The sequence below is a fragment of the Scytonema hofmannii PCC 7110 genome (assembly GCF_000346485.2).
In the GTDB taxonomy this organism is placed as follows: domain Bacteria; phylum Cyanobacteriota; class Cyanobacteriia; order Cyanobacteriales; family Nostocaceae; genus Scytonema; species Scytonema hofmannii.
Genome location: NZ_KQ976354.1, coordinates 8141047 through 8198092 on the forward strand (window position 1 = coordinate 8141047; position 57046 = coordinate 8198092).

Here is a 57046-nt window from a genome sequence, read left to right on the forward strand (position 1 = left end):
CCAATTTTTAATGAAGAAGAAGTTCTTCCAGAGTTATGGCATAGGCTTTCAAAAGTTTTGAGGCAATTAGAAGGTTTCAGTGAGGTGATATTTGTTAATGACGGTAGTTATGACAACTCTCTTGAAATTTTGAAAAATTTGTGTGTTGACAATCCAGAAATTAAAATTATAAATTTATCAAGAAATTTTGGTCATCAATGTAGTCTTTCAGCAGGTATTGATAATGCTTGTGGAGCAGCAGTCATACTTATGGATGGGGATTTACAAGATGCTCCTGAGGCTATTTTTAGTTTTGTTGACAAGTGGAAAGAAGGCTATGCAGTTGTGTACGCAGTTCGCCAGAAAAGAAAGGAAAAACTATTAAAAAGGATAGCTTTTAACTTATTTTATCGCTTTCAAAGTTTATTTTCTACGTTAAATCTTCCTTTATACGCAGGTATTTTCTCTCTAATGGACAGAAAGGTAATACTTGCCTTACGTTCTATGCCTGAAAGAAATAAATATATCAGTGGTCTAAGAGCTTATGCAGGATTCAAACAGACAGGTGTTTTAGTGGAACGCGGACCAAGATATCGAGGCGAACCCAAAGTATCAATTGTCAAGTTATTCAAGTTAGCATTCGATGGTATATTTTCTTTTTCTACTCTTCCTCTTAGAATAGCTACTTTTTTAGGGCTAATCTCCTCTATTTTTGCATTCTTTTTAGGTTTAATTGGATTATACTTTAAGTTTATTTTAAAACAAGAATTTTTAGATTGGGCATTCGGATTAACGTCAACTTTTTTTATAGGTGGTGTTCAACTATTATTCTTAGGAATTCTTGGCGAGTACATTGGTAGAATTTATGATGAGGTTAAACAAAGACCATACTATATAATTAATGAAAAAATAGGTTTTGAAGAAGAGCAATAACTAAATATAAAATGAATTTGATTCAAAATTACTAAGGGTGAAATATATCTATGGTTTTCAAACGCTCTACAATTCTTTTGTTTATATTGGCAATCTTGCCAACTTTTGTACTTGGAATACTAGTAATTAACTACAGTGTCGATTTTCCGTACTGGGATCAGTGGGCGATCGCCACTCTTTTTGAAAAGATCGAGAATAGTTCTCTTAGTTTTAGTGATTTAATCGCACAGCATAATGAAAGTAGAAAGTTTTTTCCCAGGCTTATATTTATTGCTTTGGGCTATTGGACACATTGGAATGTCAAATATGAAATGTCAATTATCTTTTTTTTAGCTTGTTTAGTATCTATTAATATCTATCTTTTATGTAGAAAAACAGTTCCTGTTAGTGTAGAAAAGAAGCTACTCATAGCAACAGTTTCAAACTTGCTTATATTTAGTCCTATTCAATATGAAAATTGGTTATGGGGAATTCAAATTGTTGTTTTCATTCCTATGCTTTGTTTGACCACTTGTATAGTCGCTGCTTATTCTCATTTGAATATAAAAATAAAATTTTTCATTGTTTGGGGCCTTTGTACAATTGCCACATTCTCCTATGCAAATGGTTTACTCTGTTGGATCTTAGCTATCCCTATCCTAGTATTTAAATCTCGTAATAGCTTGTTGAAAAGAACGAAATGGTTAGTGTTAGTTTCGTTGTTAGCTTTTACCATTAACATAATTACCTATTTTTACAATTATGTTAAGCCAGCACATCATCCTAAATTTACAGAGGCGCTTGCACATCCGTTACAAGCCGTTCATTATTTTTTATCTTTTCTGGGTGCTCCACTTGGTTTTGGTAGTGCCATAGATACTTTAACAGTTACAACTTTAGTAGGCTTTATCTCGCTCGCACTTTTTTCATCAGCATTAGCTTATTTAGTTATTTTAAAAGAAACGATTTTACTAGATTCTTTAGCAGGTTGGATAACTATTGGTTTATATACGATCATTAGTGGATTAATAACTACATCTGGAAGAGTCGGCTTTGGCGTAAGGCAATCACTCGATTCAAGATACACGACATTTTCTGTATACTTGCTTGTTGCATTAATTCACATTTTAGTAATTCTTGTTGAACATCTTAAAAGTCACAAATATTTTAGTAAAATTAAGTATGTGTTTAAAAAAATTGTTCCGTTTCTGTTTGTCATTTTTTTACTTTTGCACCTGCAAACTTCTGTAGAAGCATTTCTGGGAATGAAGAAGACAAGAATTAATAGACTACAGGGTAAGGCATGTTTATTATTTATAAATGTGGTAGAGGAAGAATGTTTGACTCAAAAAGTTACTAGTTATGATGCTCCAAACTTGAAAAAAAGAGCTAATTTACTTGACAGTTTAGGTTTTTTTAGACCTAGTTTAATAAAGAATAGAATTATTGAGGATGCCAAAACAAATAAAGAGGAAGCACAGGATAATTACGGATGGTTTGATAATTTAACTAAGATTAAGCAAGATGTATATGTTGCTTCTGGGTGGGCAATATTACCTCATAGAGGAGAACCTGCTGATTCTGTCATTCTCACTTATAAGGATGTTAATGGAAAATCTAATATATTTGCAATAGTTGATAATATGGGAATTAAAAGGTCAGATGTAGCTAAAGTTTTACATAATGGTGCATTTAAACACTCAGGTTGGCAAACATCATTTTCTTCTGGTGAACTACCAACAGGCTCTACTCAGCTAAATGCATGGGCATTTGATGCTTACACGGGAAATATCTATAAGTTGAACGGTACGAGCACTTTGCAAAATAAGCAGTAAGTGAAATGTAAAATTAAAAGTTAAGCATCGAAATTTACATGAAACCTGATTTATTATTAATGAATGTGAGGTAATTTCTGTGACACTGCAAGAATTTATTTTACTGCTTATGTCAGTCCTAGCTAGTGTTGCAGGTCAGTTTTTCTTAAAAGCAGGAGCAACAAAGTTAGGAAGGGTTAGCATTGATAATGCTATTAATCATATCCTAAGTATTATCACGATACCTGAACTCTTGGTAGGATTAGCTAGCTACGGGCTAGGCGCTTTAGCATACATCCTTCTATTGACTAGAGTAAATCTCAGCATAGCCGGTCCATCTGTATCCCTGGTCTATGTTTTTTCTGTATTATTGGGTTACTTTATATTTAAGGAACACATTCCTATCAGCCGTTTCGTAGGATTAGGTTTAATTATGGCCGGAGTGATATTAGTTGTTTGGCAAAAATAAGTTTGGCCGTTGTTCTATTTTATGACCGAAAGGAATTTATACAATAGAAAGTAAAGCCCGCTTAGGTGGGCTTTACAAAAGATTATAGAATTGGTTTAGTATTAGCCAACTCCCAATCGGCTTTCAGCTCGTCCAAACAGAATGAAGTGTTCAAACCCACTCTTGTATTCTCCTTGAGCAACCGCGCTAGCTACATCTGAGTACCTGGTCAAATAGAAGTTTTCATCGTAAGAAGTACTGGGGCGACGACCCTCTTTTTGTCCAAATAGAGTGTAGTGGTCTAATCCACCTGTCAATATGTCTTGAGCAACAGCACTAGCTACATCTGGATTTTGCATCAAATAATATTGTTCGTCAAATACCTGTGGTAAGAAAGCTCTCCCCTCATATTGTCCATACCGGATGCCATGTTCCACTCCATTCCTCAAATCACCTCGTGTGATACCTGCCACTACATCTGAGTTTGTTGATAGATATTGACTATTGTCAAAAGAACTGATGGGATTTCGCCCCTCAAATATTCCAAAGCGGAGGTAGTGATCGAAGCCGCTCTTGAATGTTCCTTGAGCGACAGCACTATTGACATCTAAGTTATTGGCTAAGTAATAAGCTTCATCAAATTTAAGACTGGGATTGCGTCCTTCTTGTTGTCCAAAGAGCAGGTAGTGTTCAAAGCCACTATCGAATCCCCCTGTTTTGACTGCTGCAAACACATCTTGATTTTGTGCTAAGTAGTAACCTTCGTCAAAGGATAGCATTCTCAAATCTCGATGTTCGTAGGACTTGAACCCAACGTTGACGAAATGCTCAAAACCGCTACGAATTTGCCCACTAGCTAAAGCTGCTGCGACATCTAAGTTCTGGCTTAAGTACAAACTGTTATTAAAGATCGTGCTGGGGTCTCGACCCTCAAACCGTCCAATCTGCTGGAAGTGTTGCAAACCACTGCTGTATTGACCGTTAGCGACAGCAGTCGCTACATCAGGATTATTACTCAGATAATAATCGTTATCAAACAAGAGGTTAACTAGGTCATTACCTCGATTTACCAAAACGCGGAGCTGGTTTTCAAAATTGAAAGACCCTAATAATGCGGGGTCATCATTGTCGAGGATTGTGACGCTGAAGGCATTGTTCTGAGGGCTGAGTTGGGCATTGGTTGGTGTCCCTAATGCGATCGCAACTGTTTTATTAGGTGCAAGTCCCGTATTATCTACAGGTGTTAGGGTAACGTTAGCCGTTTGCTGATTTGGTGAAAAGGTAATAGAAGTAGGAATATTGTAATCCACACCGTTCACGGCTGTACCTGACAAAGTCAGAGGTACACTGACTTCACTTGAAGTTGGGCGATCGAGTTGGGCAGTTATAGTTAAGTTACCATTCTCAGGCACAGTATTCACATTGGTACTTGCAATGTTCACCAAAGGAATGTATGTACCTGCGAGTGTATTCGTTTTAAAGTTGTTAATTTCGTGGACATTAGTTGAGGCTCCCGTTCCAGCTGAAAAACCAAATTTAAAGGTTTGCGGTAAAGGAGCACCGTTTGCTGATTCAGCAGTTACATTAAAATTGGTAATCAGTTGTTCATTGGCATCAAAAACATTATTGTTATTCAGATCCATCTGAACCGACACTAACCCTTCTGGAGTCAGGTCAATCTGAACGTTACGCTTGGAATTAGCGCGAGTTGCACTACTACCAGGGTTATCAATACTAGTGCCTTCTGGCACTGTAGTTCCTGTCAAATATTTGTAATTTGTTGCTTGACTACCTCTAATAGCAACAGAATCTGGAGAAAAACCAGGACCACCCGAACCAGATTCTGGAGCGGAGAAGTTACCAAACTCATCAAAGGCAATACCAATATAACCTCCAACTATGCCGTCTTGAACGGGGTCAGTACTCCTTGAAGAGTAACCAAGGGAACCGCCAACCGCGCCGGCTGTTGTTGGATTTGCACTTCCATCAATTAAGAAGAAACTGATTCCATCTGCACCATTTCCTCCATAGGAGTAGAGATCGAAGTTAATGGAAAGACCGCTAGCTCTGTTGATAGGCTGGTTGTAAATGACAAAAGTACTCTGTAACGGCTCGTTATTCGTCAGCCTCAAAGCACCACTACCTTCCGGATCGATCGCTGGTGCTCCACCAGGTAAACCCCCAACTGGTGCAGGTTCGCTACGAGCCGTCAAGAAGGGGTCAAGAGAGTTTCCAGTGTGACCAAATATCCAAGTCTTTTGGGTAACGTCGCTACCTGTAAAGCTTTCGGTTAAAATATTGTCCATTGTACAGATTCCACCATGAATTCTAGCTACAGTAGTTTTGCTAACGAATAGTTGTCAATTCGGTCTCAGTATTCCTCAATCAGACAAATGTACCTAACAACAGCCTTTTTAGACACGTATTGTAGTACGTCTCTACATATCTAGAAATTTTGCTCGCAGACCAAAACCATAGTCGTGTTGAATTTAGTCTTATTAGTGAAATCACTGAGCCTCTGTGGAGACTGAGATGACAATCCCGATCCAAAACACAACCAAAACTTCTCAGTCAACTGTATAGTTGGCCGAAACCTTTATATAAGACTTAGCTGCCTTCTCAAGTGAAAGAGTCGTGATATCCTTATACGTTGCAAATACTAATTCAGCACCAAATCTTTTTTGTTAGCTTTTTGCAAACAATCTACTGGCAACAAAAACTCAGGCTATATCAAGTAGATATATCCTATGGCTTTTTGTTGCCTATGTAACAATATCACTCTTGTCAATAGCAATACAACCCTATTAATAATAATTTAAACTTCTGTTCCTATTGCCAACCGCACTCCCCAAAACACGATTAGAAACGCGATCGCCAGCCAATCGCGTCTTCCCAATCGTAAGTTGTGCCACTGTACCCGATGTTCGCTAGGACTGGTAAAACCTCTTACCATCATCGCATTCGCCATTTGTTCTGCCCGGAGGAGTAAATTCTCCAAAAGTCTTTCTGCAACCAGCATCCAAACTTTAACTGCTCCTTTTAATCCCAACTTCTTCCAATTAATCGCCCTTGTCATAATAGAACGGACTAAGTTCTGAATTTCTTCTAAAACAAGGGGAATAAACCGCAAAGACAAAGTCAATGTCAAAGTGATTTCGGTAACAGGTATTTTAAACCTTTGCAGTGGTTGCATCAAGTTCTCTATAGCTGCTGTAATTTCCTCTGGTGCCGTTGTTAATAAGTATAAATTTGTACTATAAATTAATGTAAATACCATTGTACTAACACGTATAGCCAAATCTACAGAGTGGCGAGTGGCTCTCACTAGTCCTTTATCAAACAACACGTACTTATATTCCTGCGGCGTGCTTCCCGGTAGAGGTGCTATTGCAGAAGAAGGAGTTGGTTGTGCAGCCACTGCTTGTTGTTTAGTCGGCAAACGTGGATGGTAATTTATACCGTAACCATCAGGGCTAACAGATAAAATAACAAGAACAAAAAAGCACAAAGCTAACAGCCAACCCATTTGCTGTCCCCAAACTCGTCTGGGAATCCGAGCAATTAAAGTTGCCAGAATTAATATGACTACCAGCAGAACGCGCCACAAGTTGTTTGCGTATAAATAGGTTGTGAGAAAACTCATCAACCAAAAAAACTTGACACGCGGGTCTAGTTTGTGCATCCAAGTTTGTGGTTGTTCTAGGTAAAGACCAATTGGAAGCGATCGTAGTAAATCCATTTATTAGTCATTAGTCATTGGTCATTGGTCACTGGTCACTGGTCAGGTGATTACACTCGTGTAGCTCGATTTGCATTAGTGCTTTCAACATCACGAGTTTTCTTGCTGCGCCATAGTATACGAATGGGAGTACCTTGAAAACCCAAATTCTGACGAAATTGTCGCTCAATGTAACGGCGGTAGTTGTCGTTAAAGCGTTTGGCTTCGTTAACAAATAATGCTATTGTAGGCGGCTGAGTACTGACTTGAGTCCCGTAATAAATTCTACCCTGACGACCACCACGAGAAACGGGTGGAGTGTGTCTGTTAAGAGCTTCTTCCAAAACTTCGTTAACAACTGCTGTACTCACACGACGTTTGTGTGATTCAGCTGCCCTATCCACCAATTCTATAATCTTCTCGACCCTTAGCCCAGTCAAAGCACTGACAAAAATAATTTCTGCCCATTCGGTAAAGTGCAGTCGCTCTTCCAAATGTTTTTGGTAATCGTAAATTGTGTAAGAGTCTTTTTCTACGGCATCCCATTTATTGACAACAAGTACACAAGCTCGACCTTCTTCAATAATGCGTCCAGCCAACTTTTGGTCTTGCTCGGTCACTCCATCAATGGCATCTATTACCAATAGAACCACATTAGCGCGACGGATCGCTTTGAAAGCACGGTTAATACTAAAGAATTCCGGACCGTAGTCCACATTTTTCTTTTTGCGAATCCCGGCTGTGTCAATTAAGCGATAAGTTTGCCCGTTGCGTTCAACAACCGTGTCAATAGCATCGCGGGTTGTGCCAGAAATTGGGCTAACGATCGCTCTTTCTTCTCCTACAAAAGCATTTAACAAACTAGATTTGCCGACGTTTGGTCGTCCCACAATTGCGACTTTAATTTCCTCAATTGCCTGGATGTCCTTAGTTTCAGGGAGATAAGTTACGAGTACATCTAGTAAATCCCCTGTACCGCTACCATGAATGGCAGAAACAGCAAAAGGTTCCCCCAATCCCAATTCCCAAAATTCAGCAGCTTGAATTAAGCCGTGTTCTGGAGATTCACATTTATTCACAGCCAGCAGGACAGGAACTGTTTGTTGCCGCAACCACTCGGAAATTTCTTCATCAGCGGGTGTCGGTCCTGTCTGACCATCTACTACAAAGATAGCAACGCTGGCTTCTTGCAAGGCTGCCATGGCCTGTTGGCGAATCAACGGTAAAAATTCCGTGTCGTCATTAAATACCAAACCACCAGTGTCTACAACCAAAAACTCGCGATCGTTCCAGTAAGCATCTTTGTAAGTGCGATCGCGTGTCATACCCGGTTGATCGTGAACAATAGCAGATTGTTCTCCAGCAAGACGATTGACGAAGGTAGATTTGCCCACATTCGGGCGACCAATAATAGCTACGATAGGAAGACGCATAATAATAAGGATGCACTATGCTCCAAATCTTTATTGTAGCCAGCTTAGGTTAAATTGTACGTAAATAGTTGTATTCCCATATGAGGAGTGCGATCGGGTATTATTTTAGGTAAAGCTAATCTAAACGAGTATATGCAAAAGCTTCAAACTGTTGAAGCCATCTATGAAAATGGAGTTTTTCGTCCGCTCAAAGCATTGGATGGTTTAGTAGAGCATTCTCAAGTAAAAATTACCATTGAGTCCGACCAAACTCAATCTCATCCTCTGTTGCAGTTTGCTGGCATTCTTAGTGATGAGGAGGCTATTGAGCTACAACACACAATTGCAAACGAGTTCGGCAAAATTGACCCAAATGTCTGGTGAGAGCGGAAAACTCAGCCCGTCCCCTTAGAAACGTCACCCAATACTTACAGTTTATTGAAGCGTGTACAGTTATCCCGATGGGAAAAGAAACAGCTAGTGTTTATTCCCGTACACGCCTTGCCTTGAAGCGCAAAGGAAGACCTATTCCTGAAAATGATATTTGGATTGCAGCGCAATGCCTTGAAAATGGTTGGAAATTGGCTACAGACGATGAGCATTTCACCTACGTAGACGGACTTGTAGTTGAGCGTCGGTAAGCAAGTGCGCCAGTAGGGTAGTTTATCAAGGTAATCATGTCTGTAATGTGTTTAACACCTAGTAGACCATAATTAACGATTTCCGGATAAATTGGGCGATTACTCCCTTCCCGGTGTAAGATTACTGCTCCTGTTCTTTCTGTTTCTTGGCGTCCTTGGCGTCTTGGCGGTTTTTTAATAGGTAATTTTCTGGCGGAAAGGGAGTAATCATTACAGATGCCCGCATAAAACTCCAAAACCTATATCCGGTAATCGATGATTAAAGCCTACTAGTTTATCATAAACTACAACAGATTTTTCCCCTGCAAGACGATTGCTCCGGGTAAATTCGCATAATGCAGAATGCGCTCGCTCTCTATTCTTATTATTTGAAGTGGGGTTGAGATTGAATATATAGCGCTTTTCAATTGGGTGCAATACATAAAAAAGTTATGGAACCGCAGATGCACGCAGACGAACGCAGATAAATCTGTACTTCATTCAAGTGAGAATCGCTATAGGTACTAAACTCCTGTACAAAAGCTTTGCTTAATTCTTCATATATAAGTTAGTAAAAATCACGATATATAACTTCTTTATACTAAGTTTTTAAGTATATTTTGGGCTATTTGTACAAAGATAGGTTCTCGTTGTTGTGTCATTTTTTCTGATGACATTTTGACTGAATTTTTCAGATAGTGAAAGTCAAATGACATCTACCACAAACAACGAAATGAGCGATACCTCACTTCATAATCTTTTTTGGAATGAACCATCAGATTACATAGGAAATATTTTTGAAAATTTGGTGATAAAACCTTTTACTCAATATCCTAAAAATGAAGCTTGGCAACGGGAAGTTGTGAACTCCTATAATAATAAGAATTTCGATAATATTAAAGCTATTGTAGGACGAGGACAAGCAAACTTTGATGAACCATTTAATGAATTAACACCGTCTGAGAGAGTCTTATTATATTGTTATGATAATATGTACCAACATATTATTAGTCAAATCTATATTTTTAATAAACACAAAAATATATTTGATAAATACATTTTTGATTCTCAGACAAAAATTTTATTTATTGATTTTGGCTGTGGACCACTGAGTTCTGGTTTAGCCCTTGCAATGTATTATGCTAAATCGGCTAAGAGTAATGGTCAATTTATAAAAGTTAATTATATTGGTTTAGATAAAGCAGAATCAATGTTGAAAAAGGCGAGGGAATTTAGTCAATACTCTAATTTATTTCACAGTAATACTTCCAGATTAAACAATCGCAAGAGTAATATAGCAATCCTATTTTATCTTTGAAAAAATAGGATTGCTATATGGTAAAAATTTAACATATTTGATGCGACTTAAGACAGAGTATTACTTAGAATATAAGGCTCTTCAGTACTTGTTATGCTAAAATAACAAGTACTGAAGAGGGAACAGGGAACAGGGAACGGGGAACAGTGAAGAAAGAAACGAAGTTTTCTGTTTGCCTTGCCTGATAACATTTTTGTAAATCTAACAGTTATGGTAAGGAAAAAAGGTATTAAAGCTTTAACGGAAATTCTGGATATAGAAGGGGTAAAAGTCATATCCCATCGGCTTCATGCTGGAATTGGACTTATACTACAAACCGAATCAATTTCTGATTATAGTATTTGCCTACGTTGTGGAACCGTAAGTCATAGATTACATCAAAATCATCGATACATAGTAAAAGACTTACCATTTGGAGAAAAACCAGTTTTTTTAGAAATAAACTTTTATACAATTCAAATGTGAGGTGTGTAAAAAACCTTTTAGTGAAGAATTAGATTTCGTAAGCCGAAAAAGGACATATACAAAAAGATTAGCTCAAAAAATAATACAAGACGTTTTAGAAAACGATATTCACAGTGTTGCATCCAAAGGAATTGTGACGACAGAAGAAATAGAAAGAATGTTAAAAGATGCATCTACAGGATTATCTTCATCAAAACATGACGGATTAAAAAGACTGGGAATTGACGAAATAGCTTTGGTGAAAGGTCATGGAAATTACTGTGCAGTCTTAACAGATTTGGATACATCTAAACCAATTACAATTTTACATGGGCGCACACAAGAAGTCATAAGAGAAATCTTAATTGAATGGGGGAATGATGTTTTAGATAAAATAGAAGAAGTGAGTATAGATTTATGGCAAGGTTATAAAAGTTTAGTGAAAGAATTAATGCCTCATGCACAAGTAGTGGCTGACAGATTTCATGTAATGGTACAGATAAACAAGGAACTAGATACACAAAGAAAGAGAGAAAAAAGTCAAATAGAATCAGTTATAAAAAAAGCGGAATCTCCTCAAGATAAAGCAGACAGTGAAAAAATTTTACAAGGACTTACAAAAAGTAAATATATTTTACTTAAGAATGAAGAAGATCTAAATCAAGTCCAACAAGAGAAATTAATTGAAGTCAAACAAGTTTCTCCTAGTCTAAAAATCATGCATGAATTAAAAGAGGAAATTCGACAAATTTTTGAAACAATAAGTAATTGGGAAGCCGGATTATTTAAACTAGGAACATGGTTATTTAAAGCGAAAAAACATTTTCCTAAGAGCTATAACACAATACTTCGTTGGCTAGATGAGATCGTTGCTTACTTTGATAATAGGACAACAAGCGGAGTTGTAGAAGGTATTAATAACAAACTCAAGCTCATCAAACGCGCTGCTTATGGTTTTAGAAATTTTGACAACTTTCGAATTCGGTGCCTATTAACTTGGCATTTCAATTGCTAACTAAACATTGATGAATTTTGATAATCTTGAGGGTTTTCATGGCAGAGATTAATGATTTTAAAGACTTAAAAATCTGGCAAAAAGGTATGGATATAGCCGAAAAGTGCTATTTTTTGACTAAACCTTTTCCCAAAGACGAGTTATATGGCATGGTACAACAAATTAGGAAATCCGCTGTCTCTATTCCAGCCAATATAGCCGAGGGATATGGAAGAAGATCGACACTTGAATACATTAGATTTCTGAATATTGCTCAAGGCTCGGTTAATGAATTAGAAACACACGTTATTCTATCGCATCGGGTAGGTCTATCTAAACAAGAAGATATAGAACCAATTATTTCTTTGCTACGAGAAGAGAGTCGAATGATTATTGCCCTCATTAAGAAGCTAGAATAACGCTCTCTTCCCTTTTTTCCTTTTTCCTTTTTCCTTTCTTCACTGTTCCCTGTTCCCTGTTCCCTGTTCCCTCTTCAGTACTTGTTATTTTAGCATAACAAGTACTGAAGAACCGAATATAATAGATGTATTAAGTCCTCAATGAGGAGTGCGATCGCCATGACCGCAGCAACTAAGAAACTGACTTTTAAAGAGTACCTCAAGTATAACGATGGCACCGATACCCAATACGAATTGGTTGATGGAGAATTAATTCCTATGAGTCTTGGCACTGGCAAGCACGGTGGAATTTCTAAGTTTTTAGAACGAAAGTTCGATGCCGAAAGTGCCAAAATAGGAAGGAATTGGACTGCACAAAAGTTTTCCGTCGGAATTCGCTCCCCACGCGGGGGACGGTGGGACACTTCACGGGTTCCAGACGTGGTAGTGTTACCAGTAGAGCAGTGGGAAGCACTCTTCCACCGAGAAGCAATTATCGAACTTAACGAGCCTCCACCCATACTTGTAGTAGAAGTTGTCAGTGAATCTACTCAAACTACAGATTACCGGAGCAAGCGTTCCGAATATGCTGTCCTTGGAATTCCTGAATACTGGATTGTCGATCCCATTCAAGAGGTGATAACCGTATGCACTCTGGTAGAAGGGTTCTATGATGCGGTTGCATACCGAGGAGAAGAACGCATCATTTCTCCCACGTTCCCAGAGTTGGATTTAAGCGCCAAACAAGTGCTAATTGGTAAATGATTTAAAACTCGATTATTCCTCTAAAGTTCTTAGGTGTTCTTGTATTAATTCTTCTACCTGTGCCACTTCTGCCAAGGATTGTGGAAATGGATGCCGTGGCTGGTTTTTTGAATCAGCTTTAAAACGATCAACTAACTTGTAAAAAGCTTCTCGATCATTTCTATGAGCTAGAACATAAGCTCGTAACTCAGTTTTAGTCATGGTGTCAAAATTTTGTTTTATATCAAGAAGATCCATGTACCATCACGATAAACTTCGATTTGGAGTTCTTCTCCAGCAAAAATATATATGTTGCCAGTCCGTTCATCCAAACGTAATATCTCAACTAGATGGTAAAACTTTGTTAAAGATTGGCAGAGGATGATACAGATTAGCCGTTGTTGATTTGTTGGAAGAATAAATTACCTACAAAATAGAATAAATTATTCTAACACAACTTATTAATAGTATAAAAATTGACAACCTTTGCTTGTTGTGTCAACAGTAATTACAACCTCCCTGCTAACAAAGAGATAAGAGTCGAGCCAATTAACTAGCTGAGTTTACAGTTGGTTCCGATATTGGTTCCGCCTCCACCTGTACCTTCTGCCCAATTTTTGGTTCAGTCCCAGCTAGCAAACGTTGAATATTGCTGCTGTGGCGCAAAATAACATATAAGCCACCAACAACTCCAAACAGAACGTAAGGTAGTGGTTGATGCAAAAGTACCATCAAAATAGGAACTGCGATCGCACCCACAATAGAGCTTAAAGAAACAATCCGCGATATTGCCACAACAACACCAAACACACCTGCTGTTGCCAAACCAACCATCCAATTCAGAGAAAGCAAAAGCCCCAAACTGGTAGCCACCGATTTCCCACCAGTAAAGCCTAAAAATATAGATTTGCTATGTCCCAATAGAGCAAATAAGCCAGCCAAAGTCACCATCCAAGGTTGCCATAATTGAGGATTCACCGTTGAAGGAACAAAGTTTTGACTGGGGGCAAAGTCAAAAAACCAGTAAACTAGGACTATTGCCAAGACTCCCTTCAAACAATCCACCAGTAAAACAAAAGCCCCCGGTCCAGTCCCCAATGTTCTCAGTACATTGGTTGCACCAGTTGAGCCAGAACCAACTTCCCGAATATCAATACCCTTAAGAAGCCTAGCTACTGTATATCCGGTAGGGATCGAACCCAGTAGGTAAGCCAAAACCAAAATCGCCCCACACAAACTTAACCAAATAGTCATAATTTTAAAAAATGTTAGTTGTTAGTTGTTAGTTGTTAGTTGTTAGTTGTTAGTTGTTAGTTGTTAGTTGTTAGTTGTTATTAGCTACCAACTACTAACCACTAACCACTAACCACTAACCACTAACCATTAAAAATCATCATCATAAGTTTTCATCATTTTAGGGTCAGGAGCAAAAGCTAGCCATAGGGGAAATTGCAGTAATGCTAAACTAATTTGCTCTTCAGAGTCGTCAATTACAATCAAGGGTAATAAATTGGCTTTTTCCAGTCTGTCTGCTTTTTGTGCTAAGGCTTCGGCTGTTTCAAATAATACTACACCTCGATCCGGTCCAAAGTCAGGACGACCTATTCCCAAGCAATCTTGCAAACCACGTCGCCATTCTCCCAGACGCTCTGGTGTATTAGCTAATACTAGAGTCCTGACGCGATCGCCATAAAGCTTATTTAATATTGAAATAACTGCTGAGGCAATCAAAATATTCTGCAGCCGACTACCCATTGTACGCAAAGCCCCTCGTCCCCCTTGGTTAAAAAACCAATTGGATACTCGTTCTGCATGCATTGGTTCAAAGGTGCGACGCAGTTGCCAAGCCGGACCGTAGTAATCTGGTTTGGTGCGGTACTGGTCAATCAAACGGCGAACTTGTTTTATTGTATCCTGAAACTGCTGTTGGGCAAATTGAGGTGTTATGGATTGCGATTCCTTCTGCTTAACTTCCGATCTAACCTCTCTCACCTCAAGCACTTCTGGTTCTGGTTTTGATTTTGGCACCAGTTGCATCTGTTCTGCTGCGGCTGCCAAGTCCTGTAAACTACCTGTGAGGTAATCTTTAAAACCTTGTACCCGAATTGCTAAATCTTGGGAAGCACCCGCAAAAGTAGTCCGCATTTCGTTACGAATGCGTTCTTGACGACGTTCTAATTGTTCTACAGAAATTTGCAGCGCCTGTTTGCGTTGTTCTAACTGAGACAACGCCTCTTGAACCAATTGTGACATCGCCATTTGAGTTTCTCCCAATTGCAATTGGAGAGTTTTGTACGATGCTTGTAGATTGGCTATTTCTCTTCTGAGTGCTTGTTCTTGGCGTTGCAGATCTTGGAGTCGTTGGGCGGCTTCTGCTTCTTCGCGACTCTTGTCTGATTCTGATTTTATGTCTGACTCCAGGGCGGTAATTTCTTGTTCTAACTGCGTCACTACCTCAGTGGTTGACTCTTCTGTTAACCCAACTGTAACATTGGTTGGTTTTACGTCTGATACAGGCAAAACAGAAGCGGTTCGATCTTGTTTTGTGTCAACTTGGGGATTTTGCGCTGATATTTCTACCACCGACTCCACAGATGATTTTTCTGGTTGTTCAGATTTTATTTCTTGCTCTTGGTTTTTCATCAATGGCTCATCAGTTGGTTGTGGTGTTTGAAATTCCTCTGGGTTCATAAAATAACAATAGTTTAATTCTTAGTTAATAGACGCGAGTCAATAGCTTTCAGCAATATACAGCCCTGAGTGCTAGGCTTCGTTAAGAGCAACTTAACACTAATTACGCGGACAGCGTTCTTCTAAACAAGCTTTTAGAGTTTTGGGGTCAAATATAATTGGCAAAAAGTGAATGCTGTTTATTTCTTTAAAATAAAACAAGATGGGAACTGGATTCCAGAATATGCGCCAATTCTGCCATTCTCTATAGGGAAAGCAGCGAATTAATGTGTCGCCTCTGTAAATATCTAAGTTGGTAGCGGTAAACCTCAAACGTATTGTTACCGCCTGAAACATGAGAAACAAGCCAAGCAGTGTCACAAACAAGCCCACCCAAAGCTGCACGAAAAGTAGTGGAATTGCAGCAATAACTAATACCACAGGTATATTGTAACTGGGCTTGAGTTCTACGGTTGATACCGAGTTGGAGGTGTATGAAGTCGCCATAAGATTTTGGATTTTAGATTTTGGATTTTAGATTTTGGATGCGTGGATTTTGGTCTAAAACCCTTGCATCAATGCACTACCAGAACCTTGGAACATTATCCAAGAAAGAAAGAAGTTACTAATAAATATAATCAATAAGGACGTCACAACTGCAGTTGTGGTTGATTGTCCTACTCCTTTTGCTCCTCCTGTTGTCGTCAATCCCCAATTACATCCTATAACGGCAATGAGAACCCCAAAGCAACACGCTTTCACCATTGCACTCAGAATATCCCAGGTGTTAAGAAAATTCCGGGCTGAGTCCAGAAAAACGGTATCTGAAAGATTATATACATTTGTTGCAATCAACATTCCCCCAAGCATCCCGGTTACCAAGGATAGAAGTGTTAGAATGGGCAGCATAATGCAGCAAGCCAGTACGCGAGGGATGACAAGATAATCAATCGGGTCTGTTTTAAGCATCAAAAGAGCATCGATCTGTTCTGTAACTCGCATTGTTCCAATTTCTGCTGCAAATGCCGAACCAACTCGTCCCGCTATAATGACTGCTGTTAATACAGGTGAGAGTTCTCGTGTTAACGCCACAGATAACACTCCACCAACAATATTGCCAGCACCAAAGGTAATAAACTCCCGTGCTACCTGGATGGTAAATACTGCACCAACAAACACTGCTGTCAACAAGGCAATAAACAGCGAATCTGGTCCGACTGCTGCTAGTTGCTCTAAAGTGTTCCGCCAATGGATTTTTCCTCTCAGTAAGTGAATTATGACTTGTCCACTCAAAAAAGTCGCAGCCAGCAATCGCTGACTCCAGGTTCCGAAACTGGATTTAGATGTGTCATTTGTCATTTGTCATTGGGGAATGGGGAAGGTGGGGCCCCCTCTGGGGATAAGGGGGAATGGGGAATGGGGAATAGGGAATGGGGAAGGTGGGGCCCCCTCTGGGGATAAGGGGCAATGGGGAATGGGAAATGAGTATTATTTATCACATCTAGTCTCCTCACTCCCTCAATCCCTCACTCCCTCAAGCCCTCATTCCCCCTTGTCCCTTTAACCTCTATACTGCTCTTGGTTTACATTAACTAAGTTTAAAGCTCTTTTCAGAAATTCAAGCGTTACTCATATTTGCTCTCACTCAAACTCAAGCCCCAGTTTCCCGTAAAATGCCACCTGTACTTGGATTGCAGCAGATTTTATTCTTGGGGATCGCAAAACCTATCTTGGAAAGATTGTGTATGTATTTTAATCTAAACTTAAGATTTTTGAACTCTCTACTGAAACAGGGCGATCGCGCTTATTGTAGAAAGTAACAATGGGATTGCTCTGTTAACCCCTCATTCACCTAATTCTTACCCAATGATCGTTATTACGAACTTTCTCCGATCGCTCTTTCTCTCAATTATTTTCAGCTTTGTTGCCCCCATGCTTCTCATTGGTGGCTTTTTGCTGACTGTCTCTCTCCTGGCTTATATTCCCGGCTTACAAGCAATAACTGATGCGATCGCCACTCCTATCTTGGAGTTTCTTTCTATCTTTGGCAGTGGTACTCCTCTTGGAGGTCTATTTGTTATCTGTTCCACCTTTAGCGTTGCCGGAGCGCTATTTGAGGTCTACGCCTACTACAGATGTCAAATTTTACGTTAACTGTACCGAACTCTCTATTTAAAGACATCAATAACTTTTCTAAAGTTTTATCTCTTTAAGTTTTCACTATCCTAGCTTTTACAGTAGGTATAACTTACTATTTCTATAGAAACAATAGCTTGTTAGTTCCTTTTTACTGCGGCTTCTTTAGATTTGGAGCCGAACAACTTTGTTTGCTTATTTTCAAGTTAAGCTTTTAAGAAGTTGTATAGCGTTTTATTACTTTACTGGTTAAATATTAACAAACAAAGTTACAAATAAATCTAAAGAAAATATAAAATTTTTACAAAAGCGTTGAGATTCGCAACACCTGCTCGTTTTTCTTAACATAGAAAAGCAAGCATTATGCGTTTTGCATCTTGTGTCTAAGTCTGTTAGGAGTTTTTTAACTGCTCATGGTGTGGCCTTTTAAACCTAGATTCCAGAAACAAATTGCTCGGATTGAAATTACTGGTGCAATTGCCAGTGCTACTCGCAAGCGGGTATTGGAAGCGCTGAAAACAATAGAAGAAAGAAAATTTCCAGCGCTACTGCTAAGGATTGACAGTCCTGGTGGTACAGTAGGAGATTCTCAAGAAATCTACAGTGCATTGAAACGATTGCGCTCAAAAGTGAAAATAGTTGCTAGTTTTGGCAACATTTCTGCTTCGGGTGGGGTTTACATCGGTATGGGAGCAGAGCACATCATGGCAAATCCTGGTACGATTACGGGTAGCATTGGTGTGATATTGCGCGGTAACAACTTGGAACGCTTGTTGCAAAAAATTGGTGTCTCCTTTAAGGTAATCAAGTCAGGTCCTTACAAAGATATTCTGGCTTTTGACCGAGAATTGACAGAACCAGAACAAAACATTTTGCAAGAATTGATTGATACGAGTTACCAGCAGTTTGTACAAACGGTGGCTGATGCACGTTCCCTTGGTGTAGAAACAGTGAGAAGTTTTGCAGATGGTCGAATTTTTACCGGACAGCAAGCATTAGCGTTAGGTGTCATAGACCGATTGGGAACAGAAGAAGATGCTCGCCGTTGGGCTTGCGAACTTGTTAGTCTCGATCCTGAAAAAACTCCTGTTTATACCTTAGAAGAACGCAAGCCTTTGTTAAATCGTCTTGTACAAGGAAGTATCCAAGCTTCACCAGGGTTAAGTGCTGGAATTGATTGGGTTGAATTTGAAATGTCTACAAGTGGATTGCCTTTATGGTTATATAGACCATAAAGAAAAAATAGTCATTTGTCGTTTGTCATTTGTCTGAGACAATAAACTAACAGTGACCAGTGACCAGTGACCAGTGACCAGTGACCAGTGACCAGTGACCAGTGACCAGTAACCAGTTAAGGAGGAAAACTAAGTGGAGTGGCGAATGCGGGCGATTCGCGGAGCAACAACCGTTGCAGAAAATACGGTTGAAGCAATGCAAGAAGCGGTAACGGAAATACTTGATGAACTTGAAAAACGGAATCAATTGCATCCAACGGATATTATTAGCGTGACATTTACTGTCACAAACGATTTAAATGCGACTTTTCCGGCGGCGATCGCACGAAAGCGTCCGTATTGGGACGTTGTACCGATGTTGGATGTACAGCAAATGCAAGTTGATGGTAGTTTGGAGCAATGCATACGTTTTTTAGTTCACGTCCATCTTCCTGCTTCTGCCCCAATTCATCATATTTATTTGCGTCACGCCGCCAGTTTGCGCCCTGATTGGTCTCTACCTATTTTGGAGGGAGTGGGGAGTAGGGAGTGAGGGAGTGAGGGAGCAGAGGTAATAACTAATACTCAATGCCCAATGCCCAATGCCCAATGCCCAACTACTTATTATGATGAAACCGAATTCCTAAAAAAATGTCATAAACAAATCCGAAAAAGTCTTTTTTTTGCAACAACCCAGTTGATTGATAGCAGCCTTTTTCATCCAAGAGAGGTTTCATCAGATAATAAGTAGGCTGGTAATTATACCAGGGAATAGAGGGCCACAAATGATGGATTAAATGATAGTTTTGCCCGCCGATCAGAATGTTGAGAATGGGATTGGGGTAAACGCGAGCGTTTTTCCAGCGACCGCGTTCTATAAAAGGACGATGAGGTAAGTAATCAAAAAACAGTCCCAGTGCTATGCCCACAACAAAAGCAGGAATAAACCAGAAATTGAGAAGGTAACCTAAAAAGTGGTACTGAATTGAGATATAAACGATTGAAACGACAATCAACCTGCTGATAAACCATTCGAGTAGTTCGTATTTGCGCCACAATTGCCGCTTAAAGAAAAACACTTCGTGGTATAAAAATCGCACTGCAATCAACCACAAAGGACCGCCTGTAGAGACGTAGTGATCGGGATCGTCATCTGGATCGTTAACATGGGCATGATGCTGCAAATGGACTCTTGTAAAAACAGGGAAAGCAAAAGCCAGCATTAGAGCACTACCATGCCCCAACATAGCATTAATAACTCGGTTGCGATGAGCAGATTGGTGACAAGCATCGTGAATCACCGTACCCGCCATATGTAAAGCAAGAGTATTAGCAGTAAAGCACACCCAGTGTTGCCATTCCCAAACCCAGTAGCCAAAGTTAGATAACACTAGTATTGCCACCGCTACCAAAAACATGAGCAGCGTCGGGTTGAAATCACCCGGAGGCGCTAGAAAATCCTTTGGTGGGACTGTCAGTGGCTTTGATGCCTCCGACGTCAGCATTATAAACTCCTTTTTCGTCGATTGGTTATCTAGATAATGCCACTTTTCTGTGAATGAAAGTTAAGTTTTGACAGACAAAATTGCAGAAAGTGAATTTTCTCTAAAAAATTTATCATCGTTTCCATATATAAGCAGCAGAATAAAGGTATGATTTCAAGCGAGTCGTTCACGATTGGTTCTGTAGCGACAGACAAGAGATGCATCCTCACTTTAGGATGATTCCCAGAGTAGCTCCCTAAGTTCAGCTCCTATGCAACTAAAAGATTCCCTTCGCCGGACAAAAATTGTCGCCACAATCGGACCTGCTACCAGCAGCCCGGAAATGCTTAAAGCCATTATTGAAGCTGGTGCAACAACGTTGCGACTCAACTTTTCTCACGGGACTCACGCTGACCATCAGCGAAATATCCGCCTCATTCGACAAACTGCATTTGAACTCAATAAACCAGTAGCCATCCTTCAAGACTTACAAGGACCGAAAATTCGTCTGGGAAAATTTGAAAACGGATCTATAGTATTGGCAAAAGGCGACCCCTTCACCCTAACCAATCGCCCGGTTGTTGGTATGCAGGATATAAGCTGCGTAACCTATGAATATTTGGCAGATGAAGTACCAGTTGGGTCAAGAATTCTCCTTGACGACGGGCGAGTAGAAATGCTTGTAGAGGATATCAATCGCGAAAAAGGTGATTTGCACTCTCGCGTGACTGTAGGCGGGACGCTTTCAAACAACAAAGGAGTAAACTTTCCAGGAGTTTACTTGTCAATCAAGGCAATGACTGAAAAAGACCGTGAGGATTTGATGTTCGGTCTTGACCAAGGCGTTGACTGGGTAGCTCTTTCCTTTGTTCGCAATCCTCAGGATATGATTGAGATTAAAGAGCTGATTTCCAGTACGGGTAAGCAAGTACCAGTTATTGCCAAAATAGAAAAGCACGAAGCGATCGAACAAATGGAAGCAGTTCTGGCATTGTGCGATGGCGTGATGGTAGCAAGAGGCGATCTAGGTGTAGAATTGCCAGCTGAGGATGTACCGATACTACAAAAACGGTTGATTGCTACTGCCAATCGTTTGGGCATTCCCATTATCACTGCTACTCAAATGTTGGACAGCATGGTGAATAACCCCCGTCCAACTCGTGCAGAAGTATCGGATGTGGCTAATGCGATTTTAGATGGTACAGATGCAGTGATGCTCTCGAACGAAACCGCAGTTGGTAAGTTTCCAGTGGAAGCAGTCGCCACAATGGCGCGAATTGCCGAACGTATCGAACAAGAAGAAGCACAAAACACTAACACAAGGCAACTGAGAGATCCAAAGCGTTCCATTCCCAACGCTATCAGCCAAGCAGTCGGTCAAATTGCAGAACAGCTAGGTGCAGCAGCAATTATGACTCTGACACAAACAGGCGCAACAGCGCGGAATGTTTCCAAATTTCGTCCCCAAACACCAATTTTAGCAGTGACACCCCACGTGAATGTGGCACGGCAATTACAACTAGTTTGGGGAGTCAAACCGTTGTTGATGTTAGAACTCCCTTCTACAGGTCAGACATTCCAAGCAGCCATGAATGTTGCTCAAGAAAGGGGATTGTTGTCTGAAGGAGATTTGGTGGTGATGACTGCAGGAACTCTCCAAGGGGTTTCGGGTTCGACAGATTTGATTAAAGTTGAAGTTGTAACAGCAGTCCTCGGTCAGGGAATTGGATTGGGACAAGGTTCTGTAAGCGGTCGCGCACGAGTTACGTATACTGGTATGGATGCTAGTAATTTTAATCACGGGGAAATTTTGGTTGCGCCTAGCACCAATGCTGATTTTGTTGATGCAATTCGTAAAGCTTCTGGAATTATTACTGAAGATGAAAGTCTCACCAGTCATGCAGCCGTGATTTGTTTGCGTCTTGGCGTTCCCGTAATCGTTGGTGTTAAGAATGCAACACAGGTCATTCGCGATGGAGCCATTTTGACCATGGACGTACAACGCGGATTGGTTTACTCTGGTGCAGTTGGAACTCCGTAAATTAAGAGGCAATTCCTCTTCTTCTCTCTGTGCTCTCTGTTCCTCTGCGGTTTAAAAATCATTTATTTAACCCCAGAGGCGCAGAGTACGCAGAGGTAAGAGGTGAGAGAGTGAGTGTAGGTAGGTCTAGGACGAGTAAAGTATAATATGTTAAATTAATAATAAGAGCATAGGTTTAACAATGAAAACCGAACAAGATAGACAACAATTAATTAAAGAGATTAATGTACTGCTACATCAAGCTTATGACAGTACATTAGATGAGATTTACGCACTTTTAAAACGAATCGATGATATAGAGGATGAAGAAGACTTATTAGCTATTGAAGAAGCTAGAGAAGACATACGCATTAATGGTACTGTGTCTTGGGAGGAAATAGAAGAAGAAATAAGAAACGATAGACACAAGGACGTTGCGTGAGTTACAAAGTAAAATTTACAAAGGGTGCCAAAAAACAGTTGAGAAAACTACCCCTCGACGTGCAAAAACGCATACAAGCGAGAGTCAACGATTTAAAAATAGAACCGCGTCCAGACGGGGTTAAAAAGTTAAAAGGGCAAGAAAATTCATATCGTATTCGTATTGGTGATTATCGTGTAGTTTATGAAATAGAAGATAACGTTTTAAAGGTAACTGTCGTCAAAGTAAAACATCGAAGCGAAGTTTATAAGGATGATGGTTAAAAATTGCACGGAGAAAACTACATTGGTGCCACTATTTACAAACTAGTAACATCTATGACTACTAATTTACCTATAAAGCTGGTGTGGGTTCTGAACGATTGGCAAAAAAGTTAAGAGAAGTTGGAATTTACCCGTTAGAATTTTAGATTGGAAATTGCGCTCGGATATTATTAAGACTTTCACATAGCCTCTTTTTATGTGTCAATTGGGATATTTGCTAAGCGTGAAAACACAAGAAATACTTTTGAGGATACGGAAGTCTTAATAAGATTAGATATTTTCAAAAAATGATTATGTAATATATAAAACTTTTGGAGAAACCAAAGGTATCGATATTACATAAAATTAATTTCCAAAGAAATCCACAGCGGCTGTGGTGTTTTGGGGATGAGCAACTGAAGAATTATTAAAGCTGTAGAAAATCATCAATTCCACTTACCAAAACATCACCTAAAACTCGCCAAGTTCTGGGACCAACAATACCGTCAGCATTCAGCCCAACTTTTTCTTGAAAACGCATAACAGCTTGTCGTGTTGTCTCGTCAAAGTTTCCAGATAACGCGCTAGCGGGAAGTTCGTTTAGAGCTACTAAAAGCTCTTGTACCAATGTTACACCGTAGTAAATTCCTTCATTATCAGTATCACCTTCTCTCAAGGTTAGCATTGTTATTTCCGCGCTAGCAACCATACAATTGACTCCTCTTATTCTTTAATTAGAAATAACCAGTTCTTAATCTCTTTATGACTTCAATGGTTGAGTACAAAGTGATGTTACATAGTATTTATAAATACAGACTCTCAGCCTACTAAACCTGCTATATTTTGTCCCTAGTCTTGGGTTGAGTTTTTAGCTACCCCTTGGGTGAGGGTATTACCTGAACTTTTGGTTAGGTTCGCGGCTGCTATATCAACAAAATCAAATACACCCAATTGTAGGGGTGCTGCGGTATTGCATCCATATGAGAAACGTTATAATTTTGATTTTTACTCAATTGTTAAGTTATTTTGATAAATCTGCCATCAGGTCGATCTTCTGAAAAAAGTATCTCAATATACTCCTTAATGAAGAATACTTCATAACTAGTTTATGGAATATTTGCTTTTATGGCTGTGAAGAGTAAATTTGGTTTTAGCAAAATGTATGCAACTAAACGGAATTTTATTCTCATTCTTTGCTGTCTGCTGACTGGAGCAGGATGTACTTTACAAAACTCTCAAGCTACTAACTCGGTACAACAAGATATTCAAACTGTCGGTTGGGTAGAAAAAGGCAAGATTGCTGGGGTTGATAAAGAAATCAAATTCAAGCTCGATACAGGTGCAACAACAACCTCTATCAACGCCGAAATTTTAGAAAAGCCAGATTCTGAATCAGAGTCTGGTGGCATGATTAAATTCCGATTTACAAATGGAGAGGGAGTTAAAGAGGAATTTGAGCTTCCTATTGTGCGATGGGTTCGTATTGAGAGCCGTAAAGCTGATTATATACGTCGTCCGGTAGTGCGAATGAAATTGTGTCTTGCAGGTCGGTGGATTGAGGAAGAGGTAAACCTAGCCTCTCGAGATGACTTTAACTATCCAGTCTTAATTGGACGCAATATGTTGAAGAAAGGTGCATTGGTGGTTGATTCTTCTAAAACCTTTACCACAGACCCAACATGTCCAGCACAGGAGGCACGGAAATGAAGCGTACTATTTATGCAGTGCTATTAGCATTATTTTTAGCGGCGATTGGACTAGGCGTTTTTATCCACAAGCTAATAGCTTCAGAGGTTCCGCTATTGCCCAATCAAAGCTTTAACAGTTGGTATGTTGAGGCGAAGCTATCTCTAGATTCACAACCATTACCGCTTTCAGTAGAAGAAGATTTACCTGCCACAATTGAATTTTATCTTCCTCAAGACTCTCAACGTTATGAAATTGTTAAAGAAGATTTTATCAATAAAGGATTTGAGCGCCAAGTCGAGAATTTAAATAAATCGGGAAACCGGGTGGCAGTATTTACCAAGCAGAATGTGACTGACAGCAAGGGACTTCTTTTTTATCGAGCTATTATTCAGAGAAAATCTGGCGTGACACCGGGAAAAGAGAAAGTGCCGATTTCAGGACGGCGATTGGTTGATAAGCAGCTTGTGAGGTTTGGTGAAAATACCGAAAGATCTCAAGATAATTTGGCGGAAAATCTGCCAACTGCCGAGATTAATTCTCTCTTAAAAGAGGCTAAATCTCGGTCAAGCGACCCTTTCACCCTCGCCAAACAAATTTATCAACTGGCTCTTCGTCAAGATGATATTCGGGTTCAGGCAATCCGCAGAAACTTGAGAAAAGAAGACTCCACCTCACAATTAGCAGCGTTTTTGTTAAACCAAGCAAAGGTTCCGGCGCGGGTGGGCAATGGTATTTTCTTGAGGAGTGATGAAGTTTATTCAACTGATTTTATTAAGTGGTTGGAGATTCAGGAGGGCGATCGCTGGCTAGCCTACGATCCGATTGACCGCAGTTTTAAAGAGCAAGATCGCTATCTGAACTGGTGGTATGGTTCAGGTCGCGTCTTACAAGCTAAAGGAGCAAGCAATGTCGATTTAGAAGTCGTTGTTCAACCCAATACTGACAATGGACTTACGCGAGCAGTTTTGCGCGGTAGAAGAGTCACAAATCCCTTCCTAGAATACTCTTTTCTCCGACTGCCTCTTGCAACTCAGCGAGTCCTTCAGGTGCTTGTTCTCATCCCCATTGGTGCTTTAATTATCTCCATTTTGCACCAAATGGTAGGATTGCAAACTTTTGGTACGTTCACGCCGATATTAATTTCTCTTGCCTTTCGGCAGACTGGAATTTTCGTTGGTATTCCGCTATTTGTTTTCGTTGTGATTATCGGACTTTTATTTCGTGGCTACCTGAATCGATTGCAGCTTTTGATCGTACCACGACTTGCGGCAATTTTAACTGCAACAGTCTTGCTAATTGGTTTGCTAGCAGTTGTGATGGAAAGCCTCGATCTCAGTTTGGGCTTGTCGGTTTCTTTATTCCCGATTGTGATTCTTGCCATGACAATTGAGCGAGCATCAATGATGTGGGAAGAAAATGGAGCAACTGAAACGATAATTGCTGGACTTGGTACTGTTTTAGCAGCCGTTATCGGATATTTCTGTATGATTAATGATTATGTGGAACATTGGGCGTTTGTTTTTCCAGAACTGTTGCTATTGGTTTTAGGGCTAAACATTTTAGTGGGGCGTTACAACGGCTACAAGTTGATTGAGTATTTCCGATTTTTGTCACTGCAGAGGCAGTTGAATCAAGCAAAGGGATAAAGCTGTATGTTTCCAATTTTACTTCGGCATCATAGCATTTTAGGAATCAACGCTCGCAACTTGGACTATTTGTTCCCCACCAATCCGCGCCACCTCTACCGTCTGGCAGATAGTAAACTAGAGACGAAAAAAATTGCTCAAAGCATTGGTGTGGCTACCCCAGAGTCCTACGGCGTGATTAGTTTACAGAATGAGGTGAAGAAGTTATCAAACATTGTTGGAAGACACAAATCCTTTGTAGTGAAACCTGCTAGGGGTAGCGGTGGGGATGGTATTGTAGTGATTCAAGACGTGACCGATGAGGGCTATCGCAAAGCCAGTGGTTCAATTTTGAAATCGGAAGACTTACAATATCACATTTACAATATCCTTGGTGGTATGTTTTCGCTGGGAGGCCAAACAGATGTCGCGATTATTGAATATGCGGTGCAGTTCGATCCGGTCTTCGATAAAATTGCTTACCAAGGTGTACCCGATATTCGAGTGATTGTGTATCGAGGTGTACCAGCGATGGCAATGTTGCGTCTCCCTACGCGGGCTTCTGACGGTAAGGCAAATCTACATAGAGGTGGTGTTGGTGTCGGTATCGATCTTGCTACTGGTAGGACATTGGCTGGTATCCAGAACAACCGCTACATTGATAATCACCCTGAAACAGGACATCCCTTGCGCGATCGCCAAATTCCTCACTGGCAATCTATTTTAGATATGGCTGCCAACTTAGGTGATAAAACAGAGTTTGGCTACCTCGGTGTTGACATTGTTTTAGATCGTGAAAAAGGTCCTTTACTACTGGAAATCAACGCTCGTCCCGGTCTTTCGATTCAAATTGCTAATCGAGAAGGGCTGATTGGACGACTTGAAGCGATTGATTCTACTTTACCAAAACTTTCAGAAGTGCAAGAAAAAATTGCGTTTGCCCAAGAAAAATTTGCAGTAGAAACGCCTTTACTTAGCAACGATCTAAGCATCCCGTCTAGTTGAAAGGAAAAAAATCAAACAAGTCTCAAGAGCAAGCTGCGTAGTTTTTTTGATCGTAGGACTGTTTGGCTCAGTTTGCTGTGGGTTCATGTGCTTATATTTACATGAACCCACAGACTTTTCTGCCTAGTAGTCAAAATTATGTTATGGTTAAGCAATAGTTAATTATTAGTTATCAGGTATACCACGGCGATTGGTAAATCCCAACACTGTTTAACTCAGATTTATCTCCCGATTAACCTGTCCAGACAAGATGTTTGGAGCTTGCGAACGCCTGAAATTTTTATAAACAACTCTTAACCGAACCATATTGTCTCGGGTAAACGCAAGCGCCTACTGCTCAAGCTCAGGAAGTGTGCAGTAGCAGAGCGTCTTTAGCCCATGATTTTTTGCGGGTTTTCGTCCCTTACTAGGTAGCAAGTTTAAGGAGGCTTTTCAGTGAAATTTCATCTCAGCACTCGGTCAAGTAGACTTTTGTGCTTATTTTTAACCATGGATCTTACTTTCATTGCTCTTCACATTATTTATACTTATACTGGCTTAATTTCAAATTCTTCTTTTTCAATCGAAAAAGACCGAGGATATGCAGAGATCTTTCAATACTTTAAAGAATATGGGAGTGTTTTTTTATTAAGCTTATTAGCATTACGCAAGCGTTCTTTTCTCTATCTAATCTGGTCTTTGCTGTTCTTTTACCTGTTGCTTGATGATTTGCTTCAGATTCACGAAAAGTTAGGCAGTTTTATAAGTTATAAACTCAATTTATCTAGCTGGTTAAACTTACGTCCACAAGACTTTGGGGAACTTATCGTATCTATTTTAGTTAGTTTGTTCTTTCTGATTTTGATCGGTATTACTTATTATTTCAGCGATCGCTTTTCCAGAAAAACATCCAAATATCTAATTATGGCGATGTTTGCTCTCGCGTTCTTCGGGATTGTAGTAGATATGGTTCACGTCGCGGTCAAGAATCCCTTATTGTATACTTTACTTGGTATTATAGAAGATGGTGGTGAGCAAGTGGTCATGAGTGGCATTGTTTGTTTCATCTTCTCACTGCCTGAGTGTTTGTCACAAACTATTAGGAAAAACAACAGGTCTGTAAAATAGTCAAGACGCAAAATTGTGCGTCCCTACAATATTTAGAACCTAAAGGTAGTACGAAAGGTTCCTACATAAATCGTGTCATTGTTTCGATTGTGTTCTGGATTGGTAACTATTAATAAGCCTGGAGTAATGGCAATATTATCAGTTGCTTGAAAACGGTAAAAAAATTCTAGGTGTAAAGAGGTATCTTTATCGGTGTAGTTTGTTCCCCAATCATTACTAGTAACCTTTGGTGGTTGTCCAATGACAATGCCAGCTAAACTATCCTCTTTACCTAAATCAGAAAAAGCTAGTGTTACGGCATAGTGGAAAATAGTTGCTTCTGGTTTACCTAACAGGTCAGTCGCTTTTGCTTCCGTAAGACCAACCCAGCCAGCTATGGTAAAATCAGAACTTACTTGAATACTTGTTTCTATCCCATAAGAATTGGTTATTATATAATTGCTTTCATCATCAAAAGGGTCATTGGCCAACTCGCTTCCTGTACTTGTATCAAGGTTGTTGTACGAACGTAAGTAAGTTAAGCCAATTTTGACGCGATTGATTGGCTCCAAAATTAATTGGGCAATAGCAGCATATTTGTCATCATCTTGTAGGTAAGCTAATATCAGTTGAATATCGTCATCGGATTCTAAAGCTAATTGGACAACAACACCATCAGTCTCTTCATCAAGTACTGATTCAGAATCATCATCAAGCTCCTCAGCATTATCATCTCCAAAACCCAAGCTCAAACTCGCTGCATTGCTAAATTCATACTTAAGACGCACTACAGCACCAAAGTCTTGTCGGTAAAGTGGACTATACCTGCCGAAACGGGAAATTGCCCCCCGACCACTACTACTAAAGGAACTGGTGTTAGCGACTCGTCGGATGTCTGTACTATCTGTAGTAATGTACAACTTTGCTGCTTCACTCAGAGAAAAGCGGTATTCCAGCTGGTTAATGTCAAATTTGTTGTTACTATCGCCTTCAAATCCTAAACGTGCCATTTCCGTACCTGTAGCATCATCAAACCCAGGAGTGTTTTCAGCTTCTAAACGCACGAACAGGCGATCCCTCCCTGTAAAGCTCATATCAAAGTTTAGCCACACGCGATCGCTCAAAATTAGATTTTCATCCACTTTCTCGTCATCATCGTCAGCTTTTTCATTACCCCTAGCACCACTGAGGGCAAAGATCACTTCTCCTGTAAGCTTCGCAGTAGGTGAAAACCGCTGTGCAGCCAATTGGCTCGTCTTTACTTCTAAATTGTCTGCTCGTCTTTGCCAAGTTGCTAACTCTGTCCTAAATTCTGACTGCAACCGTTGTATCATACATACGTCTTTTTGGCGTACTAAATTGGCATTTTTTTTGGCAGTTAATTCATTGAGGCGATCGACAGCAGCCTTTAAAAGGGCAGCAAATTCGTATCGAGCTATGCTTTGATTACCCCAAAAGAGATTATCAAAGTCATTGACAACGACTCCGTAACGCTTGATGAGAGACTTGAGCGCTTGAAAGCTCCAATCAGTGTTTTTGATATCTGACAACTGAGAAACAGAAGTGACCTGAGTGAGAGTGTTGGGGATGTAACAATCGTTGTTTTCTAAGTATGGGGTACTCTGTCCCATTACTATAGCACTCTCGTTCTTACCCATTGTAGATCTAGAAAAATCAGCACCAAGAGTACTGTTTGTTAGCACTAAAATAATGCCCAGTGTAGTAGAACCCACATACAGAGCATTCTGAATAACTTTTGACATTATGTAATGATTAAGTATAAACCATTGCCATCTGACGACAATGATTGAGCATTAACTTGCCAAGAGAAGCTTTGATGCCTACACAGCTATCAAAGACAATAAAATACACTATTTTTACTAAAAAATCAATCATTTCTGTTTATCGTTTTAATAAAAAAACAAAATTGATTTTATTTATAATAGTTTTTAGACTGGAATTAATTAGAAAAACTGATTTAACAAAAAAAACAACATGAGCAAGATACTCACTCCAAGAAGTGCTGACGAGCAACTAGTGACTTCAAACAAGTTAAAAAAAGATAAAACTCATCCTTCCTGCATGGAGCTTGTCATCAAACACATACGTTCTAGATCGTATACAAGTGCCTTATTAGTTAAAGATATAAATTTGTATGGTTCGGCTGCTATTAGCAGATGTTTAAAAAAGCTAAAAGATGAAGAGTTGATAGATCGTATATGGGACCAGAGAAAAATGTGCTTTGTTTATTTCAATCTCAAGCTTTAATAATGCTCTAGTAAAAGTCAGGGTGTCCTTAGATAAATAATGTAGCTATCATGTATCGTTGGTAATGCCGACCCACTTCATGGCAGGCGATCGCAGAAACCAAATGCTAGTTTAGTATTGTTTAATGTATACCATTATCGGTTGCGGAAATATTAATCGTAGTGATGATGCTGTAGGCGTAATCATTGCCCAAAAGCTACAGCAATATCTTGCCCAACATCCCCATCCTCAAGTGAGAGTTTATGATTGCGGTACAGCAGGAATGGAAGTGATGTTTCAAGCAAGAGGTAGCAAAAAATTAATGATTCTTGATGCTAGCTCAACGGGTTCAGAACCGGGTGCGATTTTTAAAGTTCCAGGAAAAGAACTCGAAGCGCTACCAGAACCCAGCTATAACTTACATGATTTTCGTTGGGACAATGCGTTGGCTGCGGGTAGGAAAATTTTCAAAGAAGACTTTCCCGAAGAAGTCACAGTTTATTTAATAGAAGCAGAAAATCTTGATTTTGGTTTTGAGTTAAGTTCAGTAGTCAAATCTTCTGCTGAGGTCGTTTTTCAAGAAATTATTTCTATGATTAGACAATTGCAGTAAAAAATTTGTAGTACGCATCACACACGAAATCCTTGCTTAAGATAGATGCTAAGTTTTTTGTTAAAGAGCTATATCAAGCTATGTAAAGGTTTTAATGCAAGAATTCTCTTTCTTGAGAATATCAGGTCTATTAGTGCATTTTTTACCACTATCCTTTTTAAGTAACTTAGAATTTATGTATAAAAAAATGCATTGGACAATAAGAAGTGCTAGCCTAATTGCGCTAGGAGTGGCAACTGTAGCCGTGGCTCCCAAATTGATTTCTGCTCCAGTTTCAGCCCAGGTAAGTGCTCCAACTGTAGCTCAGAACACTAACTTCCCTGATGTTAGCTCGAATTACTGGGCGCAACCGTTTATTCAAGCTCTAGCAGCAAGAGATATTATTGTTGGCTTTCCCGATGGTACTTACAGACCCGATCAGCCCGTCACTCGTGCTGAATTCGCGGCGATGATTCAAAAAGCTTTCAACCAGAACCAAGTTCGGCAGTTAGCCCAGGGCGGGTTTAGGGACGTTCGTTCTGGTTACTGGGCAGCTTCTGCAATCCAGGAAGCATATGAAACTGGATTTATGTCAGGCTACCCAGGAAACTTGTTTTTGCCAAATGAGCGAATTCCTAAAGTACAGGCAATTGTTTCCCTATCAAGTGGTCTGAATTTGACGGCAAGCAGTACTTCAACAGAGCAGGTTCTCACAACTTACTATACAGATGCCAGTGCTATTCCAAGTTATGCCGTGAATAGTGTGGTAAGTGCGACACAAGCTAATCTTGTAGTCAACTATCCAAATGTCAATGTGCTCAATCCCCTTGCAGCCCTAACTCGTGCGGAAGCCGCAGCACATTTATATCAAGCTTTGGTTAGATTGGGACAGTTACAAGCCATTCCTGGCAATGTGGCAGCTGCTAGTTATATTGTGGGTAGAACGGCTGGTGATAGTACACAAACCAACCAAGATATTGTATCTCTTGCTGGAGCGAGTGGTTCCTTTACAACCTTGACTTCTTTACTGAAAGCAGCGGGTCTAGCTGATACTTTACAACAACAAGGTCCTTACACTGTTTTTGCTCCAACAGATGAAGCATTTGCTGCTGTGCCTCAAGCAACTTTACAGCAGTTACAACAGCCAGAAAACAGAGAAACACTGATCAAAATTTTGAGATATCACGTGGTCCCTGGTGCGATCGCAACCAGTGAACTCAAGACTGGAAATCTCGAAACGGCTGAAGGTCAACCCCTAAATCTCAAAGTTAATACAACTACCAATCAAGTCATAGTAAATAACGCGAGTGTCATTCAGTCGGGCGTCCAAGCAAGCAACGGTGTTATTTATCCTATCAACCAAGTTCTCATTCCATCTGGTGTGAGTCTAAATCAAAAGCCACGGAACGGAGGAGACGGTATTACACCAGGTAGAGCAACTCGTGGTGTCTCTAGCTACATTGGAGTTGGTGGCAATATTGGTTTGGGTGGTGATTCAGCACTTGCTGAAGGTAACTTTGCGGTTATCAGTAAAATTGGGCTGACACGATACATATCTGTGAGACCATCAGCAATTATTGGAGATGATACTGTTGTTCTAGTTCCTATTTCCTTCGACTTTGCCCAAAGATCCACAGACGCCTTTGAAAACACCTTTGGTATAGCACCTTACATAGGAGCTGGTGTTGCTATTGAAACTAGCGATGACGCTGATGTTGGTTTCCTCCTCTCTGGAGGTGTGGACGTACCTTTAGGTCGTCGATTTACATTAACAGGTGCTGTCAATGCAGCTTTTCTGGATGATACTGATGTAGGGCTTGTACTGGGAATTGGTTATAATTTTTAATTTGGTTAGTCGATAGTGGTTAGTGGTTAATGGTTAGTAGTTAGTGGTTAACAACTATCAACTAACAACTATCAACTAACAACTATCAACTCTATGCTCTATTCCGGTAAACTGATAGCTCGTCTACTCTCATTTCAAAAGGCATTCCCTGTCCTTTTGGCGGGCAAACGCGAATTTTAGCACTGCTAACAACTTTGTATAGTAATTCTGCCATATTTGTTAGCTGTTGCAAAATACGCCAATTTGTGATTTGGTCGGCACATTCGATAACTAAAGTCAAACCATTTGTCTGAGAGGTGACATACCACCTACAAGCAGCTAATAAATCTTGGATGTTGCGATCGCATCCTTCATAAAAATATCTGCTAATAGAATATTCTAGTTGCTGTCGTAAAATAATGTCTGCTGATGTTAATTGAACAGGATGTGAATCATCCTCGTGGCAGAAATGCCTTCTCTTCATCTTCCTCATTCCTTGATTGTTTCATTTATTGACCAATTACCAACGTGTAGAGAATATCTTTCTTCGTTTCTAGAAAATCGCTAGTTTCGTCATCAAAGAAAGCGCCAATACCACTACACTGAACTCACCAATCATTGCTAATTCTTTTCAAAGCTGAACTGCGGATATTCGAGTTGCTTTTGGGAACTTACCTGCGAAGCAGTTTCTATATAGCCATCTTCAGTTTCTATATCAAAATAATCAGTTCCGCAGACAAAAGGAACTTTTAGCCTGAGGCGTCTGACCTTTTTTGCTTGGAACTCACCAGAAATGGCACAAGCTGTAATAAACTCTTTGTTCTCAAAGCTTAAGTCTAAATTGAGAGCGAGTTTATCAAAATCAAAAATAAGTTGGATATCTTTGTTGTGAAAGTAACCTGAGGCTGCAATAGCACCCAAATGATGACCGCTATCTAGAATCTGTACCTCACACCTCTGTCTTGATATTTCCAACTAGACCTATAATAAACGCAACTGACTAAAAAAATGAATCCGTTGATACTATTATTCGGTGAAATATAACTTTCTAATCTATCATCAATCAATTCATAAATAAGAGTTAGACAATGATTGGCATTTTCACCACGACCATTTAAATTCTGAGTACTGTAGCCTTTTGCCATCATCCATTGACGAGTTGTTTCACTTAAAGAAGACTGCATACTCATTTTTGAGTTTTTGCTTCCAATCGTGCTTATTTCATATTTTTACATAAATTCTAAAAAATTATTTATTTTCACAATAATCATTCGTAAAAAATTTCAAGTAATTATGTGATGTAGCTTACTTATAAAAGAATCGTTTACTATCCGAAATCAACCAATCGGTGACAGGTCTAACACTGAATATTCATTCTATAGACGTAAAATAACGCTACTCTGAAGGTAGAAGATTTAAACAACAAAAATAAGTACCGTTTCATCAGAAAGCAAATACCTACTTACATGGTAAAAACTATGCACAATCGAACACAATTCATCAAAAATTTTGTTGCCAGCTTTCTGGGAGTCGCTGGCATAAGTGCTGTTATTGCTTTTCCTACTATAGGACAAGCCAACATTAACCCCGATACTTCTAAGAATTCTGAGCAGTCTCTTCTTGCTCAGAAGACTCCAGATACGACACGTCCTGCTCCTGGCTCTACAAATAATCGTACTGGTTCTCAAGCTAACATAGACCAAGAATTTGTTACTCAGGCAAGGCAAAGTGACCTCACAGAAATCCAGACAAGTCAGCTAGCTCTTCAACGTGCAAAAAGCCCTGAGGTGAGAAAGTATGCAGAACGGATGATTAACGAGCATAAAAATTCGAGCCAACAATTGACAAAAATAGCTCAACAGAAGGGTTACAAACTACCAACAACCATAGGTGATGCAAATAAAACCTTATTAACGCAACTAACGAATGCGGCTGGTACAGATTTTGACCAAGCATATATGCAAGCGCAGGTTACAGCTCATACTAAAACTCTAGCTAATTACCAAAACTACATCGATAACGGGACAGACGCTGAGTTAAAAGCCTTTGCTAGTAAAACTGCATCTGTTGTTGACACTCACCTAAAAATGGCACAGAGTATGGTAGGAAACTCAGGTGATTCTGGTTCCAGTTCCGGAACTTCGCCCAGTAGGAGTATACCTGGTACAAATACACCTAATACGAATACCCCAGATACGGGAACGACTCGTCCGACTCCAGATACAGGGCGTTAAGATTTCAGCAATTGTGAGGAACTTCCAATCTTGTGGTACGGGCATCTTGCCCGTAATTCATGAGCTTGTGGTACGGGCAAGATGCCCTTAATTAATTAAAGGCGGGCGAGGACGCCCACCCCACAAGATGGATAGTTTATTCCTTGGAAAGCTTTTAAGCTACTACTTTCATTTTTTCCGAGCAACGATCTGAAAAAGATACCAATATTGTCTTCTCCAAAGGTTTGTAATTGCATGCTCAGCGCTACGACAAACAATCTTTTCTGTAAATTTACAGAAATACTTTATTAGCTATTCTAGTAAATTTACGGAAGACGATAATTATGGTAGAGAGTTAGTATTAATTTGCTAGAATAAAAAAACAAAAAATACAGTATAAGAGTTAGCGCTAGCCACGCTATCGAAAAACAAATTTCCTTCTTGGGTTTGAGATGAGCATTTAGACAAAGGCGTGAGGAAAAAGGTAAAATGATTACCTTTTTCCTTCTTCCTTTTTATATTCTTTAGACTAGTGGTTCGCCACATTAATTTTGGTGGGTTAAGTTAGTCCATCTCCCCGACTTCGCATGAGTTGTCAGGGATCTGGCAAACCCTCAAAATCTATGAGATCTATACCAAGTAAGGTTCTTGGTGAGTCTTAATTGTGCAGTTAGAACGTGGGTAAGTTACGCAAAGCAGAGCAAACCCTTGTCCTACTTGCTCATCATCCAAGAATGTTTGGTCAGATTGGTCGATTTCACCTTCAACAACTTTTCCAACGCAGCTAGAGCAAGCACCTGAGTGACAGGAGAAAGGCAAATCAATACCTTGTTCTCCTGCTGCGTCTAGGATAGTAGTCTCTTCATCGACTTCAATTGTGGTATCGAGATTTTCTTTCTTGCTGATCAGTCTAACTTGATAAGTAGCCATTTTCCAAATCCTCGCACACTCGGTACATAATGGTTTTATGGCTTCAAGGGTGTGTAAATTTATAATTCGTAATTCATAATTTGTAATTGAGATGATAATTACGAATTAGCAATTACGAATTATGTACAGGGTGTACCTGCGGATGTGCAGTCAACTGTTTTAAAAGACTTTCCACAACCGCAAGTTTCTGTGGCATTGGGGTTGATAAACTTAAAGCCACTTTCCATCACCCCATCCACAAAATCAACAATCATTCCTTCCAACAACGACGCACTTTTGGCATCAACGTAAATACGCACTTTACCTTCTTGGCTTACTACGTCATCTGGTTGCGGCTTACTGGTAATTTCCATTGCATACTCATAGCCACTGCAACCACCGTCTTTGACAGAGATACGGATGCCTTTAGTTGGCGTAGTTGTTTCGGGTTCGGAACCTCGTAGTAACGCCCGCAGGTGAAATTCTGCTTTTTCTGTCAAAGTAACAGTCATTCAACATTCTCCTTAATTGCTAATTGCTAATTGTTAGTTGTTAGTTGTTAGTTGCTAATTGCGTTCTTACCATTAACCATTAACCATTAACCATTAACCATTAGCCATTAACTCGTTAATGTTTCCATCGGCGTAGATTGTGAGTATCTCCAAGGGGCATTGTTACCACAGACCGGACAGGAGCGATCGCGATAAGAACGACGCTTGGCGAACTCCATCCGAGCTAAGTCTATGGTCAGCAATTGCGATAACAGAGGCTGACTTAACCCAGTGATCAACTTGATAGCTTCTAACGCAGTCAAACAAGCCAGTGTGCCAGAAACAGCACCCAGAACTGAAAAACCGCGCCTATCCCAATCAGGCTTTTCAGGGAACAGGCAAGACAAGCAAGGAGTCACACCAGGAATAATCGTTGTGAGATATGCCTCCATTCCGTCCATTGCAGCTTCCACCATAGGCTTACGCCAGCGCACGCAAGCTTCATTTAGCAGATCGCGCTCTGTAAAGTTATGAGCGCAATCAAGAGTCATATCAGCTGATTGTACCAAGGAATCTACATTTTCCGGAGTGACATATTCATGCACTGCTTCTATAACGACATCAGGATTGATGGCTTCCAGAGTTTCTTTTGCTTTGAATACCCTTGGCTTACCTACCGAATCATGAGTCATAAGAACCTGACGATTCATGTCGTCAAGCCGCAGGTCACCACCCCGAACAAGAATCAGCCGCCCAACGCCAGCTACCGCAAGGTATAGCGCCGCTGTACCGCCCAATCCTCCTACACCCGTAACCAGAACTGTCGCTGACTTGAGGCGCTTCTGTGCTGTTTCTCCAAAATTAGGAAGCATCATTTGGCGACGATAGCGTTCTAATTCGGTAGGCGTTAGGTTTATCACTTTTTACCTCCTAATCAGAAGTGATTTCTGTCAGCGTAACTACATTTTTAGGCTTCTCATTAAACACTTTGAACAGCTTTTGTTCTTGAGGTGTTGAACAGATAAATACCTGATAAGCTTGTTGTAGCGCCTCACAATATTTACTTAACCTTTCCAGATCGCTGAGGTCAGTATAATTATTATCAATTTCCGCAATCAATTGAGAAAACTTTTTCAAAATATGCAGGCGATTGACATTAACAACCTTTTGATCGTAAGGAAGTTCAAAAAACTCAAAATATTCCTCTGCTTGTACAATTTCTTTGAATTTAGTATAATCCCAGGTCATTTTCCCTGCTCCAGTTTTTTTAGCTGTTGCTTAAGTTCATCTAATTGACGAAAAATTTCATAGGTGGCGGCAGCGACATCCATCAGTTGTTGGTAATCTGTGGGCAAACCTTCAGCCAGATCGTGCAAGTCCATTTTCATTTGACCTGCCTTACTATTGAGGCGTTTTATTTGAGTTTTTAAATCCTCAATACTAGTTGTTTCACTACCAGTTTGAGCCATCGGCATCTCCTCAAATTTTGGATGAGTGAACCGCAGATGAACGCGGATGAACGCGGATAAAAGAGAAAAATATCCGCGTTTATGTGCGTTTATCTGTGGTTGCAATTTTTGTAACAGATATAACGGATGGTTATCTGTCTCCTTCAAAGATATCTCATCCATCAATCTTGTTATGTTATCCGTTGCCAAAATCTAAAGATTAAAATTTTTAGATTTTGCTCACTTCTGGGTAATTTTTAGCTAGTTCGACTCCTTTTTGAACTAACTTTTCCCCCTCTTCTGACAATTTTTCTAATGAGTCAAAGCCAAAACGGTGGACATCTCGTAAAGTTTTAACAACTAACAAAAGACGACCAGAAAAGACTAAAGCCCAGCCAAAACCTTCATGGCTTAAATCAACGACAACTTGAGATAACAAACCTGTTTCTTGTTCAATACGAGCAGCTACAGCACGGTAAAATACCATAATCCGGGATAAAGTCATCGGTTCAACGTCACCCTCAACAGGTATTTCCCGTTTCTTTTGTTTGCTGACAACAAAGGGTTTGAGCAGTAAGTCATCTGACCAATTGCGAAAAGTTCCATAACTGTCTTGACCTCGGATTTGCTGCACTATTGCCTTGAGAAAAGGCGAGTTTAAAATATCGGCTGTAGCAGTTCCGTTTACACTATTAGATACACTCATACAGCAGCTTCCTCTTCTAATTCATTCTCAAAACTTTGGGGGTTTTCCTGTAGTGCTTTACGCAACCAAGGTGGTGGGCTTCCGTTTAAAGTTTGTACTAACTTGTCTAAAACATCAGCGATCGCATCTTCTTCAGAACGTGCTTTGACTGGAGTGACCCCTTGTTTGATTAACTTAGCAGCCGCAGTCCCACCAATCGCGGAAACATAAACAATTTTGCAATCAACTAATGCATCAAGTTTTGGTCCGACTTTATCTTCATTACCATCTTGTTTGAGATTACCATCAAACTTGAGAGTTTCTAGAAACTCATATCCATCTTTTGAGACTTCATACACATCAATCTCTTTTGACCATCCAAAATGAGCATTAATATGTATTCGGTCACTGGTTGTGAAAGCAACTTTCATTCTTGTTCTCCTCTCATCAAATTGTTTGTGATGAGTTATGAGTTATAAGCAGTAAATCAACGTTTACTACAGCTCATAATTCATAACTCATAACTTTTAACTACTCACAATGACAGGCGAGACGCCTGTCCTACGCCACTAACTACTGTACGGGTGCAAGGCCGCCGCGCCCCTACTGTACGGGCGCAAGGCATTGCGCCCCTACCAACTCTCTTAACTGGTGAGCTTTGGCTTCTTCCTCTTCCATAAAGATGTTGGCAATATCAAATAGAATATCTATAGTACCTCGGTAGCCTACTTTGGTATACAAACCATTACCTAAACGGTCAAAAATGGGAATACCTTGACGGTAAACAGGAATGCCCAAACGTTTTGCGATCGCAACAGTATGAGAGCTTCCAATCAATAGATCGGAACCAACAGCCAGTTGCTCAAAATCTTCTAAATCGCCAACAGTCACGCTATTGATTGGAAGTTTTTCCAACATAGGAGAACGAGTTGTGGTGACTGCTGCATGAATTTCAGCACCCATGGATTGTAAAAAGTAAACTGTTGAACCAAGTAAATCCGGTTCTAGTGCTAGAGACACTCGCTTACAACCAAAGAAAAAGTGAGTATCTAGCATGGCGTCTTGCAACTGACGGCGTTGGCGACGGTATTTTTCTGGTACCGCAGTCCCACTCAAATCTGCCAATGCTTGTAAAAAGTTATCAACTGGTTCTAATCCAGTTAGTTCGCCAAAAACTTCGTAGGGAATGTTAAAGCGATCGCGCAGAATTTTTGCTGCACCCCGCATGCTGTCACCTAAAGCTAAAGTGAATGCAGAATTACCAATTTCCCTCAATTCTGCCAAACTTGTACCGTTGGCTGTGATTGCACTATAAGAATCTTCCAAGTGACCATCTAAAGATGCAGCCAGATCGGGTACAACAATAGGTTTCAGTCCAAAAGCAGTGACTATCTCTTTTATTTCCTCAACATCCCCAGGGGTAAAAGCAGAACTTGGCAAGATGGCAATTTGCATGGGATGAGGATTTTGCTCATCACTTTTTTGAGCAAGTTCTCGGACTATGCTCTCTACAGCAGCAGCATATCCATCTTGCAAAGAACCTTTAAAATCTGGAGAAGAAACCAAGACAACTGGTAAGTTATCTAATTCTGGGTGACGTTTGCGAATACCCTTAAGAATGTGGGGCATATCATCCCCTCTAGTTTCCGTCAGTGCAGTGGTACACAAACCAATGATATCTGGCTTTGATCTTTCTGCTAGAGTGAGAATAGCTTGCTCAACATTCTCCTCTCCGCCCAAGATAGTGCTGACTTCCGACATTGCTGTCGTAGATAGGGGAATTGTTTCAGAGAAATGCTTCACTAATAAAGACTTAGCAAAAGCAGTACAACCTTGGGAACCGTGGAACAGTGGTATCATCCCCTTCAAGCCCAACAAAGCTAAAGCAGCACCCAAAGGTTGGCTGAGTTTTAAGGGATTCACAGCAACTGATGAATTGGTAACAGTAACGATCGCCATTTTAGATAACCTCCAGAGAAGGGGAGTGGAGAGTGGGGAGTGGGGAGTTGGGGATAAGAGAGGAAGAAATTTCCCCCTCTCCCCCACTCTCCCTCTCCCCCCCTCCTGTTTTTTCCCAAGGCGCAGGCTTGCGGACTTGTTCCCACACAGGGCTATAGACGGCTTCATATAATTCTCTTGCCATTTCTAACATTCCTGTATAGCCAGCGTAAGGGTGATGGCGTTCTTGGTTGATATGGAGGAAAGGAATTCGAGCTTTCAAGGCGGTGTACTGATTTCGTCCCCCAGCAATTAACATATCAGCTTTAGTTTCTTTAATAATCCGCAAGAGTTCTTTGGGGCTTTCTTGTTCCAACATGATGCCATCTTTACCCAGCAACTTTTTGATGCGGGCTTTGTCTTCTTCCGTGCTTTTCCTGGTACTTGTAGCAACAACTTCCATTCCCAAGTCTTTAGCTGCAGAAATGATAGACCAACTCTTCACACCTCCCGTGTAAAGAACAATACGCTTTCCTTTCAATTTCTCACGATAAGGAGCGAGTGCTACATCAAGAACTGCGGTTTCTTCTGCAATCAGCTTTTCAGTACGCTCTTGTAAATCTGAGTCACCCAACTTTGCAGCAATATTCCGCAAACAGCGGTTCATATCTTCTATACCGTAGAATGACTCTTCCGTGTAGGGAATACCATAGCGCTCTTCCATTTTTGTTGCCATGTTTAGCAACGCTTTGGAGCAAATCATCACATTGAGTTTAGCCCGGTGAGCGTAACAAATTTCTTGATAACGAGCATCACCTGTAATTTTTGCTAAGACTCTGATACCTAATTTCTGAAACAGTGGCAAAACGCTCCACATTTCACCTGCAACATTATACTCGCCAATAAGATTAATATCATAAGGTGTAGTATACTCTGGTTCACTTGAACGCTTTGTACAACATCTTGATGAGATAGGTAGAGCTTAACGGCTGAAGCTGTATCGTACTGCAACAAGTTATTATACTTACCAATAACGAGTGACTGTATATAGCAGTCCTAAATGATTTACAAACACCAAGAAACCCGGTTTCTTTGAGAAACCGGGTTTCTGATAGCTATTGTATCAAGAGTTTATTACTTGAAAAAGAATACACTATTGCGCTTTAATAAAAGTCAAACCAATTTATCTATTTATAGTAGAGTCAGTAAAAATGAATTCAGAACAAGAACTACTAGCTAAATGGCGTACCCTACCCAAAGAAAAACAAGATGAAGTTTTAGATTTTGTCGAATTTCTCCAAGTCAAGACAGTAAAATCACAACCCATAACCCCTACCAATAAATCTCAACTTGGACAACGCTTACGCCAAATACGCGCTGAAATTGTCGCATCAGGCGAACCCTTATTAACTAGAGACGAACTTGAGAAAGAAATAGCCAGTCGTCGCGGTGGTTTACAAGAAGACGCATGAAAATAAGTTTTATTGATTCTGGAGTGCTAGTTACTGCTGCACGAAGCGTAGGAGAATGGTCCGAAAAAGCTTTATCTATTTTAGAAGACTCTGAACGAGAATTTGCATCCAGTGAGTTCATTAAGCTAGAAGTAATTCCTAAAGCTGTTTACAATCGACAAATCAAAGAAGTTGAATTTTATGAAACATTTTTTAAGACTGTCAGCTATTGGACACCGGATTTAAATAAAATAGTTCAAGATGCTTATCAAATTGGTAATCAATACGGTTTTGCTGCAATGGATGCGCTACATTTAGCTGCTGCTCTGTCAATTGGTGCGGAAGAGTTTATTACAACCGAAAAACCAACAAAACCAATGTTTCGGGTATCGGGCATTAATATAGTCTCTATTTTAGATTGATATCAAAGAGTATTATTTACAATTGTATTAAGTTGTGTTTACTAAACTGAAAACAGTTATTGGGGTTAATGATATTCTTCTATGATCGCTCTGGTTGCACCTGACAACAGCACTCTTCATTTTAAATCAATAGTAAGTGGAACAAGAGCACGAGCGCAAGCTGTATAATCTTCGCTCTTCTTAAATTTTGTTTTTATTATCAAGTCAAAACGTTTAATATATATTGCTAAAAGAGACAACGCTTTTTCTTTATCTTGAGGACTAGAAAAATTGAGTTGACGGGTACTAAAAAGTTGAGGTATTACCTGTAAACTACACTTTTATTCTCTAGTCCGTAGAAAGGTTATATGCATACTGTCAAGGCAACCATATCACAATTTTTGTAAAGTCAGCGTAAATCTCTTAAAAAAATTATGAGGTTTTGGTTAAGATTAGTATTTACTTAAAACATTATATCTACAGGCCAGACCTGGTCATTTAAAAATAGTTAACAGTAACCTATACCGGGCAGTTACTAGCGATCGCTAATAACTGCTAACAGATAACTTAACTTACTGTATTGACTGTTGAACGAGCTTTAAGCTTGCTTAACCAATCTTTTACTATGCCTTTCAACTTGAGTTCTGTATGGAGCTGCCACTCAAAGAAAGGAGCCAGTCCAAAAGACAGGGTAAAAAGGCGCATCTGCAACAATGGTGAATCTCCCAACTGTTTTAGGAGATTGACAAGTTCGGCTTGTTCCTCTTGATTAAAGATAGGAATAAAACAATAGGCAGAGTGCAAAACTGCCATCTTGCGTCTCTGCTTGTCTAGTACCTTTGTATCCCAACCCCGACGTTGAAAAGCTGGTAAAAAACTTTCGGTGAAAATCCGAACGTACCCTTTTAATTGCAAGTGCTTGCGTTTGGATCTGGTTCTTTTGACGTCAGTCCAGACTCGATAGCAAGCTAGTATTTCATCTGAATAGACATTACCATAGCCTGCATCTGCAATTCTGACAGATAGATCGTAATCCTCCACAAATTCAGGACGGTTTTCATAATACCTCAGTTCCTGTAATGCTTTGGCCTGAAACATGACGATGTTTGCTGCGACTCTATAGCCGGGAGTCCAACCGTTGTGACCATAGGTTAACCCAAACATTGTAAAATTCTTCTTCTTTTTCCTCTTACTTTGCGCTCTTTGCGTCTTCGCGGTTTTTTTCACTCGTCAATTGTGAGTTGACAGACCAGTAGGTAAGTTCGGGGTACAGCCCGGATACGTGCATTCGGAGAGCGAAAATTTGTATACTGCATAGCTTTTCAGACTTAGAATGCTGATTTGATAAGGTCGAGGGTAACATTATTGTTCCACCCCTTTTATTGAATTTTTGAATATTATACTCTACAACCTTTTAATCTTCTTTATTCTTGCGCTTCATCTTGAAAAAGCTTAGGCGATCGTCTAGCATTGATATCACAAATTTTGGGTGTATTTACAGATTGTTAGTAGTCAAACTACTTCTCAAGTATAAGAGCAACAGCAAACAAATAACTAGTACTATACTCTGACTGTAAATATGTCAATAACCCGCCTGCACAATTTTTTAACTACCAAAAGGTATAAATCTCAGATGATATTTTGGTTCAGTTTAAGTCTGACTTTTGCAATGATTTATAGTCTTTTAGAACTAAAGCAGGCATTCAGTAGTGCTTACGTAGTACAAGACGATGCGCGGGTATATGTATCTTGGATGCAAAGATTTTTAGAGCAAGACTTGCTGCCAAATGATTTGATTACCGATTATTTTCAATCTGTAACACCATTTGGATATGCTGCTCTCTATCGACTCATAGCCTCTGTGAGTATCGATCCACTTTACGCAAGCAAAATCCTGCCAGTCTTGTTGCTTTTACTGACAACTGGCTACTGTTTTGCCGTCTGTATGCAGATATTGCCAGTCCCAGCCGTAGGATTTATGACCACGCTACTCTTCAATCAAAATCTGGTCATGAGAGATGATTTAGTCTCTGCTACGCCTAGGTCTTTTATTTATCTGCTGTTTCTAGCTTTTGTATACTATTTGCTGCGAGGCAATGCACTTCCATGTCTGGGCGCGATCGCACTTTCTGGATTGTTTTACCCACCGTTGCTGTTTATCTTATCTGGAATCTTAATCTTGAGGGTATGGCATTGGCAAGAAAAGCTTCCCCGTTTATCCCAGAATCGCCGAGATTATGTGTTTAGCGTTACTGGGCTAGGACTTGCCTTGATTATGATGCTCCCTTATGCCTTGAGTTCTACTGAGTATGGCTTTGCAGTTACAGGGAATGCAATTAGAGCATTACCAGAATTTTCTGAAACAGGACGAATACCTTTTTTTGATGACAATCCTTTTCAGTTTTGGCTATTAGGACAGCACAGTGGTATTCTGCCAAATATATTAGAACACCCACTCTCCTCAATTGGTTTTTTATTACCGATACTGCTGCGCTATCCCGAACGCTTTCCCTTAGTTAAACAAGTTACCAGCAACGTCAGACTTTTACCAAAGATTGCACTGGTATCTTTGGGGATGTTTTTTGCTGCCCATTTCACGCTTTACAAGCTCTTCGCTCCCGCCCGTTATACGCGCTATACACTCAAGTTTGTCATCATTCTGGCAGCCGGAATAGCGATCGCAGCAATACTGGATGCAGTTTTTCGCACGAGCAAGAAGTCTATTCAATTTCCAGAGCGACGGCAGTTTTTAGCCTTCGGGTTAACAGTCTTATTAGGAACTACGCTCGTCTTTTATCCTCTGTTATTGTCACGCTTTCCAAACAGCAATTACATCAAAGGTGAAGCACCAGTCGTATATGAGTTTTTTCGGAAACAACCTAAAGATATTCTCATTGCTGGGTTGTCATCTGAAACAGATAACGTGCCAACATTTTCCCAACGAGCTATCTTGGTTGGCTGGGAGTATGCAGTTCCTTACCATACCAGATATGATCGCGAAATTAGACAACGAGCTACCGATCTCATTCGCGCCCAGTACACTCAAAATTTGGCAGAAGTTCAAAATTTTATTCAGACCTATGGGGTAGATTTTTTCCTGCTAGATCGCACAGCATTTACACCTGAATACATCAAAACTAATCCTTGGCTGAAACAGTGGCAGGTCCTAGCAAAAGATATTTTAGCTACACTAGAGCAGGGCAATGTTCCAGCTTTAGTCAGTACACTACAGCATTGTTCTGTAGTAGAGACGGAAACATTGATTGTACTCCAGGCAAAATGTGTGACTCAGAATTGACCGAGCTTGGGTCTTGGATACGAATGGTGCGAAGAAAAGGCAAATGGCATAAGGGGAAGCGATCGCACTACCGCTTCAAGCTATAAGCGCGACTGGCTCAATCAACTAGGCAACCTGCAACGGCTTTGAGGGAAGCATTCTAGGTTCTGGTAATGGCTCTCCCTCCTCAGTTAAGATTTCAATAAAAGCCTCAATGACTTCCTGACCGTTTTTTGCAGCTTCTTCATAAGTTTTGCCATGGGTATGAAACTGCTGCCAAGGAAACTCAGGCAAATGTACTAAGAAGAGTTGATCCTCTTCTGACCACTGAATCACCATACTATAGCGATAGCTCATCCTTCTCCTTCCTCGTTTTCAGTTTCTTCCAGTTTTTTCAGTGCTTTCTGAATGCTCTTCTCTAAATATAGCGGAGCATCATCTCCATCTTTACCAGGAATAGTTAACGGTTCTTTAGGTAATAACGGATGTTTCCAAAAGGTATGACTTCCTTTACCCCGACCTGGCTGAAGGACATAACCTGCTTTTGCCACCATTGCCTTCAATTCTCTAATTTTCTTGGGCATACGTTCCATTTCTCTGATTAATGGTTCGTCCTCATTGGGAAGGCGATACCTTCGGTAAGCTACGCTAACGCAGGCAACGATAGCAACATCTGGCACTAGCGAGTAGGGAGGTACGATGCAGCGTAGCTCCTGCACTGCTTCAAATTGAGCGGTACGAGCATTGATATAATTGACTAAGTTGCGTTGTAGTCGTGAGTGAAAAAGGGTTAGCATTGTTTTTTGGACGGCTCGCCCATCAATTAATTCCCATGCAGGAGAAGCCTCAATATTAGGTTGAGTAAGAAACTCTGCGAGTGGAATCTTTGCGATTGACTGGGGCATATCTGTTGACAAAATTTCACTATGCTTGTTTGCACAGACTCTTACTATATTTCAATTTCACAATCATATCCCCTAGCCTAAGGGAAGGGGGGAGCGATCGCCTAAAAAATGCTCTACAATAGTTTTTAGCATAACATCGGCTAAAATGCCTGCCACGTAAAGATTTCATCAATTGAAGATTATGAGTCTTTTAACATTAAATTTAGACACCGTTCACCTGACAGATGAACAGTTCTACGAAATCTGTAAAAATAACCACGAGTTGAAATTTGAACGAACTCCCAGAGGAGAATTAATTATTATGTCACCCGTTGGCGGAGAAAGTGGCAATCGAGAAGCCGACTTAATTATCGATTTGGGAATCTGGAATCGGCAAACCGGACTCGGTTATACCTTCAGTTCCTCCACCATATTTAAGTTACCCAATGGTGCCGATCGTTCTCCTGATGCCGCTTGGATTCAGCAGCAACGCTGGGTAGCACTCACGCCCGAACAAAGGCGTAAATTTCCCCCTATCGCACCAGATTTTATCATTGAGTTAAGGTCGGCAACAGACGATCTAGAAATGTTGCGATCCAAAATGCAGGAATATATGGATGCAGGGGTGCAATTGGGATGGTTGATTAACCCCCAACAGCAGCAAGTAGAAATTTATCGCCGAGGAGAGGATGTGGAAGTGCGAAATCTTCCCACAGATTTATCGGGTGAAGATTTATTGCCCGGATTTAACTTGCGCTTATCCCTGTACTGATAGATGGTAAAGTATCAAGCCGCGATCCTGAGAGTCAGACGTATGGGGTATATTTTTTCTTACTGGATCGCACAGCATTTACACCTGAATATATCAACACTAATCCTTGGTTTAGACAGTGGCAGTTCATCGCAAAAGATATTTTAGCTACACTAGAGCAGGGAAATACCCCGGCTATAGTCAGCACACTCAATCGTTGTTCTGTAGTGGAGACTGAGATATTGATTGTACTCCAGGCAGAATGTGTGACAACTCAGAATTGATCGAGCTTGGGAACAATTGCGGATAGTGCTAGTGATAAAGTTAGCGATCGCAACTTTCTTTGTTTTAACTGCCGGAAGTGCGATCGCTTATGCTAGATGAGTTAGAATCAGCATAGTGTACATTCGCGCTAATTATCGGTCTGGAATCCCAGCTTACAACTATGCAAGTTACCTTCGATTTACCTGATGATTTTGTCGCGCAGTTGCACCCACTTGAAGACAAACTGCCACAAATTTTAGAGTTGGGATTGCGAGAACTCAATGCGATCGGTCAGAGTGAATTTTCAGGTGTAGCTGAAGTGCTGGAATTTCTAACCAGTCTCCCCACTCCCGAAGCCATTATTGCCCTACGTCCTTCTAAAACCCTACAAGCTCAGATCTCTGCTCTGCTGGAGAAAAATCATACGGTGGGTTTGACACCTACAGAAGAACAGTTATGGCAAGGGTATCAGTACCTGGAACATATCGTGAGAATGGCTAAGGCTAGAGCATTCGTAAAGCTTAAGGAAGTTCAAGGGAAATGAGTACGACCTACATTCCTGTTGCTTTGCGAAAACAGGTTTACGAACGGGCAAGAGGCTGCTGTGAATATTTCCTAATATCGGATTTAGTCACTTTTGCTCCTCACGAGATTGACCATGTCATAGCAGAAAAACATGGGGGCTTGACTGAAGCCAAAACCTAGCCCTTTCCTGCACCTTATGCAACAAGCACAAAGGAAGTAACCTTACATCCATCGATCCAGAAACAGGAGAGATTGTGCCACTTTATCATCCTCGCAAAGACTTATGGCGCGAGCATTTTGAATTCAAAGGTGCTGAAATTTTCCCCTTAACAACCAAGGGTCGCGTCACAATTCGACTATTACAGTTGAATCGTCGTGATAGAGTCGAGGAGCGTCAATTTTTGCTACAGTCTGGAATGTATACTGCAAACAGCGAATAGTTTCGGTCTTGTTTCTTGATACTAATAAGCTATTGTCGCCGAGTCATAGCCATAACAGCGCTAACTGTTAGTTCGGGTAAAACTCCTAAGCTTGGCAGAAACTGTTCTCCCGAATAAATTACGGGTAGGTCATCTCCCTGCCAAACCCAAATTTGCTGACGGGCAAGATCGATTAACCAAGCTAATTGCGTTCCATTGCTGAGGCAGTGAAGAATCTTGTTTTGCAAGTCTAAGGTACTTTGGTCGGGTGAGCGAATTTCAATTAACCAATCTGGCGCTCCATCAAGTGGCCCGTCCTCATCGGAAAAGCGCTCGCAAGCAACAATAGCAATATCTGGTACTGGTGAGTAGGGAGGTATGATGCAGCGTAGCTCTTGCACTGCTTCAAACTAAGTAGTACGAGCGTTAATATAATTGACAAGGTTGCGTTGTAGTCGTGAGTGAAAAAGAGTTGGCATTATTTTTTGAACGGCTCGCCCATCAATTAATTCCCATGCAGGAGAAGCCTCAATATTAGGTTGAGTAAGAAACTCTGCGAGTGGAATCTTTGCGATCGACTGGGGCATATCTGTTGACAAATTTTGCTTGCCTGATGACTTATTAACTTATAAATTCTACACTGGTCTTCGCGAGCGCTGCTTATCCAGAAAGGTAGAGGGAATAACTTCCTTGTCCTTGCCCAAAAAAGCAGCATAATCTTTCAGAATTTGTGCAAGCTTAGAATAAACAGTCATCGCGAGCCATTATACTATTACTCTTTTCTCGTTTTTAAAAAGTTTATTTTTCTTGTTTATATGGCGTATTTAAATATAAATTATGTGGTTGGTATTGCTTATTCGTTCGCTGCTAACAGAAAAATTTCAGGCAACAAATAAGCTAAAAACATCACTACAGAATGTTTTATGGCTTCAGATCGTTCTCAAAAAGTCCTAAAAATGCTCAACGACAGGTTACTCGAAGCTTATGAAAGATACTATGGGAATTTGAAGATTGGGGATATGTCTCCTGACGAATTCATCAAAACCTACGGATGTATTGAGGATAGACTTAATGGCAATTTAAAACTAGGAGTTACAACCCCTTCTGAATCTACTTCAACCTTCTCTACAAACTCAGCCAATGCAGCTCGCAGTTCTGAGTCATCCAATGATTCCCAGAATGTAGCTTGAGAAGCAATGACGATTTTTCTCTTGGCATTTTCAAAAGTATCGTTATCAACAATTCTACTTGGAATTGATAGGGTACTAATGGTTGCTTCTATTTTCGCGATCGCTTGAATTATGTCTGGGTTGGAACTCCGAAGTCCCCGCAAAACTGACAATTCGTTAGTTAACTTTTCTATTTGCTTGGTATTAACAACTTGTGTCGTCGCCGATTGATTTTCCAGATGCTCGATTAATTTCGGTGCATATTCGCATAAAGCTGCGATCGTCTTGGCTACAATTTCCCGCAATCGAGTACATTTTGAATTTTTGCAGTGATATTTTCCTGGTTTATTGTAATTCACGCACCGCATATACTCGGTTCTCGTTTTATGTCGGGAAAAGTTACGGTACATACCTCCTTCACAATGGGTACACTTAATTAAGCTTGCAAGTGGATAGTCGCCACGTGTTGATTTTGCCGAACTCCGATACCTCCTATTTGCTGACAATTTCTGTTGAATTGCGTCTACTGTGGCTGGGGTAATTAGGGCTTCGTGCGTATTGAAATTGATTATTGGTTCCCGATTAATACCTTTTTTCTTTTTTATGAAATAAGCTGTATGTCCCTGTAGAGCCAGGTTTTTGATCCAATCTCGCAAACCGGCAACAGTAAAAACTATTTCATATTCGTTGTAAATATAATTACATACATCTTTAAGCGATCGCATTTCCAAGATTAAATCAATAATAATTTTTGCGAGTTCAGAATAAGTTTTTCCTGATTTTTCGTGAATCTTTTTATTAGGCGTTAACCGATGATTTTCATCTTTGGCATATCCAAAGGGCGGAACGCAAAACTTTAATTGCTGACGAAAATACTCGTTTCCTTGTTTAACCCGTTGGGACAATAGCCTTGATTCAAACTCAGCAAGCCCGGACATCTGGTTGATGCTAAACCACCCAAACGGGCTATTTGGATCGACAGGTGCATCGAGTACCCGTAGATTGACATTATGCCTCACAAAAATGTCGATTGTCTTATGAATAGTAATCACACTTCTACCCAAGCGATCGACACGAGTTATGATAATTTCGTCAACTTGGTTTTGTTGTACCAACTTCAGCAACTCATTAAATTGTTTTCGAGCATCGTTGCGTCCCGACTCAATGTCAATCAAGACTTCCATTGCACCCGCTGCTTTTAATCTAGCTATTTGCTGATTGAGTGCGTCAAACTCTTCCGCTTGTTCTTGGGTGCTAACACGGGCGTAACCGTAAACTCTCATGGGAATCTGTTCAAATCAGTCTCAAAATCATATCACAAAAGGTGTGGTTGTAAGTGCTTAGGTTCACGCGTACCAACAACATGCTCCAAGAGAGCTTCACCTGCAAGGCGGTTGCCAAAATTCTTGCTACCAATGAAACCAGGAGCATTAACAGGGATAACGGGAGTGTTGATTTTCTCGCCAGCTGCTTTACACACTGCATCTAAGTCTTCACCAATCAGAGCAGTGACACAGGTAGAGTAAACAAATATAGCAGCAGGATGATAGCGCTTTTCAATTTCCAGAATAGCTTTATACAGCTTTTTAGCTCCACCAAAGATGACATCCGTTTCATCCATATCAGTGGTAAAGCCAGTCTTGTACAGCATTGGACCAGAAGAGAAACTACCGCGACTTCCCCAAGAATTACCAGAACAAGCGATCGGTCCGTGAACTAAATGAGCAGCATCGGTAATAGGTACTAGAGCGATCGTAGCACCATCAAAAGCACAACCCCCTTGAGCAGCACCCGGTTTGGGTAATTGGGAGCAAGATTTATTTTTCTTGTCTCCATGCTTGTCTTTATTATGTTCGCAACCGGGCTGAGTCAGCAACTCATTAATTTTACTTTGGTTAATTTTCATTTAATTCCTCTCTTAAGAATGTTAGTGGTTAATGGTTAATGGTTAGTGGTTAGTAGTGAACTAGTAACCACTAACAACTAACAACTAACTAACAAATATATTTCGTAATATCTTCTCCACATTCATCAGCTAAGTAAGATAAAGCACGGAAACGCAAAGCAACAAACTCGTCATATAACGGATTGAGTTTACAAAGAGGCGGAATGTGGAAAGTACGTCCAAATAATTTAATATCTCGCTCAAAAGGACAACAGCAAGGAATCAGTTGACAAAGAAGATGAGCGAGGCGAGCATTTCTAATTTGAATTTTATCGACCAAACGACGCAAAGGATATAGAATATCAAAGGAGCCAGATTTTTTGTTGTTTGGTGGATGATAGTTTGGATGAGTGTGGGTATGAGTTACCGTTTCCATAATAGACAATCGGAAAAAAAGTAAAAGAAAAAGGAAAAAGAAAAGCGATTGGGGGATTGTTAGTAGTTAGTAGGGGCGCAAGGCATTGCGCCCGTACAGTAGTTATTAGAGAATTTAATCAACAACTAACAACTAACAACTAACAACTAACCATTAACCTTTTCCTTTTCCTTTCTTGGCACGTCGCAGGTTAACGCAATTCCTAGCGAATCAAGTCGAAGGAAATATCGGTCTTACCAGTAATGTTGGTGTTACGATCCAACTCATCCAGAAGCGTGTTAACAACCCAGTTGAGTAGGTTTAAACCACCTTGGTAACCAACGGTTGGGTAGCGGTGCAGGTGGTGACGGTCGAAGAGAGGATAACCAATCCGCACCATTGGGATCTTGGTATCGCGCCACAGGTACTTACCGTAGGAGTTGCCTACAAAGAAGTCTACAGGTTCAGTGAACAAGAGACTGCGTAGATGCCACAAGTCTTTTTGAATCCAAACAGTCGCTTGCTTACCGAAGGGGCTAGCGCTGAGGATTGCTTGCATTTCTTTCTTGAATTCCTCATCGCCATTGTTACAGAGGATGTGTACTGGTTCAGCACCCAACTCCAACAAGAAGCTAACTACACTAACGATTAAATCTGGATCGCCGTAAATTGCGAACTTCTTGCCATGAATCCAAGCATAGGAGTCTGTCATGGCATCTACTAAGCGTCCCCGTTCGATTTCTAACTCTTCAGGGATGGGCTTACCAGTTAATTCTGACAGTGTCATTAGGAATTCATCAGTTCCTTTAACACCCCAAGGACGCAATACCTTGGTTTGTTGACCCCACTTGTCTTTGATATACTCTTGTGTCTTCTGAGTGGTGTAGCGTTGTAAGAACACGGTTCCATTTGCATTGATAGAATCAGCCGCATCTTCTAGCTTGGTACCACCTGGGTACATATTGTACTCACCGTTGTTAGGTGAATCCAGATAATCGCTGTTATCAGCCAGGATGGTATGGTCAATTCCCATCAAGCCCAGCATCCGCTTGATTTCGCGGTTGTTACCAGTATAGGTATCAAATCCAGGAACAAAGTTCAGCTTGCCGTTGGTGGTATTTTTCTTCTTACCTTCTGTCAAATTAGACAGAATTCCCTTCATCATGTTGTCATAGCCAGTGGTGTGAGAACCAACAAAGCTAGGAGTGTGAGCAAAAGGTACGGGGAAATCCTTGGGAATTGCATCTGCATTCTTAGCATTACCAATGAATGCGCCCAAGTCATCACCAATAACTTCTGCCATACAAGTGGTGCTAACAGCAATCATTTTGGGCTTGTAAAGTTGGTAAGCAACTTGCAAACCTTCAATCATGTTGTTCAAACCACCGAATACAGCAGCATCTTCAGTCATAGAAGAAGAAACGGCGGAGAACGGCTCTTTGTAGTGACGGCTAAGGTGAGTACGGAAATAAGCAACGCAACCTTGAGAACCTTGTACAAAGGGTAAAGTACCTTCAAAACCAGCAGCAGCAAAAATAGCTCCTAAAGGTTGACAACCTTTCGCAGGGTTAACGGTTAATGCTTCACGAGCAAAGTTCTTTTCACGGTACTCCCAGCTTTTTGTCCACTCAGAAACCCGTTCTACTTCTTCGGGGCTGTGTCCGCCTTCAAACTGTTCTTTTTTGTTCTTGAATAACTCTTGGTATTCTGGTTGTTGGAACAGTTCTGCGTGGTCTTTAATTTGTTCTGGATTCTGAGGCATTGATGTTCTCCAAGCTTGCTGGGTTATATGTTTTGGGCATTGGGCATTGGGCATTGGGCATTGGGCATTGGGCATTGGGCATTGAGGATTAGGGATTGTTTTCTAACCCCTACTCCCTACTCCCTACTCCCTACTCCCTACTCCCTACTCCCTACCCCCTAGTCAGGCACTACCTGAGAATACTTAGTGAAAAAGGGGGCTGCTGCCTTACTCGTCTTATTTAGTAGGGAGAAAGCAGAACCTCCCTTGTTATATTCTTTGTTCTCTCGTTCTTTGTTCTTTCATTCCTGGACTACAGCCTGGGAATGCATTCAGTGTGGGCGGCTGCCTCATCTTTTGTTACCAAGCAACAGCTTGGTAACATATCTCTTTAGAAATTAAACACTAACTTTAGCTTTAGCAGTTTCTTTCTTCCAAGGAGTTGGAATAATATCCCAAGTGGGGCTGTTAAGAGCCAAATCCATGTCACGAGCAAAAACTGCAAAGCCGTCATAACCGTGATAAGGACCGGAGTAACTCTTTTTATGCTTTAATAAATTCTAGCTGTGTAATGTTTGCTGCAAGCAATGTCAAAGCTAAACAGTGTTTGCGGATAACACATTTATTTTTAGACTAAATTTAGGCTAAAGACACCCCAATGGAAAAACAGGGTACTGACAAATATCAGCAAGCTTTTGAAGACTTAGAGCCAGTTTCATCCACTGATGGCAGTTTTCTTGGCTCAAGTCTGCAAGCACAGCAACAAAGAGAGCATATGCAAAATAAAGTATTACTGGAGTTAGAGAGAGTTAATCAGCGTTTGAAGTCAGCAAAGACAAAGGTGACAATTCGAGTATCGAACGGAAGCTTGCAGTTACGCGCTACGTTACCACTTAAACCGGGAGACAAGAACACAAACGGTACCGGAAGAAAGCAATATAATCTCAGTTTAAATATTCCCTCTAACTTAGATGGGTTGAAAACTGCTGAGGAAGAAGCATACGAATTAGGCAAGTTAATTGCAAGGCATAGCTTTCAATGGAATGATAAATATTTAGGAAATGAAGCTACTAAAAAAAGTTTCAAAACCATAGGAGAATTACTGGAAAAATTTGAAGAAGAGTATTTTAAAACACATAAACGAACTATAAAGAGCGAACACACTTTTTTCTATTACTTTTCTCGCACAAAACGATTTACTAATCCAAATGATTTTGCATCTCCAGAAAATTTCATAGAATCAATTGAGAAAATTGATAAGGAATGGTCAAGATATAATGCAGTTCGAGCGATCGCTGCATTTTGCCTCACATTCAAAATTGAAATTGATTTATCCAAATATTCCAAAATGCCTGAGTGCAATTCCCGGAAGATACCTTCAGACGAGAAAATATGTACGGGAATTATGAAATTTGAAGATTACTTAAATACTAGGGGACATCAAGTCAATCAAGATGTCAAAGATAGCTGGCAACTTTGGCGTTGGACGTATGGAATGTTAGCGGTTTATGGTTTGCGACCAAGAGAACTTTTTATTAATCCCGATCTTGATTGGTGGTTAAGCCAAGAAAATGTAGACTTGACATGGAAAGTTCATAAAGATTGTAAAACCGGAGAGAGACAAGCATTACCGTTACATAAACAATGGATTGAGGACTTTGATTTAAGAAATCCCAAATATGTAGAGATGTTAGCAACGGCAATTAGCAAGAAAGATAAAAATAATTATGCAGAAACAACAGCATTAACTCAAAGAGTAAGTTGGTGGTTTCGTAAAATCGGATTGGATTTTAAACCTTACGATTTACGCCATGCTTGGGCGATTCGGGCGCATATTCTAGGAATACCAATTAAAGCGGCGGCGGATAATTTAGGGCATAGCGTGCAAGTACATACTCAAACTTATCAGCGTTGGTTCTCGCTGGATATGAGGAAGCTAGCGATGAACCAGGCTTTGAGTAAGAGAAATGAAATTGAGTTTATTCGGGAGGAAAATGCGAAGTTGAGGATGGAAAATGAGAAGTTAAAGCTGGAGATTGAAAAGTTGAAAATGGAGCTTGTTTATAAGCGGAGTTAAAAATACTGTCTTTCTACTAGTGCCTAGGTTCGCACCGTCTGTCAGTTATGCCATGTATGGACTACAACCATGGGGGCGCAAGGCTTTGCGCCCTTACCGACGGCGTAGTTTGTTTAAATGAAAACGGCTGTAAGGGACTTCCAAATAAAAAAATGTCCCAAAATTTCTTGTGGTGCGGGCATCTTGCCCGCCATTAATAAGAGACGGGCTTTGACGCCCATCCCACATTCCGGGGATAATTTATTTTTTGCAGTTACCTAACTAACAAAAATCTCAGTTGTTGAGTTTAGGAGAACTTGATAATATTAACAAAGTAGGCGATCGCAGTACCAGATTGGCAAAAACACTATGGCAAAGCGTAAAAAAAGCAATCTAGAGTGGATGAAACAAACGCTTGAACTAAAACCAGACCATCACTGGGAAGGTCCACCTGGTTATAAAATCTTTGTGGCAGATCGAGGAGCGGTTCGCTTCAACATACCTCATGATTGGGCTTTTGAGCCACAAGAAAAATCATTTAAGTTCTTCGATAAAGAACCGCCTGACGAGGATTGCTGTCTGGAAGTCTCTTTCAATCGCCTACCACCTCATGACTGGAGCCAGTTTCCGCTAAAATCCACTTTGAGGAAAGTTTTGGAAAAAGAAACTCGCAATGTCATTGCCAAGGGAGAAATAGTTACTGTCAAGCGCCAAACTGCCAAGATTGTCTGGACAGAGATTAGGTTTATGGACACCCAGACGGAGCCACGGGAAGCTTTCTCGCGGACTTGCATCGGTATAGGGTCGAACATTCAATGCTTGATTACCTTCGATTATTGGGTAGACCAAGCAGAACAGCTAACACCTGTTTGGGATGAAGTGATGCGTAGTCTCACACTAGGGTTGTATATCCGCGACCCATTGACTGGTGTGGCTTTTCCAGATTAATATTCCAAGCGATCGAGGAATGGATTAACGACTTCTTGAGTCTCTTTACTACTCACAACCGGAACAATTTCAAAAGTCGCTCCCGAACCACGCCATTT

The 57046-nt window shown here is 40.4% G+C and carries 59 protein-coding genes and 7 pseudogenes (2 of these 66 running past the window's edge); 31 read left to right on the forward strand and 35 right to left on the reverse strand.

Annotated elements, in window-relative coordinates; translation table 11 throughout:
- From WA1_RS34350 to WA1_RS34360, 3 genes are all read left to right on the forward strand, one after another.
- Nucleotides 1–912 carry the 3' portion of a glycosyltransferase family 2 protein gene (locus tag WA1_RS34350; RefSeq protein WP_017743506.1) on the forward strand. 33 nt of this gene lie to the left of the window's left edge, so only the last 912 of its 945 coding nucleotides appear in the window; the start codon falls outside the window, past its left edge; the stop codon is at nt 910–912.
- A gap of 50 nt (nt 913–962) precedes the next feature.
- Nucleotides 963–2726, forward strand: coding sequence for a hypothetical protein (locus tag WA1_RS34355; protein ID WP_017743505.1), 1764 nt, complete (start codon nt 963–965; stop codon nt 2724–2726).
- A 79-nt stretch (nt 2727–2805) separates the two neighbouring features.
- Nucleotides 2806–3174, forward strand: coding sequence for an EamA family transporter (locus tag WA1_RS34360; protein WP_017743504.1), 369 nt, complete (start codon nt 2806–2808; stop codon nt 3172–3174).
- 101 nt (nt 3175–3275) lie between these two features.
- Here the strand turns inward: WA1_RS34360 and WA1_RS34365 are convergent, their stop codons facing one another.
- The 3 genes from WA1_RS34365 to der all read right to left on the reverse strand — a co-directional run bounded on the left by WA1_RS34365 (nt 3276) and on the right by der (nt 8304).
- Nucleotides 3276–5459 (reverse strand): lectin-like domain-containing protein, encoded by a 2184-nt coding sequence (locus tag WA1_RS34365; RefSeq protein WP_017743503.1) that lies wholly within the window; start codon nt 5457–5459, stop codon nt 3276–3278.
- 509 nt (nt 5460–5968) lie between these two features.
- A complete protein-coding gene (locus WA1_RS34370) occupies nt 5969–6892 on the reverse strand; it encodes an energy-coupling factor transporter transmembrane component T family protein (RefSeq protein ID WP_017743502.1) in 924 nt (307 codons plus the stop codon).
- Nucleotides 6893–6942: 50 nt separating this feature from the next.
- A complete protein-coding gene (der, locus tag WA1_RS34375) occupies nt 6943–8304 on the reverse strand; it encodes a ribosome biogenesis GTPase Der (protein ID WP_017743501.1) in 1362 nt (453 codons plus the stop codon).
- A gap of 132 nt (nt 8305–8436) precedes the next feature.
- On the opposite strand from der, the gene WA1_RS34380 reads away from it, so the two are divergent.
- The 6 genes and pseudogenes from WA1_RS34380 to WA1_RS34405 all read left to right on the forward strand — a co-directional run bounded on the left by WA1_RS34380 (nt 8437) and on the right by WA1_RS34405 (nt 12822).
- Nucleotides 8437–8667, forward strand: a complete 231-nt coding sequence (locus tag WA1_RS34380) for an antitoxin family protein (RefSeq protein ID WP_017743500.1) — start codon at nt 8437–8439, stop codon at nt 8665–8667.
- Entirely contained in the window at nt 8664–8924 is a 261-nt protein-coding gene (locus WA1_RS34385; protein ID WP_017743499.1) for a PIN domain-containing protein, read from the forward strand. Before WA1_RS34380 ends, WA1_RS34385 begins: the two co-directional genes overlap by 4 nt.
- 688 nt (nt 8925–9612) lie before the next feature.
- A complete protein-coding gene (locus WA1_RS34390; protein WP_017743497.1) occupies nt 9613–10221 on the forward strand; it encodes a class I SAM-dependent methyltransferase in 609 nt (202 codons plus the stop codon).
- A gap of 210 nt (nt 10222–10431) precedes the next feature.
- Nucleotides 10432–11680, forward strand: a pseudogene (locus WA1_RS34395) (ISL3 family transposase).
- 38 nt (nt 11681–11718) lie between these two features.
- Entirely contained in the window at nt 11719–12078 is a 360-nt protein-coding gene (locus WA1_RS34400) for a four helix bundle protein (RefSeq protein WP_017750197.1), read from the forward strand.
- A gap of 159 nt (nt 12079–12237) precedes the next feature.
- Complete coding sequence (locus tag WA1_RS34405; protein WP_017743496.1) at nt 12238–12822, forward strand: Uma2 family endonuclease; 585 nt, start codon at nt 12238–12240, stop codon at nt 12820–12822.
- Nucleotides 12823–12834: 12 nt separating this feature from the next.
- Here WA1_RS34405 and WA1_RS34410 read toward each other — a convergent pair whose 3' ends face one another.
- From WA1_RS34410 to WA1_RS34430, 6 genes are all read right to left on the reverse strand, one after another.
- Nucleotides 12835–13059, reverse strand: a complete 225-nt coding sequence (locus WA1_RS34410) for a DUF6887 family protein (protein ID WP_017743495.1) — start codon at nt 13057–13059, stop codon at nt 12835–12837.
- A complete protein-coding gene (locus tag WA1_RS61920; protein ID WP_081402995.1) occupies nt 13041–13220 on the reverse strand; it encodes a DUF6888 family protein in 180 nt (59 codons plus the stop codon). The genes WA1_RS34410 and WA1_RS61920 overlap by 19 nt, the downstream gene beginning before the upstream one ends.
- Before the next feature lie 130 nt (nt 13221–13350).
- Nucleotides 13351–14055 (reverse strand): glycerol-3-phosphate 1-O-acyltransferase PlsY, encoded by a 705-nt coding sequence (gene plsY / locus WA1_RS34415; RefSeq protein ID WP_017743494.1) that lies wholly within the window; start codon nt 14053–14055, stop codon nt 13351–13353.
- 129 nt (nt 14056–14184) lie between these two features.
- Complete coding sequence (locus tag WA1_RS34420) at nt 14185–15492, reverse strand: DUF3086 domain-containing protein (RefSeq protein ID WP_017743493.1); 1308 nt, start codon at nt 15490–15492, stop codon at nt 14185–14187.
- Between the two features lie 99 nt (nt 15493–15591).
- Nucleotides 15592–15978 carry a DUF3119 family protein gene (locus WA1_RS34425; RefSeq protein WP_017743492.1) on the reverse strand — a complete coding sequence of 129 codons (387 nt, stop codon included), beginning with the start codon at nt 15976–15978 and terminating at the stop codon, nt 15592–15594.
- 54 nt (nt 15979–16032) lie between these two features.
- Entirely contained in the window at nt 16033–16830 is a 798-nt protein-coding gene (locus WA1_RS34430; RefSeq protein WP_017743491.1) for an MlaE family lipid ABC transporter permease subunit, read from the reverse strand.
- 507 nt (nt 16831–17337) lie between these two features.
- Here WA1_RS34430 and WA1_RS34435 point away from each other — a divergent pair.
- The 3 genes from WA1_RS34435 (at nt 17338) to aroH (ending at nt 19374) form a co-directional block, all read left to right on the forward strand.
- Nucleotides 17338–17625 (forward strand): hypothetical protein, encoded by a 288-nt coding sequence (locus WA1_RS34435; protein ID WP_017743490.1) that lies wholly within the window; start codon nt 17338–17340, stop codon nt 17623–17625.
- 395 nt (nt 17626–18020) lie between these two features.
- The gene (gene sppA / locus WA1_RS34440) at nt 18021–18842 is read left to right on the forward strand and encodes a signal peptide peptidase SppA (protein WP_017743489.1); all 822 of its coding nucleotides are present in this window, start codon (nt 18021–18023) and stop codon (nt 18840–18842) included.
- A 145-nt stretch (nt 18843–18987) separates the two neighbouring features.
- The gene (aroH, locus tag WA1_RS34445; protein WP_017743488.1) at nt 18988–19374 is read left to right on the forward strand and encodes a chorismate mutase; all 387 of its coding nucleotides are present in this window, start codon (nt 18988–18990) and stop codon (nt 19372–19374) included.
- Nucleotides 19375–19438: 64 nt separating this feature from the next.
- Here aroH and crtR read toward each other — a convergent pair whose 3' ends face one another.
- Nucleotides 19439–20326, reverse strand: a complete 888-nt coding sequence (gene crtR / locus WA1_RS34450; RefSeq protein ID WP_017743487.1) for a beta-carotene hydroxylase — start codon at nt 20324–20326, stop codon at nt 19439–19441.
- Between the two features lie 250 nt (nt 20327–20576).
- On the opposite strand from crtR, the gene pyk reads away from it, so the two are divergent.
- From pyk to WA1_RS34465, 3 genes are all read left to right on the forward strand, one after another.
- On the forward strand, nt 20577–22346 hold the full coding sequence (pyk, locus tag WA1_RS34455; protein WP_017743486.1) for a pyruvate kinase: 1770 nt from the start codon (nt 20577–20579) through the stop codon (nt 22344–22346).
- Nucleotides 22347–22527: 181 nt separating this feature from the next.
- The gene (locus WA1_RS34460; RefSeq protein WP_017743485.1) at nt 22528–22767 is read left to right on the forward strand and encodes a hypothetical protein; all 240 of its coding nucleotides are present in this window, start codon (nt 22528–22530) and stop codon (nt 22765–22767) included.
- A complete protein-coding gene (locus WA1_RS34465; RefSeq protein WP_017743484.1) occupies nt 22764–23030 on the forward strand; it encodes a type II toxin-antitoxin system RelE family toxin in 267 nt (88 codons plus the stop codon). The genes WA1_RS34460 and WA1_RS34465 overlap by 4 nt, the downstream gene beginning before the upstream one ends.
- A 406-nt stretch (nt 23031–23436) precedes the next feature.
- Here WA1_RS34465 and WA1_RS34470 read toward each other — a convergent pair whose 3' ends face one another.
- Complete coding sequence (locus WA1_RS34470; RefSeq protein WP_017743483.1) at nt 23437–23718, reverse strand: peptidoglycan-binding domain-containing protein; 282 nt, start codon at nt 23716–23718, stop codon at nt 23437–23439.
- 449 nt (nt 23719–24167) lie between these two features.
- On the opposite strand from WA1_RS34470, the gene WA1_RS34475 reads away from it, so the two are divergent.
- The 4 genes from WA1_RS34475 (at nt 24168) to WA1_RS34490 (ending at nt 28435) form a co-directional block, all read left to right on the forward strand.
- On the forward strand, nt 24168–24716 hold the full coding sequence (locus WA1_RS34475) for an ATP-dependent zinc protease family protein (RefSeq protein WP_201789137.1): 549 nt from the start codon (nt 24168–24170) through the stop codon (nt 24714–24716).
- On the forward strand, nt 24713–26344 hold the full coding sequence (locus WA1_RS34480) for a UUP1 family membrane protein (protein WP_017743481.1): 1632 nt from the start codon (nt 24713–24715) through the stop codon (nt 26342–26344). Before WA1_RS34475 ends, WA1_RS34480 begins: the two co-directional genes overlap by 4 nt.
- Before the next feature lie 6 nt (nt 26345–26350).
- On the forward strand, nt 26351–27328 hold the full coding sequence (locus tag WA1_RS34485; RefSeq protein WP_017743480.1) for an alpha-L-glutamate ligase-like protein: 978 nt from the start codon (nt 26351–26353) through the stop codon (nt 27326–27328).
- 435 nt (nt 27329–27763) lie between these two features.
- The gene (locus WA1_RS34490; RefSeq protein ID WP_148662824.1) at nt 27764–28435 is read left to right on the forward strand and encodes a hypothetical protein; all 672 of its coding nucleotides are present in this window, start codon (nt 27764–27766) and stop codon (nt 28433–28435) included.
- A gap of 32 nt (nt 28436–28467) precedes the next feature.
- On the opposite strand, the gene WA1_RS34495 is transcribed toward WA1_RS34490, so the two are convergent.
- A complete protein-coding gene (locus tag WA1_RS34495) occupies nt 28468–30177 on the reverse strand; it encodes an iron uptake porin (protein WP_017743478.1) in 1710 nt (569 codons plus the stop codon).
- Between the two features lie 629 nt (nt 30178–30806).
- On the opposite strand from WA1_RS34495, the gene WA1_RS34505 reads away from it, so the two are divergent.
- Both WA1_RS34505 and WA1_RS34510 read left to right on the forward strand, forming a co-directional pair.
- Entirely contained in the window at nt 30807–31274 is a 468-nt protein-coding gene (locus WA1_RS34505; protein ID WP_017743475.1) for a hydrogenase maturation protease, read from the forward strand.
- Between the two features lie 175 nt (nt 31275–31449).
- Nucleotides 31450–33099 carry a fasciclin domain-containing protein gene (locus tag WA1_RS34510; protein ID WP_026134656.1) on the forward strand — a complete coding sequence of 550 codons (1650 nt, stop codon included), beginning with the start codon at nt 31450–31452 and terminating at the stop codon, nt 33097–33099.
- Nucleotides 33100–33190: 91 nt separating this feature from the next.
- On the opposite strand, the gene WA1_RS34515 is transcribed toward WA1_RS34510, so the two are convergent.
- Nucleotides 33191–33562: a hypothetical protein gene (locus WA1_RS34515; RefSeq protein ID WP_017743473.1), complete on the reverse strand. Its 372-nt coding sequence runs from the start codon at nt 33560–33562 to the stop codon at nt 33191–33193.
- Between the two features lie 143 nt (nt 33563–33705).
- Nucleotides 33706–34181, reverse strand: a pseudogene (locus WA1_RS53695) (nitroreductase family protein); the annotation flags it as partial.
- A 375-nt stretch (nt 34182–34556) separates the two neighbouring features.
- Between WA1_RS53695 and WA1_RS34530 the strand changes: the two are divergent.
- Nucleotides 34557–35312 (forward strand): DUF4142 domain-containing protein, encoded by a 756-nt coding sequence (locus WA1_RS34530; RefSeq protein WP_051077048.1) that lies wholly within the window; start codon nt 34557–34559, stop codon nt 35310–35312.
- A 609-nt stretch (nt 35313–35921) separates the two neighbouring features.
- Here WA1_RS34530 and WA1_RS34535 read toward each other — a convergent pair.
- The 9 genes and pseudogenes from WA1_RS34535 to WA1_RS34575 form a co-directional block, all read right to left on the reverse strand.
- Complete coding sequence (locus tag WA1_RS34535; protein ID WP_017743471.1) at nt 35922–36221, reverse strand: 2Fe-2S iron-sulfur cluster-binding protein; 300 nt, start codon at nt 36219–36221, stop codon at nt 35922–35924.
- Nucleotides 36222–36340: 119 nt separating this feature from the next.
- Nucleotides 36341–36712 (reverse strand): HesB/IscA family protein, encoded by a 372-nt coding sequence (locus WA1_RS34540; RefSeq protein WP_017743470.1) that lies wholly within the window; start codon nt 36710–36712, stop codon nt 36341–36343.
- Nucleotides 36713–36819: 107 nt separating this feature from the next.
- Nucleotides 36820–37611, reverse strand: coding sequence for a HesA/MoeB/ThiF family protein (locus WA1_RS34545; RefSeq protein WP_017743469.1), 792 nt, complete (start codon nt 37609–37611; stop codon nt 36820–36822).
- A 10-nt stretch (nt 37612–37621) separates the two neighbouring features.
- On the reverse strand, nt 37622–37939 hold the full coding sequence (gene nifW, locus WA1_RS34550) for a nitrogenase-stabilizing/protective protein NifW (RefSeq protein WP_017743468.1): 318 nt from the start codon (nt 37937–37939) through the stop codon (nt 37622–37624).
- On the reverse strand, nt 37936–38160 hold the full coding sequence (locus WA1_RS34555; RefSeq protein ID WP_017743467.1) for a CCE_0567 family metalloprotein: 225 nt from the start codon (nt 38158–38160) through the stop codon (nt 37936–37938). The genes nifW and WA1_RS34555 overlap by 4 nt, the downstream gene beginning before the upstream one ends.
- Nucleotides 38161–38368: 208 nt before the next feature.
- Nucleotides 38369–38845: a NifX-associated nitrogen fixation protein gene (locus tag WA1_RS34560; protein WP_017743466.1), complete on the reverse strand. Its 477-nt coding sequence runs from the start codon at nt 38843–38845 to the stop codon at nt 38369–38371.
- Complete coding sequence (gene nifX, locus WA1_RS34565; RefSeq protein WP_017743465.1) at nt 38842–39255, reverse strand: nitrogen fixation protein NifX; 414 nt, start codon at nt 39253–39255, stop codon at nt 38842–38844. Before nifX ends, WA1_RS34560 begins: the two co-directional genes overlap by 4 nt.
- A gap of 172 nt (nt 39256–39427) precedes the next feature.
- The gene (gene nifN / locus WA1_RS34570) at nt 39428–40783 is read right to left on the reverse strand and encodes a nitrogenase iron-molybdenum cofactor biosynthesis protein NifN (protein WP_017743464.1); all 1356 of its coding nucleotides are present in this window, start codon (nt 40781–40783) and stop codon (nt 39428–39430) included.
- A 1-nt stretch (nt 40784) separates the two neighbouring features.
- A pseudogene (locus tag WA1_RS34575) lies at nt 40785–41708 on the reverse strand (nitrogenase component 1); the annotation flags it as partial.
- Nucleotides 41709–41973: 265 nt separating this feature from the next.
- On the opposite strand from WA1_RS34575, the gene WA1_RS34580 reads away from it, so the two are divergent.
- A complete protein-coding gene (locus tag WA1_RS34580; protein ID WP_017743462.1) occupies nt 41974–42234 on the forward strand; it encodes a DUF2281 domain-containing protein in 261 nt (86 codons plus the stop codon).
- A complete protein-coding gene (locus WA1_RS34585) occupies nt 42231–42635 on the forward strand; it encodes a type II toxin-antitoxin system VapC family toxin (protein WP_017743461.1) in 405 nt (134 codons plus the stop codon). Before WA1_RS34580 ends, WA1_RS34585 begins: the two co-directional genes overlap by 4 nt.
- Nucleotides 42636–43181: 546 nt before the next feature.
- Here the strand turns inward: WA1_RS34585 and WA1_RS34590 are convergent.
- Nucleotides 43182–43739: pseudogene (locus WA1_RS34590) on the reverse strand (glycosyltransferase family 2 protein); the annotation flags it as partial.
- 508 nt (nt 43740–44247) lie between these two features.
- On the opposite strand from WA1_RS34590, the gene WA1_RS34595 reads away from it, so the two are divergent.
- The gene (locus WA1_RS34595) at nt 44248–45912 is read left to right on the forward strand and encodes a hypothetical protein (protein WP_201789138.1); all 1665 of its coding nucleotides are present in this window, start codon (nt 44248–44250) and stop codon (nt 45910–45912) included.
- Between the two features lie 105 nt (nt 45913–46017).
- Here the strand turns inward: WA1_RS34595 and WA1_RS34600 are convergent, their stop codons facing one another.
- The 3 genes and pseudogenes from WA1_RS34600 to WA1_RS55780 form a co-directional block, all read right to left on the reverse strand.
- Nucleotides 46018–46248, reverse strand: coding sequence for a type II toxin-antitoxin system HicB family antitoxin (locus WA1_RS34600; RefSeq protein WP_017743458.1), 231 nt, complete (start codon nt 46246–46248; stop codon nt 46018–46020).
- Nucleotides 46245–46475 (reverse strand): type II toxin-antitoxin system HicA family toxin, encoded by a 231-nt coding sequence (locus WA1_RS55775; protein ID WP_033335163.1) that lies wholly within the window; start codon nt 46473–46475, stop codon nt 46245–46247. Before WA1_RS55775 ends, WA1_RS34600 begins: the two co-directional genes overlap by 4 nt.
- Nucleotides 46476–46553: 78 nt before the next feature.
- A pseudogene (locus tag WA1_RS55780) lies at nt 46554–46796 on the reverse strand (Uma2 family endonuclease); the annotation flags it as partial.
- A gap of 181 nt (nt 46797–46977) precedes the next feature.
- On the opposite strand from WA1_RS55780, the gene WA1_RS34615 reads away from it, so the two are divergent.
- From WA1_RS34615 to WA1_RS61425, 4 genes are all read left to right on the forward strand, one after another.
- A complete protein-coding gene (locus tag WA1_RS34615; RefSeq protein ID WP_017743456.1) occupies nt 46978–47547 on the forward strand; it encodes a Uma2 family endonuclease in 570 nt (189 codons plus the stop codon).
- A gap of 424 nt (nt 47548–47971) precedes the next feature.
- The gene (locus WA1_RS34620; RefSeq protein WP_017743455.1) at nt 47972–48334 is read left to right on the forward strand and encodes a hypothetical protein; all 363 of its coding nucleotides are present in this window, start codon (nt 47972–47974) and stop codon (nt 48332–48334) included.
- A complete protein-coding gene (locus tag WA1_RS61420; RefSeq protein WP_336389819.1) occupies nt 48331–48495 on the forward strand; it encodes an HNH endonuclease in 165 nt (54 codons plus the stop codon). The genes WA1_RS34620 and WA1_RS61420 overlap by 4 nt, the downstream gene beginning before the upstream one ends.
- Nucleotides 48496–48569: 74 nt before the next feature.
- Complete coding sequence (locus WA1_RS61425; RefSeq protein ID WP_336389820.1) at nt 48570–48755, forward strand: hypothetical protein; 186 nt, start codon at nt 48570–48572, stop codon at nt 48753–48755.
- Nucleotides 48756–48784: 29 nt separating this feature from the next.
- Here WA1_RS61425 and WA1_RS34630 read toward each other — a convergent pair whose 3' ends face one another.
- The 7 genes and pseudogenes from WA1_RS34630 to WA1_RS61925 form a co-directional block, all read right to left on the reverse strand.
- A complete protein-coding gene (locus WA1_RS34630) occupies nt 48785–49135 on the reverse strand; it encodes a Uma2 family endonuclease (RefSeq protein ID WP_017743454.1) in 351 nt (116 codons plus the stop codon).
- A 9-nt stretch (nt 49136–49144) separates the two neighbouring features.
- On the reverse strand, nt 49145–49333 hold the full coding sequence (locus tag WA1_RS60565) for a PDDEXK family nuclease (protein ID WP_272819298.1): 189 nt from the start codon (nt 49331–49333) through the stop codon (nt 49145–49147).
- A 446-nt stretch (nt 49334–49779) separates the two neighbouring features.
- Entirely contained in the window at nt 49780–51186 is a 1407-nt protein-coding gene (gene xisF, locus WA1_RS34635) for a fdxN element excision recombinase XisF (protein ID WP_017743451.1), read from the reverse strand.
- Nucleotides 51187–51227: 41 nt separating this feature from the next.
- Nucleotides 51228–51809, reverse strand: a pseudogene (locus tag WA1_RS34640) (nitrogenase component 1); the annotation flags it as partial.
- Nucleotides 51810–51897: 88 nt separating this feature from the next.
- Nucleotides 51898–52224 (reverse strand): Mo-dependent nitrogenase C-terminal domain-containing protein, encoded by a 327-nt coding sequence (locus WA1_RS34645; RefSeq protein WP_017743449.1) that lies wholly within the window; start codon nt 52222–52224, stop codon nt 51898–51900.
- Between the two features lie 202 nt (nt 52225–52426).
- The gene (gene nifK / locus WA1_RS34650; RefSeq protein ID WP_017743448.1) at nt 52427–53965 is read right to left on the reverse strand and encodes a nitrogenase molybdenum-iron protein subunit beta; all 1539 of its coding nucleotides are present in this window, start codon (nt 53963–53965) and stop codon (nt 52427–52429) included.
- 377 nt (nt 53966–54342) lie between these two features.
- Nucleotides 54343–54492: pseudogene (locus WA1_RS61925) on the reverse strand (nitrogenase molybdenum-iron protein subunit alpha); the annotation flags it as partial.
- Nucleotides 54493–54602: 110 nt separating this feature from the next.
- On the opposite strand from WA1_RS61925, the gene WA1_RS34655 reads away from it, so the two are divergent.
- Nucleotides 54603–56021 carry a site-specific integrase gene (locus tag WA1_RS34655; protein ID WP_017743447.1) on the forward strand — a complete coding sequence of 473 codons (1419 nt, stop codon included), beginning with the start codon at nt 54603–54605 and terminating at the stop codon, nt 56019–56021.
- A gap of 348 nt (nt 56022–56369) precedes the next feature.
- Nucleotides 56370–56948 (forward strand): hypothetical protein, encoded by a 579-nt coding sequence (locus WA1_RS34660; protein WP_017743446.1) that lies wholly within the window; start codon nt 56370–56372, stop codon nt 56946–56948.
- Here the strand turns inward: WA1_RS34660 and WA1_RS34665 are convergent.
- Nucleotides 56945–57046, reverse strand: partial view of a DUF3303 domain-containing protein gene (locus WA1_RS34665; RefSeq protein WP_026134653.1) — the end only. The gene runs 189 nt beyond the window's last position; the window shows 102 of its 291 coding nt (coding positions 190–291); the start codon falls outside the window, past its right edge — the gene reads right to left on this strand; the stop codon is at nt 56945–56947. The two genes, WA1_RS34660 and WA1_RS34665, sit on opposite strands and share 4 nt — an antisense overlap.

Excerpts from the sequence above, each read along its gene's own strand:
- der (WP_017743501.1), bottom strand. The coding sequence starts at position 8,304 with ATGCGTCTTCCTATCGTAGCTATTATTGGTCGCCCGAATGTGGGCAAA.
- xisF (WP_017743451.1), bottom strand. The coding sequence starts at position 51,186 with ATGAGAGTTTACGGTTACGCCCGTGTTAGCACCCAAGAACAAGCGGAA.
- nifK (WP_017743448.1), bottom strand. The coding sequence starts at position 53,965 with ATGCCTCAGAATCCAGAACAAATTAAAGACCACGCAGAACTGTTCCAA.
- WA1_RS34655 (WP_017743447.1), top strand. The coding sequence starts at position 54,603 with ATGGAAAAACAGGGTACTGACAAATATCAGCAAGCTTTTGAAGACTTA.
- WA1_RS34400 (WP_017750197.1), top strand. The coding sequence starts at position 11,719 with ATGGCAGAGATTAATGATTTTAAAGACTTAAAAATCTGGCAAAAAGGT.
- WA1_RS34615 (WP_017743456.1), top strand. The coding sequence starts at position 46,978 with ATGAGTCTTTTAACATTAAATTTAGACACCGTTCACCTGACAGATGAA.
- WA1_RS34515 (WP_017743473.1), bottom strand. The coding sequence starts at position 33,562 with ATGAAGAGAAGGCATTTCTGCCACGAGGATGATTCACATCCTGTTCAA.
- WA1_RS34560 (WP_017743466.1), bottom strand. The coding sequence starts at position 38,845 with ATGAGTGTATCTAATAGTGTAAACGGAACTGCTACAGCCGATATTTTA.
- sppA (WP_017743489.1), top strand. The coding sequence starts at position 18,021 with ATGGTGTGGCCTTTTAAACCTAGATTCCAGAAACAAATTGCTCGGATT.
- nifN (WP_017743464.1), bottom strand. The coding sequence starts at position 40,783 with ATGGCGATCGTTACTGTTACCAATTCATCAGTTGCTGTGAATCCCTTA.
- plsY (WP_017743494.1), bottom strand. The coding sequence starts at position 14,055 with ATGACTATTTGGTTAAGTTTGTGTGGGGCGATTTTGGTTTTGGCTTAC.
- nifW (WP_017743468.1), bottom strand. The coding sequence starts at position 37,939 with ATGACCTGGGATTATACTAAATTCAAAGAAATTGTACAAGCAGAGGAA.
- WA1_RS34555 (WP_017743467.1), bottom strand. The coding sequence starts at position 38,160 with ATGGCTCAAACTGGTAGTGAAACAACTAGTATTGAGGATTTAAAAACT.
- WA1_RS34405 (WP_017743496.1), top strand. The coding sequence starts at position 12,238 with ATGACCGCAGCAACTAAGAAACTGACTTTTAAAGAGTACCTCAAGTAT.
- WA1_RS34645 (WP_017743449.1), bottom strand. The coding sequence starts at position 52,224 with ATGGAAACGGTAACTCATACCCACACTCATCCAAACTATCATCCACCA.
- WA1_RS34485 (WP_017743480.1), top strand. The coding sequence starts at position 26,351 with ATGTTTCCAATTTTACTTCGGCATCATAGCATTTTAGGAATCAACGCT.
- WA1_RS34425 (WP_017743492.1), bottom strand. The coding sequence starts at position 15,978 with ATGGCGACTTCATACACCTCCAACTCGGTATCAACCGTAGAACTCAAG.
- WA1_RS34430 (WP_017743491.1), bottom strand. The coding sequence starts at position 16,830 with ATGACAAATGACACATCTAAATCCAGTTTCGGAACCTGGAGTCAGCGA.
- pyk (WP_017743486.1), top strand. The coding sequence starts at position 20,577 with ATGCAACTAAAAGATTCCCTTCGCCGGACAAAAATTGTCGCCACAATC.
- WA1_RS34380 (WP_017743500.1), top strand. The coding sequence starts at position 8,437 with ATGCAAAAGCTTCAAACTGTTGAAGCCATCTATGAAAATGGAGTTTTT.
- WA1_RS34370 (WP_017743502.1), bottom strand. The coding sequence starts at position 6,892 with ATGGATTTACTACGATCGCTTCCAATTGGTCTTTACCTAGAACAACCA.
- WA1_RS34435 (WP_017743490.1), top strand. The coding sequence starts at position 17,338 with ATGATCGTTATTACGAACTTTCTCCGATCGCTCTTTCTCTCAATTATT.
- aroH (WP_017743488.1), top strand. The coding sequence starts at position 18,988 with ATGCGGGCGATTCGCGGAGCAACAACCGTTGCAGAAAATACGGTTGAA.
- WA1_RS34475 (WP_201789137.1), top strand. The coding sequence starts at position 24,168 with ATGTATGCAACTAAACGGAATTTTATTCTCATTCTTTGCTGTCTGCTG.
- WA1_RS34420 (WP_017743493.1), bottom strand. The coding sequence starts at position 15,492 with ATGAACCCAGAGGAATTTCAAACACCACAACCAACTGATGAGCCATTG.
- WA1_RS34620 (WP_017743455.1), top strand. The coding sequence starts at position 47,972 with ATGCAAGTTACCTTCGATTTACCTGATGATTTTGTCGCGCAGTTGCAC.
- WA1_RS34410 (WP_017743495.1), bottom strand. The coding sequence starts at position 13,059 with ATGGATCTTCTTGATATAAAACAAAATTTTGACACCATGACTAAAACT.
- WA1_RS34495 (WP_017743478.1), bottom strand. The coding sequence starts at position 30,177 with ATGTCAAAAGTTATTCAGAATGCTCTGTATGTGGGTTCTACTACACTG.
- WA1_RS34535 (WP_017743471.1), bottom strand. The coding sequence starts at position 36,221 with ATGGCTACTTATCAAGTTAGACTGATCAGCAAGAAAGAAAATCTCGAT.
- WA1_RS34460 (WP_017743485.1), top strand. The coding sequence starts at position 22,528 with ATGAAAACCGAACAAGATAGACAACAATTAATTAAAGAGATTAATGTA.
- crtR (WP_017743487.1), bottom strand. The coding sequence starts at position 20,326 with ATGCTGACGTCGGAGGCATCAAAGCCACTGACAGTCCCACCAAAGGAT.
- nifX (WP_017743465.1), bottom strand. The coding sequence starts at position 39,255 with ATGAAAGTTGCTTTCACAACCAGTGACCGAATACATATTAATGCTCAT.
- WA1_RS34365 (WP_017743503.1), bottom strand. The coding sequence starts at position 5,459 with ATGGACAATATTTTAACCGAAAGCTTTACAGGTAGCGACGTTACCCAA.
- WA1_RS34470 (WP_017743483.1), bottom strand. The coding sequence starts at position 23,718 with ATGGTTGCTAGCGCGGAAATAACAATGCTAACCTTGAGAGAAGGTGAT.
- WA1_RS34355 (WP_017743505.1), top strand. The coding sequence starts at position 963 with ATGGTTTTCAAACGCTCTACAATTCTTTTGTTTATATTGGCAATCTTG.
- WA1_RS34480 (WP_017743481.1), top strand. The coding sequence starts at position 24,713 with ATGAAGCGTACTATTTATGCAGTGCTATTAGCATTATTTTTAGCGGCG.
- WA1_RS34580 (WP_017743462.1), top strand. The coding sequence starts at position 41,974 with ATGAATTCAGAACAAGAACTACTAGCTAAATGGCGTACCCTACCCAAA.
- WA1_RS55775 (WP_033335163.1), bottom strand. The coding sequence starts at position 46,475 with ATGCCCAAGAAAATTAGAGAATTGAAGGCAATGGTGGCAAAAGCAGGT.
- WA1_RS34595 (WP_201789138.1), top strand. The coding sequence starts at position 44,248 with ATGATATTTTGGTTCAGTTTAAGTCTGACTTTTGCAATGATTTATAGT.
- WA1_RS34530 (WP_051077048.1), top strand. The coding sequence starts at position 34,557 with ATGCACAATCGAACACAATTCATCAAAAATTTTGTTGCCAGCTTTCTG.
- WA1_RS34540 (WP_017743470.1), bottom strand. The coding sequence starts at position 36,712 with ATGACTGTTACTTTGACAGAAAAAGCAGAATTTCACCTGCGGGCGTTA.
- WA1_RS61420 (WP_336389819.1), top strand. The coding sequence starts at position 48,331 with ATGAGTACGACCTACATTCCTGTTGCTTTGCGAAAACAGGTTTACGAA.
- WA1_RS34510 (WP_026134656.1), top strand. The coding sequence starts at position 31,450 with ATGTATAAAAAAATGCATTGGACAATAAGAAGTGCTAGCCTAATTGCG.
- WA1_RS34505 (WP_017743475.1), top strand. The coding sequence starts at position 30,807 with ATGTATACCATTATCGGTTGCGGAAATATTAATCGTAGTGATGATGCT.
- WA1_RS34585 (WP_017743461.1), top strand. The coding sequence starts at position 42,231 with ATGAAAATAAGTTTTATTGATTCTGGAGTGCTAGTTACTGCTGCACGA.
- WA1_RS34600 (WP_017743458.1), bottom strand. The coding sequence starts at position 46,248 with ATGAGCTATCGCTATAGTATGGTGATTCAGTGGTCAGAAGAGGATCAA.
- WA1_RS34660 (WP_017743446.1), top strand. The coding sequence starts at position 56,370 with ATGGCAAAGCGTAAAAAAAGCAATCTAGAGTGGATGAAACAAACGCTT.
- WA1_RS34390 (WP_017743497.1), top strand. The coding sequence starts at position 9,613 with ATGACATCTACCACAAACAACGAAATGAGCGATACCTCACTTCATAAT.